This is a genomic window from Amycolatopsis sp. NPDC000009 (genome assembly GCF_055563465.1).
Genome location: NZ_JBVHDI010000030.1, coordinates 1 through 54,010, shown reverse-complemented (window position 1 = coordinate 54,010; position 54,010 = coordinate 1). Strand labels below are relative to the sequence as shown.

Sequence of the window (54,010 nt, the reverse complement as noted above, 5' to 3'; positions counted from 1 at the left end):
TCAGCACTTGGCGGCCGAAGGAGGTCGCGATGCGTTCCACGGCCCGGTTGAGCTCGGAGTAGAAGGGGTTTCCGACGTCTTCGACGATCAGGCCGATCGTCCCGGTCGTCGAGCCGCGTCGCAGGTTCCGCGCGCCGAGGTTCCGCCGGAACCCGAGCTGCTCGATCGCCGCCATGACGCGCTCCGCGGTGTCCGGATGGACGGCGGGCTCGTCGTTCACCACTCGCGAGACGGTTTTGATGCTCACGCCCGCGAGCCGGGCCACGTCACTCATCGTGGCCCGTCGGCCGGTGGTGCGGTGGCCGTTGTCCGGTCCGCTGGAAGACAACGTTGTCATAGTGGCCGGAATTGAACGCCAGCGACGCGTCCGTGTCAATGCCCGGTTCGTCCTGGGGCCGTTTTCCGAGTTCGAACCGTTATGGCCCCCGGAGTCACTGTCCTGAATCGGACAGGGTTTGGCGGACCTCTTGACCAGGTGGTTCGTTCTTGTCGAAGGTGGGCAGGCAGCGACAACGTTGTCAGGAGGCGGCCTTTCCCATGCCCGCAAGTACCTCGATCCGCGTCGCCGGGTTGCTCACCGCGCTCGTCGTCCCCGCCGGGCTGGTCACGCCCGTCGCGGCGGCGGCACCCGGTGGCGACCCCGTGGACGCGGTCAACACCTTCATCGGCACCAAGGACGACGGCAACACCTTCCCCGGCGCCTCGGCGCCGTTCGGGATGACGCAGGTCAGCCCGATCTCGTCGCATTACGCCGGCTATCGCTACGACGACACCGCGATCCGCGGCTTCGGGCATTTCTTCCTGTCCGGCGCGGGCTGCTGGGAGCAAGGCGGCCTCGTGTCGTCCCTGCCCACCACCGGCGCGGTCGGGCCCGGCGCGGCGTTCGACACCACGAAACCCGAGACGTTCGACCACAAGAAGTACGCCTCGCCGTACACGCACGAGGGCGAGGTCGGCAAGCCCGGCTACTACAAGGTGCGGCTCACCGGCTACGGCGGCGTCGACGCGGAGACCACCGCGACCACGCGGACCGGCGTCGAGCGGTACACCTTCGCGAAATCGGGCGACGCAAACGTTTTCGTCAACGTCGGCCAGGCCAACGACAAGGAACCGGTGACGGCGAGCCAGATCCTCGTCGTCGGCGACCGGACGATCGAAGGAATGGTGGAGTCGCAGGCGTTCTGCGGCGGGAAGCCGTACAAGACCTGGTTCACCACGACGTTCGACAAGCCGTTCAAGTCTTTCGGCACCTGGTCGCCCACGGGCGGCACGCCCGGCTCGAAGGAATCCGCGGGCGGTGAAGGCTTGCGCGGAGCCTGGCTGACCTTCGGCGGCGGGCAGGTCACCGCGACGACCGCGATCTCCCATGTGGACGCTTTCGGCGCCCGTCTGAACCTGGCCTCGGAGAAGAGCCGTTCGTTCGACGCGGTCCGCGACGGCGCCCAGCGCGCCTGGCGCAAGGAACTGTCCTCCGTGGACATCAAGGGTGGGACGAAGGACGACCGCACGGTCTTCTACACGTCGCTCTATCACGCGTTGCTGCAACCGTTGACCGGCAACGACGCCGACGGACGGTACCGCGGGTTCGACGACAAGATCCATCGCGCGCTGGGCTGGACGTACTACGAGTTCTTCTCGTTGTGGGACACCTATCGCACGCAGAACCAGCTGCTCGCCCTCCTGCGCCCGGCTCGGGCGAAGGACGTCGCGAAATCCGTGCTCGCCATCCACGACCAGGGTGGCTGGTTGCCGCGCTGGGCGTACGCGAATCAGGAGACGAACACGATGACCGGCGATCCGGTCACCCCGTTCCTGGTCGACCTGTGGCGCTTCGGCGCGCTGTCCGGGCAGGAGTTCAAGGCGTACCGGGCACTTCTGCAGAACTCGCGCGAGATCCCGCCCGCTTCCTCACCGTTCCAGGGCCGCTCGGGGAACGCGAGCTACCAGAAGGACGGGTTCGTCCAGTACGACAAGGACTTCCCGAAGAAGGGCCAGGACACCGACCCGAACCACGGCGCTTCGGCCACGCTGGAATACGCGCTCGCGGACTGCTCGCTGTCCGTCATGGCCGCCGGACTCGGCAAGAAGGACGACGCGAAAGCCTTGGCGGACAAGGGACGCAGCTATCGCACGCTGTGGGACTCCTCGGTGACCGACCGCGGCTTCACGGGGTTCTATCGTCCCAAGCTGGAAGGCGGCGAATGGTTCAGCCCGGCGGGTAAGCCCTTCGACCCGCAAAGCCAGGACGGGTTCCACGAGGGCACGTCGTGGCAGTACCAGTGGCTGACCCAGCAGGACGTCCCCGGCCTCGTCGAGCGGATGGGCGGCAAGGAGAACGTCGGCAAGCGGCTCGACGACTTCTTCGCCTACGGGGATCTGGTCAAGGACCCGGCGAAGACCGTGCGCGAGGAATGGGTCGTCGGCCCGTACAACTACTACAACCAGTTCCGCTACAACCCGAACAACGAGCCGGATCTGCACTCGCCCTGGATGTACACGCTGACCGGGCAGCCGTGGAAGACCTCCGCCGTGGTGCGCGCCGCGCACACGTTGTTCACCAACGCGCCGAACGGGGTCACCGGCAACGACGACCTCGGGACCATGTCGGCGTGGTACGTGTTCAGCGCGCTGGGGCTGTATCCGGCGGTGCCGGGCACCGGGCAGTTCCTGCTGAACGCGCCGCGGTTCGAGAAGTCGGTGGTGCATCTGGAGAACGGCCGCGACATCACCATCAAGGCCGACGGTGCCGACGGGTCGAAGCTCCAGTACGTCCAAGGACTGGGAACCGGTTCGCAGCGGGCGTATGTCGGGTTGGAACAGTTGACGCGCGGGACCACTTTGGACTTCAGGCTGACCGGGGACGTGGCCAAGGCCACCTGGGCGACCGGACCGGAAGGGGCGCCGAAATCGCCCTGTGCCGGGCCTTTAAACCGGTCCATACAAGGGTCGTGAGGAGCATCACGGCCCCCGGTGTTCCGGTGAGCGTCGTCACGCCTCACACTGGTATTACCACGTCCGACAGCGCTGTTGACGTCCTTGGCGAGTCCGCCTTGGACAGTGCTCGTCGGACGTAGTCATGTGTGTACCCATAGTGGTGAGACCCCACAGGAGGAGAAAGTGTCCAGCAAGGCCGCTCTAGTATTCCGCGTGGCCGCGGTAGCCGAAGCCCTCTCGTGGGCCGGGCTGCTGGTCGGGATGTTCCTCAAGTACGCCGTCAAGCTCGGCGAGGGCGGCGTTCCCGTCCTCGGCATGGTGCACGGCGTCGTGTTCGTCCTCTACGTGCTGGTCTCCCTGTCCGTGGCGAAGCCGCTCGGCTGGCGCCCGAAGACCCTGATCCTCGCGCTGCTCTCCAGCATCCCGCCGCTGTTCACCTGGCTGTTCGAGTCCTGGGCGCTGCGCAACGGCAAGCTGGACGGCCCGCAGCGGCTGTCGCACGGTGGTGTCGGCCTCTTCGCCAAGACCCCGGAAACCGCCGCCGCCTGATCTTGCGGCGCGTGAAGGCCCCCTTCCCTCGGCTCAGCTGAGGGAAGGGGGCCTTCACGCGCTATTCGGTGAAGTCGCCGGTGGCCTTGCGGACCTTGGTGAGCAGGTCGGTCAGCTGCTCGGTCTGCTTGCCGGTGAGCCCGGTCAGCCCGAAGTCGATCTCGGTGACCGCTTTCGTGGCCTCTTCGCGGCGGACGCGGCCTTCGTCGGTGATCTCGACCAGCGTCGTCCGGCGGTCGGTCGGATGCGGCACCCGCTTGACCAGGCCGTCCTTCTCCAGCCTGTCGACGATGTTGGTGACGCTCGTCGGGTGCAGCTGCAGCCGCTCGCCCATCACCCGCATCGGCAGATGGGACGCGCGGGCGAAGGTCAGCAGGACCAGCGCCTCGTACCGGGCGAAGGTCAGCCCGTGCGGTTTGAGCGCACCGTCCACCGCGGACTGGATGATCTGTTGCACGCGCATGATCCCGGTCACCGCGGCCATGGTCTCGGACGGCCCGATACGGGCCTCCCACAGCTGCGCCGCGCGGGCGATCGGGTCGAACGGCAACGGACGGCTCATGGCGCTCGAAGTTACCAGCGGGTACCCGTGCCATGCCGCACCACCGGGTGTTATGCGTGGGAAAAGTGTCTGAACGAGGAGCAGAAGATGATCGTGGCCTTCAGTGTCAGCCCGTCCGCGGCCGAGGAGGACGGCGGTGTCAGCGAGGCGGTCGCCCGCGCGGTGAAAGTGGTCCGCGAGTCCGGACTGCCGAATTCCACCAACGCGATGTTCACGAATGTGGAAGGCACGTGGGATCAGGTGATGGACGTCGTGAAGCGGGCCGTCGAGGCCGCGGGTGAGGGTTCGTCGCGGGTCGGGCTGGTGCTCAAGGCCGACATCCGGCCGGGTTACGAAGGGCAGCTGACCGCGAAGGTGGAGCGCGTCGAGAAGCACCTGAGCGAATGAGTCAGGGGAGTGGCGGGGTGAACGAGACCAGCCACAGCTTGTTCTTGACCGCGATGGCCACCGGATAGCCGAAGGAGCTGCCGTCGCCGAGCTTCCCGCTGACGGTCGCCGAAGTCGGCGCGAGATCGTCCGGCGCGAACTTCACCGTGACGTCGTGGGCGCCGCGATCGGCCAGCGCGCCGATATAGGACTTCGCGAAGTCGCCGGCCGACGCGGGTGGGTAGTCGACGAGTTCGGAGAGGGCCTCGGCGTCGTGCTCGTTGAGTGCGGCGGTGAGGCCCTCCCGGAGTTGCCCGGGACTGGCGACACCGGGGTCGGGCTGATGGACGATCAGGACCGTGATGACGCTCACCCACGTGACGGCGATGGCGATCGCGACGGCCACGGTGGCCGTCCTGCGTGTCGGAATGTCGATCACCCCCTCGTGGCGAGCCTGCCCGAACAGCGACGTCCTGCCAAGCGGGCAGCCGGGGGCATGCGGTGAAACGCTCGGGGATGCGTGCCAGGATGGAACCGTGACACACCCACGCGGATCAGCATCGAAGACGGCGGCCCTCTCCGCCGCGCTTTCCGGCGCGGTCGACCTTTCCGCGCTCAAGGCGCGTGCCGAGGCGCCCCAGAAACAGCCTCCTGCCCCACCACGGCCCGCGGACGGCGCCGCGCCGAGCGGTCCCGCCACGGCGGGTGCCGTGATCGACGTCACCGAGGCGACGTTCCAGACCGAGGTCGTCGAGCGTTCCCTGCAGCAGCTGGTGGTCGTCGACCTGTGGGCCGAATGGTGCGGCCCGTGCAAACAGCTCAGCCCGGTGCTGGAGCGTCTCGCCGCCGAGTCCGGCGGAGCCTGGGTGCTCGCGAAGGTGGACGTCGACGCCAACCCGCGTATCGCGCAGCTCTTCGGCGCGCAGTCCATCCCGACGGTCATCGCCATCGGCGGCGGCCAGCCGGTCGACGCGTTCTCGGGCGCGCTGCCCGAACCCGAGATCCGCAAGTGGCTCGGCTCGCTGCTCGACGCGCTGCGCGACCGGCTGCCGGGCATCAAGGCCGCCGAGCAGAACGGCGGCGGGGTCGAGGTGCCGGAGGATCCGCGGTTCACCGAGGCCGAGGAGGCCTTCGAACGCGGTGACTTCGCCGCGGCGCAGGCGGCCTACGAGCGCATCCTCGACGTCGAGCCCGCGAACGAGGAGGCCAAGACCGCGCTCGCGCAGGTCAAGTTCACCGCTCGCGCCGAGGCCGCCGGCCCGGACGCGATCGCGAAGGCCGACGCGAACCCGGCCGACGTCGACGCCCAGCTCGCCGCCGCCGACCTCGAAGTCGCGGGGCAGGCGCCCGAGGCGGGCTTCGCGCGGCTGATCGCCGTCGTGCGGCGTACCGCGGGCGACGAGCGCAACAAGGTGCGGGAGCACCTGGTGGCGCTGTTCGACCTGTTCGACTCGGCGGACGAGCGCGTCATGAAGGCGCGGCGGGATCTGGCGAGCGCTCTCTACTGACACAAGCCTCGTGAGTGGTAAGGACGGTTAGAACCGTCCTTACCACTCACGAGCCCGATGCTCAGCCGTACTGGGTCGAGCAGACCGCCGAGCTCTCCAGATAGCCCTTCCGCAGCGCCTCGACCCGCTCGAAGCCGTTGTCCACGCGCTTGCCGTTGACGTCGGCCGAGACCAGGCTCTCCGGGCTCAGCAGGTCCGAGATGGCCTCGTCGAGGTCACCGGCCGAAAGCCGCAGCGTCGCGCCAGGCACGGTGCTCGCCTTCGCCCACGCGCCGACCAGGCAGGCGGTGCGCAGGCCCGCGTTCGCGTTGTCGATCGACGCGCCGACACCCTTCTGGATGCCCATCGCGTACCGGGACGCGATTTCCGAGAACGCGGCGAAGTCGCCCTTGCCCTCGCTGTGCCCGCTTTCCCATTCCGCCTGCTGGTCGACGGGCTGGGCGAGTTCGCGCAGCTTGACCAGGTCGATGCTGACGGTGTTGTTCGACGGGCAGTACGACGCGGGCGGGGTGCTCGGGCCGCCGGGGCAGCTGCCGTTGCCGTCCTCGGTGATCTCCGGGCCGGGGACACCGGCGCCCTCGAAGGCCTTGTCCAGGCTCTCCTTCAGGATCCCGATGATCTTCATGTCGAGCTTCGCGTCGCCCTTGCCCTTGTCACCCTTGTCGAACGGGCGCTCGGTGATCCGCGCCTTGATGTTCTCCTCGTTCATCGCCGCGCATTCCTTCGGGCCCTTCTCGAACCCGACCTGGAACGCGTACGTGCGGTCGAACGCCGTGCCGTGCGCGCCCTGTTTGGTCGCGCTGGTGCCGGCCTGGTCGCGGATCAGGAACAGCGACGCCATGACCTGGTTGAGGCCCTCGGACGTGGAGACGCGGTAGAACTTGCTCTTGTCCTCGGCGACCCAGCGGAAGTAGCCGCCGGCGAAACAGTCGGCCTGCTGCTCCTTGACGATCGACGGGGTGTTCTTCTTGATGCTGGCCTTCTCGCCGAGCCGGTACTGCACGGCGTGCCCGAGTTCGTGGGCGAGCACGACGGCGCTCGCCATCTTCCCGAACCGTTCGCGCAGCATCGGCAACAGCACGCCGCGGTCCCACGCCACCAGGTCACCCGGCGGGCAGTAGAACGCGTTGACGAGCTTCTTGACACTGCCGCATTCGGTCTTTTCGTCGTCGGTCTTCGCGCTGTAGGACAGCAGCGACTTCAGCGGCTCGTACGGCTGCCCGAAGTCGCGCGGCATGACCTCGGTCCAGTAGGCCTGCGCGTCGGCGATCGCGGCGATGGCGAGCTGGTCGTCTTCGGAGCCGTCCTCGTTGCGGACCTGGAGGCCCGGCTTGGGCGCGTTCGGCTTCAGCCCGCTCTCGAAATGCGTGACCGGCAGGCCGGCGATGTCACCGGCGCCCGGCTGGCTGCCCTGCTGGCCGGTCGAGCTTCCCTTGTCGCTGCAAGCGCTCAGCCCGAGGGCCAGCACCGTCACGACCGCGATCAGAGCCGGGCGTCGACGGCCCCGCGCTCCCCCTTGGATCATGTTCACTCGCTTGTCGTCAGGGCCCCGACCGGGCCGCGTACTCCGGCAAGCAGGGACCCTACCCAGCGCTTATGGCCCGCGTGCAGGTAATCCCCGAAGTGGGTCTTGAGCGGGGCGGGGTCGCTGCCGATATGGTCGCTCCTCATGAGAGCAGTCCGCCGGTTCACCGTCCGCGCGAGCCTGCCGGAGTCGCTCTCCGGCCTCGGTGACCTCGCCACGAATCTGCGCTGGACCTGGCACCCGCCCACGCGCGACCTGTTCGCGTCGATGGACGCGGAGCTGTTCAACCGCGTCCGCGACCCGCTGCGGATGCTCACCGCCCTGCCCCCGGCCCGGCTCGACGAGCTCGCCGTCGACGACGCCTTCCTCGCCCACGCGCGCGAGGCGGTCGCCGATCTGGAGCGCTATCTCGCCGAGCCGCGCTGGTACCAGAAGCAGGACGACGCCGACCTCCCGCCCGCCGTCGCGTACTTCTCGATGGAGTTCGGGGTCACCGAGGCATTGCCGAACTACTCCGGCGGCCTCGGCGTGCTCGCCGGGGACCACCTCAAGGCGGCGTCGGATCTCGGCGTGCCGATGGTCGGTGTCGGGCTGCTCTACCGCGCCGGGTACTTCCGGCAGGCGCTGTCGCTCGACGGCTGGCAGGTCGAGCACTACCCGGTGATCGACCCGAACGCCTTCCCGCTGGAACTGGTGACCGACGGCGGCAAGCCGGTGCTGGTGGACGTCGCGATGCCCGCCGGGCGCACGCTGCACGCGCAGATCTGGAAGGCCCGCGTCGGGCGGATCCCGCTGCTGCTCCTGGACACCGACACCGAGGCCAACGACGAGGACCTGCGCGCGGTCACCGACCGGCTGTACGGCGGCGACGCCGACCATCGCATCCGTCAGGAGATCCTGGCCGGGATCGGCGGCTTCCGCGCGGTGCGGCGCTACTGCGAGCTGACCGGGCATCCGCAGCCGAAGGTGTTCCACACCAACGAAGGCCACGCCGGATTCCTCGGGCTGGAACGCGCCCGCGAGATCATCCAGGCCGACGGGCTGGCGTTCGACGAGGCGCTGCCCGCCGTCCGCGCCGGCACCGTGTTCACCACGCACACCCCGGTGAGCGCCGGGATCGACCGGTTCCCCGTCGATCTGGTCCAGCGGTACTTCACCGACGGCAGGCTGGTCCCGGACGTCGACCCGCGCCGCGTGCTCGCGCTCGGCGCGGAGGACAACCCCGGCCTGTTCAACATGGCGCATATGGGACTGCGGCTCGCCCAGCGCGCGAACGGCGTCTCCGCGCTGCACGGCCGTGTGTCGCGGCGGATGTTCTCGCGGTTGTGGCCCGGCTTCGACTTCGACGAGGTGCCCGTCTCGTCGGTCACCAACGGCGTCCACGGGCCGACCTGGGTGGCCCGCGAGCTGAGCGCGCTGCTCGGGCGCAACCACGAGGAGCTGGGGCTCGACGGCGCCCGGGGCAAGCCGCTGCGGGACGGCGTCAGCGACGAGCAGCTGTGGGCGCTGCGGCGGGAGCTGCGGGAGAAGCTGGTCGCCGAGGTGCGGCGGCGGGTCCGGGCCGCGTGGATGCAGCGCGGCGCGTCCGCGCTCGAACTCGGATGGACCGACACGGTCTTCGACCCGGACGTGTTGACGGTCGGCTTCGCGCGCCGCGTGCCGACCTACAAACGGCTCACGCTCATGCTGCGCGACCCGGAACGCCTGCGCGCGCTGCTGCTGGACGAGCGGCGCCCGATCCAGCTCGTCGTCGCCGGCAAGTCGCATCCGGCCGACGAGGGCGGCAAGCAGCTGATCCAGCAGATCGTCCGGTTCGTCGACGATCCCGAGGTCCGGCGCCGCATCGTCTTCCTCCCGGACTACGACATGTCCATGGCGCGCTACCTCTACCGCGGCTGCGACGTCTGGCTGAACACGCCGGTGCGGCAGCTGGAGGCGTGCGGCACCTCGGGGATGAAGTCCGCGCTCAACGGCGGCCTCAACCTGTCCATCCGCGACGGCTGGTGGGACGAGTGCTACGACGGCAGCAACGGCTGGGCCATCCCGACCGCGGACGGCGTCACCGACCCGCTGCGCCGCGACGAACTGGAGGCCGCGGCGCTCTACGACCTGCTGGGTCACCAGATCGCGCCGCTGTTCTACGACCGCGACGCCGGCGGCGTTCCCGGTGGCTGGATGTCGATGGTGTGGCACACGCTGGAGACCCTCGGGCCGCGCGTGCAGGCCGCGCGGATGGTGCGGGAGTACGTCGAATCGGGCTACCTTCCCGCCTCGCGCATGGTCGCCGAAGCCACGGGTGACGGATACCGCGGCGCGTTGTCGCTGGCCGACTACCGGACCAAATTGGACGTCTCCTGGCCGCGGGTGCGGATCTTCGACACCGAACTGCTCGTCGAGGGCTCCGCGCCGATGGTCACCGGGACCGAGGTGACCATCCGGGCGCGGATCGACCTCGCCGGGCTCGAACCGTCCGAAGTGGACGTTCAGGCCGTCGTCGGGAAGGTGGGCGACGGGGACGAACTGAGCGACCCCGTCACCGTCCCCATGTCGGGCGACGGGATCGGCGCGTTCGCGGCGCGGCTGAAACTGCCGCATCCGGGCTCGATCGGGTACACCGTCCGCGTGCTGCCGAAGCACCGTCTGCTGGCCACGCCGGCGGAACTGGCCCGCGTCGTCCACGCCTGAATCACCTCAAGAACGGCGCACCGGTCCCATGCGGGTACCGGTGCGCCGAGACGTATCCGGCGTACCGCGCGTATTCCCATGCCTGGGCGAACTGAACGAGTTCGGCCCGGCGGCGCTGATGCCACCGTGCCGAAACGAGCCAGCCCGCCGCGGCTCCGAGCAGCATCGCCAGCCCGACGATCACGACGAGTTCCATTCCGTGCTCCTGATTCCCGGCCGCTCGACCAGCGGCTGTCGCTTCGACGCTAAGCGGAGTGATCGTCTTCGCGCATCCTCCCGCCGGACGTTGGCCAGTAAGTGGTCAGGAGACGTACGTACGGTTTTCGTTCGCCACGGATTGGTCATCCTCCTTCGTTGTCAATTCGGTGGCGAACAAAAGGCGTGAGTGCGCCCGATGGTGTCCAAAAATTGGCAAAAGTGCAGGTTGAAGCCGGTTTATCGGGCCGCCGGGGCTGATTCGTGGAGCATATTGTGATCGCCTAGGCTCTTCGTCCTTGAGGTCGCGCAGGGGAGGAATAGTGACTTCGACGAGGAAAAGAAAAAAACCCGAGGACAGTGTGCTCGGCATCCACAAGCGCAACGGCATCTGGCAGGACGGGCTCGCCACGGTGATGGGCCCGGAGCTGCTCGAACGCTGGGGGATCGCGGAAGACGCCGGGGTGTCCCGCGTGCGGGAGATCGTGCTCCTGCGCTTGAACCGGGTACTGGACCAGTTCCCGAAACCCGAAATGCATCTGATCGTCTGGACCGCGTACAACCTCGGCGCCGCTTCGCCCGACGAGGAGAGCGGCGTCGTCCGGCGGCTCGAAAAACTGGTCGAACAGGATGGCATCGGGTACAGCGTCCGGACCTGTACCCGCCGGTTCAACGACACTTTCCTGCCTGCCGTCGTGAAGAGCTTGAGCGCGGATCAGAGCGCGATCACCGACGAGGACCTCGGCCGGGCTTCGCGCTGGCTGGCCGGGAACATCCGGCCCGAACCCCCGGAACCCGCCGCGGTCGCCGACGGACTGTCCGCCGCGATCCGAGGGTTGCGGACCCCCATGGACCCGGTGCTGAAGATGTTCCTCGACGGCCCGGTCCACGGCCCCGCGGACCGAGACGGTGTACCGCTCGCGGCGAAGCTCGATACCCGGGGCGAGTGGCTGTGCGTCTTCACCGGAGAGCGCCTGCTGGCCGCCTATCGCGAGTCCACCGGCGCGGGCTGGGCCCGGATCGGCCGGTGGACCGGTCGTGACGTCGTGCGGACGGCGGCGGGCCGCATCTTCCCGACCGGGATCCTGATCGATCCGAGTCCGGTGCTGGGAGCGGGGGCCGACGCCACGCTGCCCCTCCCGCCGGAGGAGATCGCCCGGCTCGCCCGTGAGTGCTGACCCGAGACGAGGACACCGGACATGATCGATTTCGAGGCCGTTCCCGACGAGCTGAGCCGGGCGGGTGACCGGCTCCACGACATCACCGAGATGATCACCAGGCAACCGGCGCTGAAGTTCAAGGCCACGGCGAGCGAAGCGGGGGATCCCGTGCTCGTGGCGGCGCTGGAGAGCTTCCAGGAGGCTTCCGCGCACAGTGTCACCGTGCTCGCCGAGGACGTGCGGCGCCTCGGTGACCGGCTGGGCAAGGCCGCGCGCGATTACCGCAACGGCGAGGAAGAGGCGATCGAGAAGGTCTCGCTGATCGAAGCCGCCCAAAGCCTTACCCGGCGGGCCATCGCCTTCGACGCCGGGAACGCCGGCACCATCCAGGCCGTTCTCGGCTGAGCGGACAGGACGGACGATGCACCCGGAAGACCCGGACGGGCCGAGCGCGCCCTGGACGGCCGGGACGGTCAGCGTGCTCCGAAGCGAGGCGGAGCGCTTGCGGGCGGTTTCCCGGACGTTGGAAGACCAAGCCGTCGAGGTGCGACAGATCGATCCTCATGGCTGGTCCGGCCCTGGACATGACGCGTATTCGGGCCGTCGGACCGAGCTGGCCGCCCGGTGCCGGATGGTCGCGGAGGAGCACGCCCGCGCCGCGCGGGCGCTGGACGATTTCGTAGCGGTCCTGGAGCAGTTGACCCGAACCGCGCGGGACACCGCGGATCCCGCGCTCATCCGAAGGTTGATGGCCCAGCGCACCGAGGCGGCCGCGCGGGCCGCGGCCACGCTCACCGAAGTGGGCAGGGACCTCGCCGCGTTGAAGACGGTGCTCGGTGAGGTCGACCGGCGCGCGGTCCGGGAATCCCGGCCCGCGCGTACCGCGGGGCCGATTTCACCGCCGCCCGACCCCGTCCCGGAGCAGACTGAACTGGTGCCTGCTCTCCTGCTGGCCGATCCGGTCGAATTCGACCGGCGGGCGCAGGGACTGAGTGACGCCATGTGGCAATTCTGGTCCATGCCTCCGCTTGTCAAGCCGGTGGCGAACAAAGGAAACCCCTGATTCCCGATTTCCGCCGAACAATGCGGATCGGCCCGGTGAAATACACTTTGCCGGGCCGATCCGAATGGCGGAGGAATGGTGGCTTCGGCTAAGGAAACGAAAACATCGCGCAGAGCCAAGGACCGGCTGCACCATGTCCACGCCCGCGCCGGGATCCGGCAGGACGGGCTGCTCCGCGCGCTGGGGCCGGAGCTGCGGGGCATCTGGGGAATCGCCGAGGACGCCGAGCCCGGCCGGGTGCGCGAGATCGTTCTTCTGCGGCTGAACCGCGTTCTCGAGCGGTTCGCCGACCCGCTCATGCCCGAGATCGTCTGGACCGCCTACAACCTCGGCGTGGATCCGGTGCACGGCGGGGCGGGCATGGTCGGCCGGATCAGGACCATGGTCGGCCGCGGCCGGGTGCCGGTCTCCGAGCGGACCTGCACCCGGCGGTTCTACGACTTCCTGGGCAGCGTCAAGAACAGTCTCGACGGTTTCCAGGAAGACCTCACCGGCGAAGACTTCAGGCTCGCTTCGCGGTGGATCGCCGAGAACGTCCGTCCGGGACGGGAGCGAAATCCCCGCGACCCGGTTCCCTCGGTCATGCGGATGTTCCTCGACGGCACGGTGTGCGGCCCGGCGGACGAGGCGGGCGCCCCGGTCCCGGCCCGGCTCGGCGCGCACGGCGACTGGCTCTGCGTCTTCACCGACGAGCGATTGCTGGCGGAGTACCGCGCGGTCACCGGCGCGGGCTGGGGCCGGATCCGGCACCGGACCGGCCGCGAGGTCGTGCTCGCGGCCGCCGGCCGCGCCGCGGCGACGGGCGTGCTGGTCAACCCCAGGCCGACGCGTGGCACCGGGATCCACGCCGCGCTCCCGCTCACCCCGGAGTCGGTCGCCAGGCTGGCGGTCCGCCGCTAGGGAACGGCGGGGGTGCCGCCTTCCCGGACCGGGAGGCCGGCCGAACGCCAGGCCCGGAACCCGCCTTCGAGGTCGGTGGCACCCGGCAGGCCGAGTCGCTGCAGGTCGGCGGCGGCGAGGCTCGACGAGTACCCCTCGTTGCACACGACGATCACCGTGGAGTCCGGTTTCACCTCCGGCAGCCGCCATTCGCTGTCCGGCGCGAGCCGCCACTCGAGGTGGATCCGCTCGACGACCACCGAGCCCGGGATCTCGCCCTCTTCGGCCCGGTTGGCGTGCGGGCGGATGTCCACGATCAGGGCGCCGTCGCGTTGCAGCCGCAGGGCCCGCTCGGGCTCCGCCCGGTCCAGTCCGGCCCGGGCGGCGGCCAGCAGGCTCTCGATCGCGCTCATCGGGCCAGTATCGGGGCCAGCGAGGGGATCTCGGCGGGAACGTCGGCGAGCGTGGTGTATTCGCGGGTCGCGACCAGCGGCGGCGAGTAGGCGTGGACGCTGGCGGCGGGCTCGATGCCGATACCGGTCACCTGGTGCGCGCGCCCCGCGCCGAAGCCGATGCTTTCTCCCGCGACGTGGGTGCGGCGCCGGACCGGACCACCGGGGTAGCGGTACTCCTCGCCGATCTCGCCCTGCAGCACGGTGAACGAACCGGACGCGCCGCCGTGGTCGTGCGGTTTGGTCCGCTGGCCGGGCAGCCACGACAGCAGCCACAGCTCGACGCCGTCGGTCAGCGCGAGCCGCGCCCACCAGCGGTGGTCCGGGTCGAAGCGCAGCAGGCCGCGCAGACCCGAGGTCAGCTCGGTGGTGACCGTGGAGGTCAGCCCGGCCAGTTCGCGGGGCGTCCAGAGCAGGCGGTCGGGGTGCAGCAGTTCGGGCAGCAGCGGGTCGGTCAGCCGCGGGTGGATCTCGAAATCCTGGCGGGGCGTGATGGACGTGGTCACGGAGAGGCTCCTCGTGAGGTTCGCGGGCGCGGAAGCAGGGCGGAGCGCGGCGCGACACGGAGGTGCCGTCGGAAGAGGGGGAACTCAGCCGTGTCGCGCGGTGGTACACCCGCACGAGGCGACGAGGAGCAGGTCGATGGCCCGGCGGCGCCAGAACGAGCCCCCGATGACGGGGAAGGCGGCGGACACGGACCTGATCACGTCGCCGATGGTGCCACAGTGTCCTGCCCAGGGGCGCCGCGTCCCACTTCCTGGACCAGCCGCTTTCCGCCGACCGGCGGCCCGGTGCACACACGCGCGCGAGTGCGGACACAATGGGCGCGTGAGCGAGCCGATCCAGCCCAGCGAACTTGACGACCTCGTGGTGAGGATGACCGGTGTCGGGGTCCGCCGAACAGGCAACGACCTCCTCGCCGACCTCGATTGGACCGTGGAACTGGACGAGCGCTGGGTGGTGCTCGGCCCGAACGGCGCGGGCAAGACCACCCTGCTCCGGCTGGCCGCGGCCGAACTCCACCCGACCACCGGAACGGTCGACCTGCTCGGCGACCGGATCGGCAAGGTCAACATCTTCGAGCTGCGCCCGCGGATCGGGTTCACCTCGGCCGCGATCGCCCAGCGTGTGCCGGGCGAGGAACGCGTCGTCGACGTCGTGGTGAGCGCCGGTTACGCCGTCGTCGGCCGCTGGCGTGAGGAATACGACAGCCTCGACACCGACCGCGCCGTGGAGCTACTCGGCGCCCTCGGCATCGCGCACCTGGCCGACCGCACCTTCGGGACGCTGTCGGAGGGCGAGCGCAAGCGGACGCTGATCGCGCGTTCGCTGATGACCGACCCGGAGATGCTGCTGCTCGACGAGCCCGCCGCCGGCCTCGACCTCGGCGGCCGCGAGGACCTCGTCGCCCGGCTTTCGGAGCTGGCCCTCGACCCCGAGGCCCCGGCCATGGTGCTCGTCACCCACCACGTGGAAGAAATCCCGCCGGGATTCACCCACGCGCTTTTGCTGCGCGACGGCCGCGCGGTCGCCTCCGGTCTCGTGGACGACGTCGTGACCAGCGACAACCTGTCCAAGACGTTCGATCAGGACCTCCTGCTCGAACGGTCCGGTGATCGCTTCTTCGCCCGTCGCCGCTGACGGGTCGTACTGACCGGTAGCCTGCACTCTGTCTTGGACGGTTAAGGAGGACGGCGTGGGAGAGTTCGTAAGTCTCGAGGTCGAAGGCGGGGTCGGCACGATCCGGCTGGACCGCCCGCCGGTCAACGCGCTGAACAACCAGGTGCAGGCCGAGCTGGCCGAAGCGGCCCGTGAGGCCTCCGAGCGCGACGACGTGCGCGCCGTGATCCTCTACGGCGGTGAGAAGACCTTCGCGGGTGGCGCGGACATCAAGGAGATGGCCGAGCGCACCTACCCGGAGATCGCGAAGTTCGGCGCCGCGCTGACCGCGTCGCTGGCCACGATCGCGAACATCCCGAAGCCGGTCGTCGCGGCCATCACCGGCTACGCGCTGGGCGGCGGCCTCGAACTCGCGCTGACCGCAGACCGCCGGATCGCCGGCGACAACGTCAAGGTCGGCCAGCCGGAGATCCAGCTCGGTGTCATCCCCGGCGCCGGCGGCACGCAGCGCCTCGCGCGCCTCATCGGCCCGAGCAAGACCAAGGACCTGGTGTTCACCGGCCGGTTCGTGAAGGCCGAAGAGGCTCTCGCGCTGGGCATCCTCGACGAGGTCGTGGCACCGGACGACGTCTACGCCGCCGCGCACAAGTGGGCCTCGCAGTTCGGAGGAGGCCCGGCCGTGGCGTTGCGCGCCGCGAAGGCCGCCATCGACGGCGGTCTCGACACCGACCTCGCGAGCGGTCTCAAGCTCGAATCCCACCTCTTCGCCGCGCTCTGGGCGACCGAGGACCAGCGCAACGGCATGAAGTCGTTCATCGAAAACGGCCCTGGCAAGGCCACCTTCGAGGGGAAGTAAGCGCGATGACGCAGGTGAACGATCCGGCGCCGAACCCGCACGCCACCGCCGACGAGGTCAAGGCCGCCTTCGACGACCCCAAGCTCGCCAACGTGCTCTACCACGACTGGGAAGCCGGGACCTACGACCAGAAGTGGTCCATCTCCTACGACGAGCGCTGCATCTCCTACGCGACGGACGTGTTCAACGCCGTCGCCGGTGAAGACGGCCAGCCGTACCCGACCGCGATGGAACTGGGCAGCGGTACCGGTTTCTTCCTGCTGAACCTGATGCAGGGCGGGGTGATCAAGAAGGGTTCGGTCACCGACCTCTCGCCGGGCATGGTGCAGGTGGCGCTGCGCAACGCCGAGAACCTCGGCCTCGACGTCGACGGCCGGGTCGCCGACGCCGAGCGGATCCCGTACGAGGACAACAGCTTCGACCTCGTCGTCGGGCACGCCGTGCTGCACCACATCCCGGACGTGCGCGCGGCGTTCGCCGAGGTGCTGCGGGTGCTGAAGCCGGGCGGGCGGTTCGTCTTCGCGGGCGAGCCGACGAAGGTCGGCGACTTCTACGCGCGCAAGCTCGGCCAGATCACGTGGTACCTCACCACGAACCTGACCAAGCTCCCGGTGCTGAACGGCTGGCGCCGCCCGCAGGAGGAGCTCGACGAGTCCTCCCGCGCGGCCGCGCTGGAGGCCGTGGTCGACATCCACACCTTCGACCCGTCCGAACTGGAGTCGATGGCCCGCGGCGCGGGAGCGCAGGACGTCCGCGCGGTCACCGAGGAGTTCGCCGCGGCGCTCGCGGGCTGGCCGATCCGGACCTTCGAAGCCGCCGTGCCGCAGGAGAAGCTGACCCTGCGCTGGCGTCTGTTCGCGTACCGGCTGTGGCTGCGGCTGTCCGCTTTGGACAAGAAGCTGCTCGCCAAGGTGCTGCCGCGCGAGCTGTTCTACAACGTGATGATCACCGGTACCAAGCGATCGTAGGTTGCCGTACCGGTTCACCCTCGACGACGTCGCCTTCCTGCGCTCCGGCGCGGGAAGCGCGGCGCTCGCCGAATGCTCTTCCCTGCCGCTGACCGACAAGACCCGTATCGCCGACGTCGCCGCCGTGCGCCGGATCGCCCCGGATCACGCGGCCGCGGTACTGGAAACGGTGGTGCTGCGGCGGAAGTCGTCGGCCAAACTGGACTCCGCGGGCTCGTGGCTGTTCACCGGCGACGCCCTCCAGCAGGCCAGCGCCACGCTGGTCGCCCGGCACCGGGCTGCGCGGCTCGCCGGCCGTGACGTCCACGACGTGACGTGTTCCGTCGGCGCGGACCTGGTCGAGATCGCCCGCGTCGCCGCCAAGGCGCTGGGCTCGGACCTGGACGACGTCCGGCTGGCGATGGCCGGGCACAACGCTTCCGAGGCCGGGGTTTCGCCTGTTCTGGTGCGTGCTGACGCGTTGCGGCCGGTCAGCCGGGCTTCGGTCGTCGTCGCCGACCCCGCCCGCCGTGACTCCGCCGGGCGCCGGGCGTGGAAGCCCGCCGATTTCCTGCCACCGCTGGACGGCCTTGTCGACGCCTATCCTGGCCGCGAACTTTCGGTCAAATGCGCGCCGGGCCTCGATTTCTCCATCGCGCCCTGGGCGGACGAGGTCGAACTGGTCTCTTTGGACGGTCAGGTCCGCGAGGCGTGCCTGTGGCGCGGAGTGGGTTCGACGGTGTCACGCCGCGCGACGGTGTTGCGTTCGGACGGTGCACAGTGGACGGTCACCGACGCCGACCCCGACGAGATCCCCGCGCGTGAACCGGGTGAATGGATCGTCGACCCCGACGGCGCCGTCGTCCGGGCCGGGCTCGTGCGGCATTACGCGGCACGGCACGGCTTGTGGCAGCTCGACGAACGCATCGCTTATCTGACCGGGAACACTCCGCCGCCGGGAATCCGGGCGTTCCGGGTGTTCGAGCACGGACCGTACAGCGAGAAGAATCTTCGTGTATTGCTGAAAAAACACGATATCGGTCGGTTGGAGATCCTCGTCCGGGGTCTCGACATAGACCCGGATGCCTTGCGGCGCAAGCTGAAACCGCGCGGTGGTGAAGAAGCTACTTTGGTACTGACCAGAATCGGTCGTTCTGGAGTAGCGTTCCTTTGCCGCGCACAGCTGACGTGAGGAGCATTTCCATGAGCCGGTTCACCGGTCTGCTGAAACTGGCCGCCGCCGCGGCCGCCGGGGCCGTCCTCGCGGGCGGCGCCACCGCCGTCGCGAACACCGGCGACGCCGACGGGTGGCGCGGTCACGAGCCCGCCAACATCGGCCAGGTCAAGCTCGACGTGAAGGCCTACTACGGCGATGTCGTCGGCAGCGACGGCAAGCACCGGTACTCCGACACCAGCCGGTTCGTCTCCGACACCCGGCGCCAGGTCGAGGACGCCAAGCGTTATCTCACGCGGCGGCTGGACCGCGGCGTGAAGAACCCCGCCGTCGTGTTCGACGTCGACGACACCGCCGAGGTCACCTACGGCTGGGAAGCGGACAACGACTTCGGCTTCGACCCGGTGAAGCAGCAGGAAGCGATCGACAAGGGCACGTTCGTCGCGAACAAACCGGTGCTGGAGCTGGCGAACTGGGCGGCGCGGCGCGGCGTGAAGATCTACTTCCTGACCGGGCGCAACGAATTCCAGGGCCCGCGGTCGCTGAAGAACCTCGCGAACGAGGGCTACCCGGCGCCGGCGGGGGCGTTCTTCAAACCGAAGACCACCGCACCCGGCTACCTGCCGTGCGGGCTGACCTGCACCACCGTCCAGTACAAATCGGGCACGCGGAAGCACATCGCCTCGACCGGCGTGACCATCCTCGCCAACTTCGGCGACCAGTTCAGCGACCTCGAAGGCGGTTACGCCGAATTCCCGGTCAAGCTGCCGAATCCGATGTACTACCTGCCTTGAGGGGAATATCCGCGCGTTCGGCGTCGCTGTGCCCGGTATGTCTGACAAAAAGGTGTTGAAGCCCAGCGCGGCCCACCCGATCACGGTGGAGCCGAACAAGGCGCGCGTGGTCGTCACGGTCGGCGGGAAGGTCGTGGCGGACAGCGCGAACGCGCTCACGCTGCGGGAGGCGAACTACCCGCCCGCGCAGTACATCCCGCGTGCCGATGTCGACTTCGGCCTGCTGGAGCGGACGGACCACTCGACGTACTGCCCGTTCAAGGGCGACGCGTCGTACTACAGCATCCGCACGGGTGACGGCGTCGCCCAGAACGCCGTCTGGACCTACGAGGCGCCGCACGACGCGGTCGCCGGGATCAAGGACCACGTGGCGTTCTACCCGGCGAAGGTGGACGCGATCGAAGAGCGCTGACCTTCACCGCAGCTGGTTGATCCGGTCTCCGTCGGCCGCGAGCGAGGTGTCGGATTCGATCCGCCACACCTCCAGGCCCGGTGCCTTGACCAGGGCGTCGACGAGCGCATCCTCGCCCGCGACGATGGTCGAATCGAAGTCGACTTCGGTGGCCACGCACCACGCGCGGTCGTCCGGCCAGAACAGGTTGGGCGACTGGGCTTCGAACCAGTTCGGCCGGGGCCGCCAGCCGAGTTCCGTCGCGGACGTCAGCGGTCCGTGGAAGAGCAGGTAGTCCCGGCCGGGATGGCGCAGGCGCGGCGCGTCGAGGTGCTCGCGGGACAACGTCGTCTCGTCGGCCCAGCCATAGCCGTCCCAGAGGCCGAACCAGGCGTCCGAAGCGGACGTGTGGTCGCCGAGAACGGCCAACAGCGCGGTGAGACTGTGCGACGGCAGCGTGCCGCGCCCCGGAGGGGAGCCGCGCCAGAGTGAGCCGGTGAGATTCACCGGATCCGGGGAGCCGACCAGCGCGTGCCACTGCATGGCGCCATGGGCGCGCCGCCCCGTTTCGGCAGCGGCTTCACACCAGCTCGCCCAGCCGCCGCGGTCGCGCTCGGCGGGGTGGCAGAGACGCGCGTAGGCGGCGTAGCCACGCGGAACCGTGCGGCCTGCCGCGCCGAACGCCCCGCCGAGCCTGGGGAAGATCCACTCGGCGGAGGACGGGTCGAGCACCGGTCGCAGCACGGCGGCAAGTCTTCAGCAAGATCAGGTGAAGCGCATCTTGTCGGTGGGCGGGGGCATACTGCCGGACGTGGGTGTTCCGCTGCGCCGCCGTTCGGGCCGTTCGGTGTACCGCGAAAGCACGCCGGTCGCGGCCGTGACCGGCGTGGTCGAGAGCGCATGGACGGGTGTGGTGGGCTGCCGTCGTCCACTGAGGGTGTTCCCCGACGGCTGCGTGGACCTCGTCTGGGACGGGGCGGTGCTCGCCGCTGTCACCACGGTGCGCGGGGTGCTGCGGCACGAGCTGCCGTCGGCGGACTGGACCGTCGGGTTGCGCCTGAGGTGCGGCGTCGGGGGCGCGGTGCTGGGCCTGCCGATGACGGAGCTGAGCGCGGGTGCCACCCCGTTGCGCGACCTGTGGGCCGCCGGTGCGCGCCGCGCCGAGTCCGAGCTGGCCGGGTGCGCCACACCCGGCGAGGCGCGATCGGTGCTGGAAACACTGATCGCCGAAAGGCTCCGGGACGTCGAGGTGGACGGGCTGTCTCTCGCGGCCGCTCGCGCGCTGCGTGCGCCCGGTGCTCGTACCGACCGGGTGGCCGCGGAGCTGGGTGTGAGTGAGCGCGGTCTTCGGCGGCGTGTGCGGTATGACGTCGGTGTCGGTCCCAAGGAGTTGCAGCGGGTACTGCGCTTCCACCGGTTCCTTGAGCGCGTCGGGGCCGTTGCGCGGGACCAGGCGTCGCTCGCCGACGTCGCCGCTGACGTGGGGTACGCGGATCAGTCCCACCTCGGGCGCGAATGCCGCAGGCTGTCCGGCGCTTCGCCCGGCGCGCTCGTGCGGTCCTGGACTGGCCGAAACGTTCCAGACTGAGGCCGCCCGCCGAGGCGAAGATCGGGAGGTGCCCGAACCTTTCCGCGTCACCATCGACATCCGCACGGACGACCTGGACATCAACGGTCACGTCCGCGGCCCCGCCTACCTCGCGTACGCCGATCACGCGCGCTGGGAGTGCGTGTGGGCGGCGGGCGTGGACCCGTTGGCGCTCAAGGCCGGGAACCTCGGCCCGGTGAACCTCGAAACGACGATCCGGTTCCGCCGGGAACTGCGTGCCCGGGCGCGGATCGACGTCCTGACCAGGTTCACCTGGGAGCCGGGCAAGGTGTCCCGGGTCGTCCAGGAGTTCGTGGCACCGGACGGAGCCGTCGTGGCCGAGGTGGAAAGCCTTTCCGGGCTGCTGGATCTCGAACATCGCCGCCTCGTCCCGGATCCGGGACGGCATTGGCGGGAATACGCTTCACGGCCGGAAATCCTCGGCCTGCCGTGATCCGGCCTCCTTTTCGTAGAGGCTGGTGGGCCATTTCGCCCCGGGCGGGTCGGCCACGTGCTCGAAACCCCTGCGCTCGTAGAGTCCGCGCAGGGCCGGGTTGTCCCTTGTGGTCGCCACCCGGACGAAGGCCTTGCCGTGAAGCGCGGCCTTCTCGCCGACCCAGTCGATGATCGTGTTCCCGAGCCCGGCTCCGGCCGCCTCCCGCGCGACCGCGAGGCGGCCCAGGTAGTAGGCCGGTTCCGTCCTGTCGCCCCAGAGCCCGGGATCGGCCTCGGTCACCACGCAGGTCGCGATCGGCTCGCCGTTCCGGATGACCAGCAACGCCTCGCCCGCCTGGATCTGATCGCGCACCGACTCACGGGGAAAGCGGTGCGGCCATTGGTGGATGCCGCGCCCGGCGAGCCAGGCGGCGGCCTCGGCGAGGAGGTCGAGTACGGCGTCCTCCTCGCCCGGGCGGGCCGGGCGGACGGTGGTGTCCGGGGTGAGCGGCTCGGGGCCGGTGAGGATCGGCATGGCTCGATGATGCCCGTGCGGTGGTTGGATGTCCGGCGTGGTCGACGAGAACCTGGTACGGAAGCTGCTCGCGGAACAGTTCCCTCGGTGGGCCGGGCGGACGGTCGAACGATGGCCGTCCGGCGGCACGGTCAACGCCATGTTCCGGCTGGGCGACGACATGGTCGTACGACTGCCGCTGACCAACGGCGGCGCGAAAGACGTGGCGCTGGAGCAGAAGTGGTTGCCGCGTATCGCGTCACGGCTGCCGACGCCGATCCCCGAGGTGCTCGGAGCGGGGGCGCCCGCCGACGGCTACCCGTGGCCATGGTCGGTGTATCGCTGGCTGCCGGGCGAGAACCCGCGGCCGGACGCGCTCCGCCTGCCCCGGCAATTGGCCGAAGACCTGGCCGGGTTCGTGCTGGCGATGCGGCGTATCCCCACGACGCGGGCGCCGAAAGCACACCGCGGCGGACCGCTCACGACGCTGGACGCGGAGACGCGATCGGCGATCGAACGTCTGCGCGCGATCCCCGAGGAGAACGTGGACTGCGACGCCGTCCTCGCTCTCTGGGAGAACGCGCTGGGGTCGCCCGAGCCGTCGGCGGCGCCGGTGATGCTGCACGCCGACCTGATGCCGGGCAACCTGCTCGTGGACGGCGGTCGGCTCTCCGCGGTGATCGATTTCGGCTGCATGGGCGCGGGCGATCCGGCGTGCGACCTGTTCCCGGCGTGGAATCTCTTGCCCACCGACGCGAGGGAAGCCTTCCGGGAGGCCTTGAGCGTGGACGACGCGACCTGGAGCCGCGGTCGCGCGCGGACGCTCTCGCAGGCGCTGATCGCGCTGCCGTACTACCGGGAGACCAACGAGGCGATGGCGGGAAACGCGAGGCACGTGATCCGGGCGGTGCTGGACGAAATGGCTTGATCATCGGTTTACGGTTCGCATATGACGAGCAAGCTCCGGCTGGCCGAGGTCACCGCCGCCAACTTCGACGCCGCGATCGAACTGAAGGTCCACCCGGAGCAAGCTCATTTGGTCGCGCCGGTCGTGAAGTCCCTCGCCGAGGCCTACGTGCACCCCGGTGTCGCCTGGCCTCGCCTCATTTTCGACGGTGACCGGCTGGTCGGTTTCCTCATGGCCTTCCTGGATATCGACTTCGCCGGCGACGGAACGGGTACGGACATCCGCTCGGGTCTCTGGCGGCTCGCCATCGCGGCAGGCGAGCAGGGCCGGGGTTACGGCCGGTTCGCGGTCGACGCCGTGGCCGCCGAGATCCGCCGGCGTGGCGGCAGCCGCCTCACCGCTTCCTGGCACCCAGGCGACGACGGGCCCGAGCGCTTCTACCTGAGGCTCGGGTTCCGCTTGACCGGGGAGACGAGCGGGGACCAGGTGGTCGGGGAGTTGGCGCTGGATCAGGGATTCCGTCGGGTGCCGCGGGATTGATCGGGATGGGTCGGATCGGGCAGGTGAGGTGAGGGGGGCTTCGCCGGATCGGGTGGGGGAATGCGTCTTGGATCGGGCAGGTGAGCTGAAGGGGACCTTCGCCGCATCGGATGCGGGAAAGCGCCTTTCACGCAGGGGATTCTGGTAGGTGGCGGCGGGGCGAGCCGGTCGTGATGCGGAGAGCCTTGGCAGGGGCGTTCGGTCTGAGGTGGTGGGTTCTCGAGAGCGGAGCAAGGTATGACCGAGCCTCTGCCGAGCAGGCCTTCGTGGTTCTGGACTGGCCGTGCTCTCCGAGTCGACACCCGACACTCGGGTCGCCAATGCCCGATTGGTGTCGCTGGACGCGCTTCGCTCACGCCACTGGCGAAGTGCCGAATCGGGTACTACGACTCGAGATTGTGTCCCATGTGGACTGACGGGCACCAGGGAGGTCCCTCAGCGTCCGGTTCGGCCTACGTCCTGAGGTGCATGGTGTTGCGTCTCGGTGTGCCGGTGGGGTCGAGGTAGGTGGGTGGGGTGAATTCGGGTAGGCCGTCTTGGGCGATCTGGACTTTCCATTCGCTGCGATGGATCAACCGGTGGTGCTTGGTGCACAACAACACGAGGTTGTCGATCTTCGTTTCGCCGTGGTGTCGCCAGAAAACAATGTGATGGGCGGTGCAGCGGGGCACGGGCATGTCGCAGCCGGGGAAGGCGCAGCCGCCGTCGCGAAGTGTCAACGCGTACTTCTGCGCTAGCGATACGGTGCGTTTCGACCGGCCGATGTCGAGTGGTTCGCCGGCGGTGCCGAGAACACCGGGGCGGACTCGGGCGTCGCAGGCGAGGATGCGGGCGTCGGTGGCACTGATCGGGCCGACCAGGTCCAGGTGGGCTTCGCCGATATCCCGAATGAGGTCGTCGTAGGACATGGTGACGAGGATGTGGGTGGCTTCGCCTGCTTGGCCGGGGAGGTTGCGGCTGGTGGTCTTCAGCCGCACATAGTCGGTGAAGGCGTCTCCGTAGCGTTCGTCCTGGGTGCGGGAGTCGCGGACCCCGTCGATGGCTTTGTGGGGTTTGGCCATGGGGTCGAGGTCGGATTTCAGGCGGGCGTAGGTTTCCAGATCGAGGCGCGCTTTGAGACCGAGGGTGCCGTCGCGGTGCTTGACGAACCGCAACTCCGGCCGGGTGTCTTTCGGGTCCTCGTTCCGCGGCTCTTTCCCGTCGGGGTCGAGTTCGTCCAGCAGGCGGCGTCCGGCGCGCATGATCTGGCGGGGTCCGGCGTGGCGAGCCAGTGCGACCAGGATCTTCTCCCCGGCTCGCACGTCCTCCTCCGGGACGGTGGACGGGATGCGGGCGAGCGTCTTGATGATCGCGTCGATCTGCGACCCGCCGATCGCGCCCTCCGCGGCGGCTTCAGCCGTCAACGGCGCCAACGGTGGCTCGGGATCCCCGCCGATGGCCGGGCCGGGATGCAGCGCCAGCACCCGATCGGCACGAGCGCCGGCTTCCTTGTCCGACACCAGGAAGTCCTCGACAATCAGCCCCGCCAACGTCGAATGGCCCGAACATCCGCGCACCCCGCGACGATTGATTTCCGCCAGGATCGCATTCTGCTCCGCATCCGCTTGGCGCTTCAGGACTTCCAGTTCCTGTTTGCGGGCATGCAGCGTCGCGGTGTCGGCGCGCCACCACTCGGTGGACGTCCTCTGGGGTGCATCGTTGCTGGCCACGACACCGACGTTACTCCGAATCGAACACCTGCGCTAGCCCAAACGGCCCAGTGGGCAAATGTTTCGGAAATAGGTAGCGAAGCCTTCTTAAGAGCGCGAAGCGCCTTTAAGGGTGCGAAGCGCGCCTTAGGTCGTCGAGTGTCTTTCGATAAGGTAAGGCGGGTGCGCATCGGCCTGGTCTCGTGCTAACGTCGTCCCCGAGCCCCGTATGGGCCTACGCATGGAGGTAGCGGCTACTCGGCCACTGGAGATCGGCACACACCGTCTCTCGTATTCAGTCATCCCCACGTCGTGGGATGACGCCTCCATGTGATGCGCCCGAAACCGGGTGCGTCCGGGCTCGTGTGCGCTCTTCCGGTGGCGGTTCCGCGCCCTCCTGTCGACACATCGACGGGAAAGGACCGCATTGACCGGCTTCAACGACCAGGTGATCGAGGAATTCAGGCAGAGCAAGGGAAAGCTCGGCGGCATGTTCGAGGGGTGGCGGCTGATCCTGCTCACCACCGTCGGCGCCAGGAGTGGTGAGCGGCGGACGAATCCGCTGGGGTATCTCGAAATCGACGGCAAGACCGTCGTCGTCGCTTCGAACATGGGGGCGCCGGCGCATCCGGGCTGGTATCACAACATCCGGCGTGACCACCGGGTCACGATCGATACGGGGACCGAGACCTACGAGGCCATCGCGGCCGTTCCGCCGGCGGCGGAACGTGACGCGTTGTTCGCGAAGATCGTCGCCGAGGAGCCGGGTTTCGCCGAATACCAGGCGAAAACGACGCGCGAACTGCCGGTCGTGATCCTGCACCGGCTCGACGAGCGGGTGCGGGGGATGGGCGACTTCATGGTGGAGGTCCACGACTGGCTGCGAGACGAGCTGAAGACGCTGCGAGCCGGGGTGGACGACATCGTGGCCGGGCGCGCGGACACGCTCGTCATCGAGAAATCCCTGCGGGCGCACTGCGTTTCGTTCTGCGAGGCGTTGACCAAACATCACACCGGCGAGGACATGGGCGCGTTTCCCATGTTGGCGCAACGGTTTCCGGCGCTCGCGCCGGTGCTGACCGAGCTCGGGGAGGACCATGTCGTCGTCGCGGACCTGCAGAAGCGGATCCGGGAGCTCGTCGAGGGGTACGTCCACGGCGAGAGTGACCCCGTCCGCTTGCGTGACGAGTTCGACGCACTCGCGGGGACGCTCGAAGCGCATTTCGCCCACGAAGAGCGAACGGTCGTGGCTGCGCTCAATGTGACGGTGCCCGGCTGAGGGATGCCGACGCCCTGGGGTTTCGGCCCCGGGGCGTGTATCCTGGGAGACGGCGGCGTCTTCGCGGCGCGACGCCGTTCCGGCACGAGGCGGGTGGAATTCGCCCCCGGCCTCGCCGAAGACCGCGAACCCCGCGGTCCCTTCGAAAGGTTTCACAGTCAAAACTCACAGCACCGACAGTGCGCTGTTCAGCCACCCGCTCGACACCCAGGTCGAGCGACACGACCCCGCGACGCCCCAAGGCGAGCGATACATGGATCTTTTTCGCGAACCTTCTTACCCCGCACCGGAACCTTCGGCCGACGCCGTTCGTTGACCGGGGTAGACCAACGTTTTGGGTGTCGTGTTGTCCAAGCACGCTCGCGCAGAATTCGTCGCGGGCGTCGCCCTTCGTGCGTCGCGCCGTGACATCGGCTGACAAGGCCGGTATCAGGCTGGCAAGAGGCACAGCCTGGCCATCGACAAGAAGCGGCGATATGACTTCAGTTCTAAGACACCCGGACAGCGAAGAGCGGCAGGCACCACAGCCCCTGCTGTCCGGGGAGCAGAGCAACACCGAAAACTTTCTCGTCAAGCTGTTCGCGGTGGTGCCGTTGCTGGCACTGGCCGCGTCCGTCCCCTTCGCTTGGGGCTGGGGCCTCGGCTGGGTGGATCTCGGCCTGGCCGCCGGGTTCTACTTCCTCACCGGCCTCGGCGTGACCATCGGTTTCCACCGCTACTTCACCCACGGCGCCTTCAAGGCCAACCGCGGCCTGCGGATCGCCCTCGCGGTCGCCGGCAGTATGGCCATGCAGGGCCCGGTCATCGGCTGGGTCGCCGACCATCGGCGCCATCACGCCTTCGCCGACCGCGAGGGCGACCCCCACTCCCCGTGGCGGTTCGGCACCACCCCGGCCGCGCTGGCCCGCGGCTTCTGGCACGCCCACATGGGCTGGCTGTTCGAGCGCGAGAAGACCAACGCGCACCGGTTCGCCCCCGATCTGCTCGCCGACCGTGACATCGCCCGGATCGATCGCCTGTTCCCGCTGCTCACCGTCGTGACGCTGCTCGCGCCGGCCGTCCTCGGCGGCGTGATCACGATGTCGTGGTGGGGCGCGGTCACCGCGTTCTTCTGGGCGAGCCTGGTCCGCGTGGCGCTGCTGCATCACGTCACCTGGTCGGTGAACTCGCTCTGTCACATGATCGGCGATCGCCCGTTCGCCGCCCGCGACAAATCCGCGAACTTCTGGCCGCTCGCCATCGCCTCGATGGGTGAGTCCTGGCACAACTCCCACCACGCCGACCCCACCGGCGCCCGGCACGGCGTCCGCCGTGGCCAGCTCGACATCTCGGCGCGGCTGATCTGGCTGTTCGAGAAGGCGGGCTGGGCGACGGACGTCCGCTGGCCCAAGGCCGACCGCCTCGGCCGGAAACTCAACCCTGGCCACGCCCTGTCGCTGGGCCGGAGCGCGAACCGGGCCTGAGCCCGTCAGCGAACCGCGCCCGCGATCGCGCCGATCAGTTCCGGTCCGTCGGACAACGCCGGATCGTTGTGATCGGCGCCGGGGACTTCGACCGTCTCGGCACCGGCCGCCCGCGCCACGGCGCGGCTCTGCTCGGCCGGGACGATCGAGTCCGCCGTGCCGTACACGACGGTCACCGGCGCCTTCACTCGCGCGACGTTTTCCCTCGTCGGGAACTCGTCCCGCAGCAGCCAGCGGACCGGTAGGAACGGATAGTGCCGCTGTCCGACCGACGCGAGGTCGACGAACGGCGAACGCAACACGAGCGCGGACGGCGGCCGCTCGACGGCCAGCTCGGTGACGACCGCGGAGCCGAGGCTCTCGCCGAAGTAGATCAGTGGTGTCCCGGCCTCGCGGACCAGGAAGTCCTGTGCGGCACGGACGTCCAGCGCGAGGCCGTCCTCGGACGGCTCACCGGGGTTGCCTCCGTAGCCCCGATAGTCCAAGAGCAGCACCGAGAGCCCGCGGGCGGTCAGCGCGCGGGCCATCGGCACGCGGTACGACCGGTTCCCGGCGTTGCCCGGCGCGACCAGCACGGCCGCCTTCGCGCCGGTGACCGGGAAGTACCAGCTCGACAGGCTCAGTCCGTCCGACGTGGTGAGCGTGACGTCCCTGCCGCCGGGCAGGACGCCGGCGGCACCGGTGAGCGGACCTGCCTCGGGGAGGTAGATCAGCTTGCGCTGGAAGGCGAACGCGCCACCGAGGACCACGCCGACGATGGTGACGGCCACCGCCAGCGCGATCAACACCCTCTTCCGCATGCTCAGGCCTTCGCCGGGGGAAGACCGAACCGCGTGAACAGATCCGCGTCGAGGAACGAGGTGATCTCGCGGATCCGGTCTTCGCGCAGGGTGAGCAGGTTGATGGACCAGGCGCGATGGACGGCGTCGGCCGATTCGCCCAGGTAGCAGGCGACGGCGGGCTGCCCGTTGGCGGTGAGGACCTCGGTGCGCCAGCTCGGGCACCGGCCCAGCGGGACCGCGACCGCGAAGTCGGTCACCGCGTCGATGCCGCTGTACCAGCGCGGAAGCGGCGGCATGGACCAGGTGACGTCCTTGGTCAGCAACGCCACGAGCGCGCCGGCGTCGCCACGCTCCAGCGCGGAGGCGAAGTCCGCGGCGATCTCGCGCGTCAGGGCGTCTTCGGGCCGGCGCCCCGGCGCTGGGACCTTCTCGGCCACGATCGCCCGCGCGCGTTGCAGCGCGCTGTTCACCGCCGCGACCGAAGTGTCCATTGTGGACGCGATTTCGGCGGCGGAGAAACCGAGGACGTCGAAGAGCACCAGTGCGGCCCGCTGGTTGCCCGGCAGGTGCTGCAACGCGGCGACGAACGCCAGCTCGATGGCCTCGCGCCGCTCGGACCGGGCGTCCGGCGCGTCCGGGTACGGGCCGAGCCACGCCACCTCGGTCGCCGGGGCGTCTTCGAGTACGACTCGCTCGCTCGACTGGCCGAGGTCCATCGGCAAGGCCCGCTTGCCCCGCGCGGCCGCGATGTCCAGGCAGGCGCGGGTGACGATGGTGTAGAGCCACGTGCGCATCGAGCTGCGGCCCTCGAACCCGTCCATCCCCCGCCAAGCCCGCAGGAGCGCGTCCTGCAGGGCGTCGTCGGCGTCGTGGGCCGAGCCGAGCAGGCGGTAGCAGTGGGCGTGCAGCTCGCGGCGCAGCGGCCCGACCAGGCGATCGAACGCCGCGTCGTCGGTGGGCACGACGGCTACTTGGCGCGAAGCGCGGTGACGGCCGGGGTGAACATCGTCGTCTTGATCGCGGCCAGCGTGCCGCGATCCTTGCCTGCCAGCGGGCGGACGAGGTCGGCCGCGTACTCCAGCAACGCGGGCTTCTCGGCGACGGCGTCGACGAGACCCAGGTCCCGCGCGTCCGTGCCACCGAAGCGGCGTCCCGTGGTCATCGACGCGATCGCGGCGGCGGGGGTGAGTTTGCCCTGGATCAGCGCCGCCATCCCCGGGGTGAACGGGATGTTGATATCCGCTTCGGGGAAGCAGAAGTACCCGCGGTCGGCGCGCATCACCCGGAAGTCGTGCGCCATCGCCAGCATGGCCCCGGCGCCGAACGCGTGCCCGTTGATCGCGGCGACCGTGTGCACGCCGAGCGTGAGGACGCGGGCCAGCAGTTCGTGGACGTCGGCGACGTACTGCGCGGCCTGAGCGGGGTTGCCGGTGAGCCATTCGAGGTCGAGGCCGTTCGAGTAGAACTTCCCGGAGCCGACGGTGACCAGCACGGCCGGATCCGGATAGGCGACGACGGTGTCCAGTTGCGAATGGACGGTTTCCAGCCAGGAGGGGGAGAAGCGGTTCTCGTCGTCGCCGAGGTCCAGGAGGAACACCGGGGCGTCGTGGCGCAGAGTGGGCATGTCAGTCCTTTCGTGGGGGCGGGAGCAGGAGTATGGCGCGCACCGCGGCGCTCAGCCGGGTGCGGGAGTCTTCGGAGATCGGCTCGCCCGCGGTGAACGCGCGGCGGAACAGGGCCGTCGGCAGATCGACCACGCAGGTGGTGAGAACCTCGACGGCCTGAGCGTCCCGCCGGTCCCAAAGCCGGTCGGCGAGCCGGACCAGGAGCGCGATCAGGCGTTTGTCGAGTGCCAGGAGGTCACCGGCGAGGTCGTCGGGGACCTGCGGACCGAGCAGGTGCTCCCTCTTGACCGTGATGAGCAAGCGGGCGGCCTCGGGCCTTCGGTCGGCGAACACGGCCGGCGCGCTCGCGGCGGAGACGACCGCCGCGGCGGGGTCCGCCGATCGGTCGGCCAGTTCGGTCTGAAGGTCGAGGAACTCGCCCGCCGCGCGGAGCCAGACTCGGGCCAGCAAGGCGCCGAGCGAGCCGAAGGCGTGGTAGATCGTGCCGTTGGACACCCCGGCGGCGGTCGCGAGCGACCGGACGGTGACGCCCTGCGCGCCGACGTCGACGACAAGGCGCTCGGCCGCGTCGAGCAGCCGGTCCAGGTCGTGCACACGGGGGCGGGCCACGACGCGAGAATAACAGAGCGCTCGCTCCAAAACTTCGTCAGGCGACGAAGTCCGCCAGTAGCTCAGAGCCGATCGGCGTGCCGCCGGGGGATGTGACGCAGGTCATGAGCACCTCCGCGGCCAGGTTGTCACATCCGGCGTGCGGCGCGGGTCAACCCGGCGAACCACCGAGAACCCGAGGAGAAACCGAAATGACCACCGCCTATGTCATCGTCACTGTCGTCGGAGCGTTCATGGCCGCCTTCTCGGCCGCCTCGATCTTCTTCCGCGCCAAGTGGGTCGTGCAGCCGCTGGCCGACTACGGCGTTCCCCGTGGCTGGTGGACGCCGCTCGGCGTCGCCAAGGCGGCGGGCGCGCTCGGCCTGATCGCCGGCCTGTGGGTGCCCGCGCTCGGCGTCGCGGCCGGGATCGGCCTGGTGCTCTACTTCACCGGCGCCGTGATCACCGTGCTCCGCGCGCACTGGCCGTCGCACGTCGCGTTCCCGCTGATGTACATGGCGCCTGTCGCCGCCTCCTTGGTGCTGGGCTTCGCCGCTTGAGGTCAGGAATCCGGGGACCACACCGCGAGTTCGGCGCCGCCGGGCTCGCGGAAGTGGAACCGGCGCCCGCCGGGGAACGAGAACGGCTCGGCCGTGACGACTCCGCCCGCGGCCTCGACGGAAGCCTTCGCCCGTTCGAGGTCGTCGGTGCGGATCGTCACCAGCGGCGCCGCCGTCTGCCGCGCGGTGTCCTGCTGGAAACCGAACGAGACCACGCCGCCGCCCTGGACGTCGGTGTACGTCGGGCCGTACGCCGCCGCCGTCCACCCGAAGGCCGTTTCGAAGAACTCGCCCGAGCCCGCCGCCGAACTCGACGGGAACTCGACGAAGTCGATTTCGTACATGGGCCGGAAGCTACTCCGGGGCACCGACAAAAACGGCTCAGACGCTGCGCAGCACCGAGACCACGACGCCGAGCACGCTCGCGCGGTCGCCGTCGATGACGTCGTAGGCGGGGTTGCGCGGTTCGAGGTACACGTGGCCGTCGCGGCGGCGGTACACCTTGACCGTGGCCTCCTCGTCGATCATCGCGGCGACGATCTGGCCGGAATGCGCCTCCTGCTGCTGCTTCACCACGACTATGTCGCCGTCGCAGATGGCCGCGTCGATCATCGAGTCACCGCGCACGCGCAGCCCGAAGACGTTGCCGCGCCCGGTGAGTTCACGCGGCAGGGTCATCACGTCGTCGACGTGCTCGACGGCCGAGATCGGCGTTCCCGCGGCGATGTCACCGACGACGGGGACCGGCACGGAGTCCTCTGTGGACGTTTTCGACGTGGTGCCGTGCAGGAAGGCGCGGACGTCGATGGGGCGGGAGATCGAGCTGCTGCGGCGGAGGAAGCCCTTCTCCTCCAAGGCCGCGAGGTGCTTCGACACCGAGGACGTCGAGCGGAGCCCGACCGCTTCACCGATCTCGCGCGTGCTCGGCGAGTATCCGTACTCCATCACCCATTCGCGGATGGTCAGCAGGATCTTCTGTTGCCGCTCCGGCAGTGAAGCGGCTTCCTCGAACAGCTCGAGATCTTGGTAGGCGGTCATCATCGGAATGTTAGTTCGTGCAGGCCGCCGCGATCGCCGCGGTGTCCCAGTAGAACGGCCGCACCTCGGTGATGCGCCCGCCCTCGACGGTGATCGTCTGCAGGATCGGGAAATCGAGCTCGTCGCCGGTGGCCCTGGCACGGGCGTGCACGTGGGTCAGCACGACCAGCGGGCTGGTCTCGCTCAGGAAGCTCTGCTCCACCATGTCGAAGACGTCCCAGGTGTCGCTCATCGCGGTGAAGAACCGCTCCATGCCCTCGCGGCCGCGCCAGATTCCGCCGTAGGGCAAGGAATCCGCCTGGTACAGCACCACGGAGGGGGCGAAGAACGGGGCGAGCGGTGCGAAGGTGGCCTGGCCGGGACCGCCCGCGGCGAGGTACTCGGCTTCCGCCGCGTACATGCCCTTGAGTACGGACAGGGCGTCTGTTGTCGTCGTCATGACGACCACTGTGGCGTGAATCGCCACCGATCGCTGGCGGTTATCCGTCGTGGAGATCGGCCGGATGGCGACCAGGGCGAGCCGAAAGTCCGATCCCGCGGGGGGTTTCGACGAGGTTGACTCGATCGTATGAACACGAAGATCACCGCGGCGGTCATCGCCGCCGCGACGGCCACGGTCGCCCTGTCCGGATGCGGTCTCAAGGAAGGGCTGACCGAAAAAGCGAACGGGCACGTCAAGACGGTCGGCTACGCGACGGGCGCGGAAGGCAAACGCGACAAGGACGCCCGGCTGCCGGAGTGGGTGCCGGACGGGGCGGCGTCGGTCACGGAGGTCATCCGGACGACCGGTTCGGAGCGGCTCCTGAAGTTCACCGGCGGGACGCTGCCCGCCGTCTGCGTGCCGGGGGCGGCCGCGGAACAGCAGGCCACGCTCGCCGCCGAATGGTGGCCGCCGGGGCAGGAGCGCCGGACCGACAAGGTCTGCGGTGAATGGCACGTGCTGGTCCAGGGGGCCGACGTGTACGCGTTCAAGCCGGAGACCTTGGTGAGCAAGAGGTCCTGAGTCACTCCTCGGGGGCGAGCGCGTCGGTGCAGGCGGCGAGGTCGTGCAGCAACCTGCCCTGCTGGGCGGGCGAAAACGGCGCGAGCATCCGCTCCTCGACCGCGCGCACGACGCCGCTCGCGGCGCGGAGCTGGGCACGGCCGGCGGGGGTGAGGGTGCTCGGCAGGGCCCGGCCCTGAGGTGCCGTCGCCGGCCGGGTGACCAGTCCGCGGTCCTGCAATCCGCGCAGGACCAGGTTCATCGACTGGCGGGTGACGAACACGGCCCTGGCCAGTTCCGCGTTGGACAGTCCCGGCCGCTGCGAGAGCACTTCGAGGCAGGAGTACTGCGGCACGGTCAGATCGAGGGGACGCAACGCGGAGTCCATCGCCGTCCGGAGCGCCGTCGCCGCTCGTTTCAGCAGGTACCCCACCGACAGGTCCAGCGGTCCGACCGTCTCGCCTTGACTCATGTCAGCATCATGACATACGTTGGCTATGTCAACACCCTGACATGGAGGACGACATGACCGTGACCGGACCCGATTTCTTCTCGCTGCAGGTGCGCGACCTCGACCGTGCCGCCGCGTTCTACGAGACCCACCTCGGGCTGAACAGGCTTCCCGTCGCGCCGCCGCACGCGGTGGTCTTCGGCACCGAGACGATCCCGTTCGCGGTGCGGGAACCCATGCCGGGCACGGATCTCGACGCCATCTCCCCGCGACCGGGGTCAGGGGTGGCGATGTGGCTGCACGCCGACGACGCCCAGGGCCTGCACGACCGGCTGGCCGACGCCGGCGTCACCATCCTCACGGAGCCCTTCGACGGGCCGTTCGGCCGCACGTTCGCCTTCGCGGACCTGGACGGCTACGCGATCACCGTGCACGACAAGGCCTGATCCCGCTTGCCGCAGCAGCGCGAGGGCTTGCGCGTCGGACGAGCCGGCGGGAGTCGTGCACACGATCAGCGACTGATCCGGTGAACGGGCGATCGACAGGGTCTGCTGGGCCACCGTGACCGTGCCGACGACCGGATGCCGCAGTTCGTAGCTTTCGGCGTCACAGGGCCGCACGCGATGGTCGCTCCAGAGCGCGACGAACTCGGGGCTCTTCATCGTCAGCTCGCCGATCAGTTCCGCGAGCAACGGGTCTTCGGGATGCTTGCCGACGGCGATCCGCAGGTTGCCGACCACCGCGCGGATCTTCCGCTTCCACTCGGCGTACAGGTCCCGGCAGTGCGGGTCCAGGAACAGCATCCGGCTCATGTTCGGCCGTCGCGCCGGGTCGTCCGGGGCGTGGAAGTCCAGATGCCCGCCCAGCAGGGCGTGGCCGAGGGCGTTCCACGCCAGGACGTCCGAGCGGCGCCCGAGCACCAGGGCCGGAGCGTCGACGGTGTCCAGGAGATCCCGCGTCTCGGCGTGGAGCTTCTCGAGCCGTGGGCGGCGTGGCCGCGGGGCGCGGCGGGCGGCGGTGGCGAGCCGTTCGAGATGTTCGCGTTCGTGGCCGTCGAGCCGGAGCGCGCGGGCGATGGCGTCGAGCACCTCGGCCGAGGCGCCGCGCGACATGCCCTGCTCCAGCCGCGCGTAGTAGGAGACGCTGACTCCGGCGAGCTGGGCCAGTTCCTCTCGCCGCAGCCCGGCCACCCGGCGGCGCGCCCCGAAGTCGCGGAGGCCGACGTCTTCCGGGCGCAGCTGAGCCCTTCTCGCCTGCAAGAAGTCGCCGAGCGGGCCAGGTCCGTCCATGAACCCGAGTATCCGTGGCGCGGGCGCCCTCGGCCACACCCTCCCAGTGGGAGGAAAACCGGGGCGTGGTCCGGGCGCTCACCGGCCTCCAGGCTCGGTGACATGGACGAGATCACCATCGGGGACGTCACGGTCACCCGGGTCAAGGAGTTCTACGGTTCGCTCGGCATGACCCCGGCCGAGTTCCTGCCGGACAGCCCCGGCGGGGCGTGGGACGAACACCGCGACTGGCTGGCGCCCGGCTTCTGGAACCCAGAGACGAACGAATGCCGTGCGGCGCTGCAGTCCTGGCTGATCCGCAGCGAAGGACGCACGATCCTCGTCGACACCGGGGCAGGCAACCACAAGGACCGGCCCTACGCGGCGGTGTGGAACCGCCTCGACACCGCCTACCTCGACAACCTCGCGGCGGCCGGGGTGCGGCCCGAGGACGTCGACGTGGTGGTCAACACGCATCTGCACATCGACCACGTCGGCTGGAACACGCGGCTCGACGGCCGCACCTGGGTGCCGACCTTCCCGAACGCCACGTATCTGATGCCGCGGCCCGACTTCGACTTCTGGAATCCGGCCGAAGGGCACGATTCCGTGCTGGGGCGTGGAAATCAGAACGTCTTCGAGGACAGTGTCGCGCCGGTGCACGAGGCCGGGCTGACCCGCCTGTGGGACGGCACGCACCGCATCGACCGGAATCTGCGGCTGGATCCCGCGCCCGGCCACACCCCCGGCTCGTCCGTGCTCACCCTGGAATCGGGCGGGGAGCGGGCGTTGTTCGTGGGCGACCTCGTGCACACCGCGCTGCAGATCGTGGAGCCGGACACCAATTCGCCCTATTGCGAAGACCCGGCCGCCTCCCGGGCCACCCGGCACAAACTGCTCGGCCAGGCCGCCGACGACAACGCACTCGTCTTCCCGGCGCATTTCGGTGCTCAGGGTGCCCTGCGGGTCGAGCGCCGGGGATCGAAGTTCGCGATCGCGCGGTGGGCCGGGTTCTCCGCCCTCTCCTGAGGAGTTTTTCGTGTACGTACAAGCAGAAACCCCGTCCGGTGTCGTGCGCGGCCGACGCGACTCCTTCGGGGAGCTCTACCACGCCATCCCCTACGCGGCGGCGCCGATCGGGCCTGGCCGCTTCCTCCCGCCGTCGCCGCACCCTGGCTGGCCAGGGGTCCGTGACGGCACGCGGCCCGGGCCGACGGCTCCCCAGCCGGTGCGCGACTTCGGCGGGCTCGACATGACGCCGTATTTCGGACCCGGCTGGAGGCGCGGCGACGAATACCTCACCGTCGACGTCCGGACCCCCGCGGCGGACGACGGCCGTCGCCCGGTCATGGTGTTCGTGCACGGCGGCGGTTTCGTCACCGGTTCGGCCCGCGCCGCGCTGTACGACGGACGGGCGTTCGCGCGCGACGGCGTCGTCCTGGTGACGGTGAACTACCGCCTCGGCGTCCCCGGTTTCCTCGACCTGGAGGGTGCTCCGCCCAACCGGGGGCTGCTCGACGTGCTCGCCGCGCTCGGCTGGGTGCGGGACACGATCGCGGTGTTCGGGGGCGATCCGGGCAACGTCACCGTCTTCGGGCAATCCGCGGGGGCGACGCTCACCGGCGCGCTGCTCGCGACGCCGGAGGCCGAGGGAATGTTCCGCCGGGCGATCGTCCAGAGCGGCAGCGGAACCGGCGCCTTCACGCCGGAGCAGGCCGCCCGGGTCACCGCGGCGGCCGCTTCGGCGCTGGGAACCGAGCCGACCGCGCGAGCGTTCGGAGAGATCCCGGACGAGCGGTTCGTGGAGATCCTGCCCGCGCTGGCCGGTCTCGATCTGCGGACCGGAACCGCCGAGGATCCGCTGGCCGGGCTGAGCCCGTTCAGCCTCGTGTCGCCGGTCCAGCCCGCCGACGGTCCTCTCGACGGCGCCGTCGCGCTGCTCATCGGCACCAACACCGAGGAAGGGAACCTCTACGGCCGCCCAGATCTCGGGTGGACACTGTTCGGCGCCGGTACCGAACGCCTGGCGCGGGCGCACGCGCGGATCTCGGGCGGCCACACCCACCGGTACTCGTTCGGCCATCGCTCGACGGCGTTGAACGGACGGCTCGGCGCCGCCCACACCGTCGAATTGCCGTTCGTCTTCGACGTCGCGGGCGAGCCGTGGCTGCACGGGGAGGCCGGCCTGCTCGGGCCCGATCCCGCCCCGGAAGGTCTCGCGGCCAGGATGCACGGCGCGTGGGTCGCCTTCGCGAGGGCAGGCGACCCCGGCTGGCAGGCGGACACCGTCGGATTCTTCGGCTGACAGCGCCCGCCAGCCCGGTGCCAGCGTCGTGTGCGCCGCCTGCCAGCGGCGCGGAGCACGCTCTGGAATGTCATTCCAGAAGCGACTCGAGGGGTCACCAATGAACACACCTGTCACGATCATCGGCGCCGGGCTCGGCGGGCTCACCCTGGCGAGGGTCCTGCACGTCCACGGCATCCCGTCCGAGGTCTTCGAAGCGGAGGCGTCCCCGGCTTCGCGCCTGCAGGGCGGGATGCTCGACATCCACGACTACAACGGGCAGCTCGCCCTCGAAGCCGCTGGGCTCACGGACGAGTTCCGTGGCATCGTCCTGGAGGGCCGTCAGGCGCTGCGCGTACTCGACTGGGACGGGACCGTCCTGTTCGAGCGGGGCGACGACGGCACGGGCGGGCGCCCCGAGGCGCAACGCGGGGACCTGCGGCGGATGCTGCTCGACTCGCTCCCCGCGGGCACCGTCCGGTGGGGGCGCAAGGCGGTCGGCGCCCGGACGCTCGGCGACGGCCGCCACGAGGTCGCCTTCGACGACGGCACCACCGTCGTCGTGGGACTCCTGGTCGGCGCGGACGGCGCCTGGTCGCGGATCCGGCCGCTGCTCACCGACGCCGTTCCCCGGTACTCCGGCACGTCGTTCGTCGAGACCTATCTGTACGACTCCGAAACCCGGCATGCCGCGGTGGCCAAGACGGTCGGGGGCGGATCGATGTTCGGGGCGGGACCCACCGAGGGCACGGGTATCAACGCCCACCGGGAAAGCGGCGACACACTGCACGCCTACGTGGAGCTCACCGAACCGCTGGAGTGGTTCGACGCCATCGATTTCACCGACGCCGAAGCCGCCAAGGCGCGGATCGCGGCGGAGTTCGACGGCTGGTCGCCGGAGCTCACCGCGCTGATCACCGAAAGCGACGTCGCGCCGATCCATCGCCCCGCCTTCGCCTTGCCGTCCGGGCTGCGGTGGGAACGCGTCCCCGGCGTGACCCTCCTCGGTGACGCCGCGCATCTCGCGCTGGCGAACGGGGAAGGCGCCAACCTGGCGATGCTCGACGGTGCCGAACTCGGCAAAGCCCTCGCGGCGCGTCCCGACGACGTCGAGACCGCCCTCGCCGAGTACGAGCAGGCCATGTTCGTCCGCTGTGAAACGCCCATGGAGGAGGACTTCCTGCTCGAAAGCATCTTCGGGGACGACATCCCCGAGCGGCTGCTGAACCTGTTCGGGATCGAGGAACGCGAGGCCTGAGTCGGGCCTTGCCGCCGGAACGCTCAGGCCCAGCCGAGCTTTTCGTAGAACGGCGTGATCCACGTCCTGAACCGCTCACCGTAGGCCTCCTGGGCCGCGGCCACGACGCCGTCCGGATCTTCGGCCGGCGTCAGGCCGCGCGCCCGGAGCCACTCGACGAGCAGTTCGTGCGAGCCGCTGTGGTCGTCGTCTTCCTCGCGGTAGAAGTACGCCGACTCGTGGTCGACCATGATCTCGGCGTCGAAACCCAGTAGCCGCAGGAAATCCGGGAAGTCGCGGGCGACGACGTGCTCGCCGCCCTCGTCGCCGAAGACCACGACGGGCGACAGGGTGAGATCCGTCCCGTCGTCGGCCCGCCAGATCGCGTACGTCGAACCGCTCCCGTTCGCCTGGGCGAAGGGAATCAGCCGCGACAGGAACGCGGGGTCGTCCAGCTCCTGGGGGAACCGGCCTTTGTCGTCGTAGTCGTGCGGCTCGAAACCGTCGGCGAGGTAGTCGCCGGCCGAGTCGTGGAGGTCCTTGAGTTCGTTCAGGACCGGGATCGGTGAATACACGCGGTCACCTTATGCCTGCTTGGGCCTCGGCGGCGTCGAACGCGGGGACCAGTGGTGCGAGTGCGGTGCGGAGCAGGTCGGGCATCGAGCCGGAGGGCACGACGAGCCCGCCGGCCGTGCTCGGCTGTAGCCATCGCTTGAGCGCGATGCGCACCGCTGCGGCCACGCTCGCCGCGAGGACCTGGGCGGTCGCCGGCGGGATGTCGCCGGGGGGCTGGGCGATCGCGTCGGCGAGAGGGAGTTCGATCGCGCTGGTGGCGTCGGTGAACGCGGCGCGCAGCGCCGGCCGGGTGGTGATCAGCAGCAGCGCGTCGCGGTGGTGTTCGCCCGGGTCGGTGTACTGCTCGACGATCGCTTCGATGACGGCGTCGGCGAGACCGGCTCCGGGGGGCCGGGCCGCCACCGTCGCCGCGATCCGCTCTTCCCGTTCGGCGGTGACGGCGGCGACGATGGCCTGTTCACGGCTGGAGAAGTAGTTGTTGTAGGTCCTGGGTGAGACTCCGGCGGCTTCGGCGATGTCGTCGACGCGCACGTTCTCCGGGCCGCGCTCCAGGGCCAGCCGCAGCGCCGCCTCGCGCAAGGTCTTCCTGGTGGCCTGCTTCTTCTGGTCGCGCAATCCGGTCACCGGCCGAGTATTCCAGCGAACTTGCGCATGCGCAAACTTGCGTGCGCGCAAGTTTCCTTCTAATCTCGGGCTCCACAGCGACACGAGAGGACCGAACCCATGCGTGCCAAAGGCATCGCCTACGACACCGGCTTCGTCCGGGGCGGCGAGAACTCCCGCGAGAACTTCGATCCCGGCCTGGTGGAACGGGAACTGGCCATCATCCGTGACGATCTGCACTGCACCGCCGTGCATCTCGTCGGCGGCGATCCGGAACGGCTGGAACTGGCCGCCCACCTCGCCGCCGAGCTCGGGCTGGAGGTCTGGTTCTCGCCCTACCCGCTGGAGCTGACGGCCGAGGAGATGCTGGCGTTGTTCGCCGACTGCGCGCGGCGGGCTGAGCGGGTCCGGCGGACGGGAGCCGAAGTCGTGTTCGTCACCGGCGTCGAGCTGAGTCTCATGGACCACGGGTTCCTGCCCGGTGACGACATCACCGAGCGGCTCGGGCGACTGTTCGGCAGGCCGGAGAGCCTGGGGGAGCGGACCGCCGAGGCGAGCGCGCGCCTCAACGACTTCCTCAAGGAGGTCGTGGCGACGGTCCGTGAGTGCTTTCACGGGAAGATCACCTACGCCTGTATCCCGTTCGAGCGGGTCGACTGGAGCCTCTTCGACTTCATGTCGGTCGAACTCATCCGGTCCGCGGAGGTGGCCGACCGGTTCCAGGAAGGGGTGCGCACCCTCGTGGCACAAGGAAAACCGGTCGCGATCACTGGATTCGGCACGGCAACCTGGCACGGCGCCGGCGATAATGCGCCGCGCAGCATGGAGATCGTCGAGCACGACGAAGCCGGCCGCCCGGTCCGGCTGAACGGGGAGTACGACCGCGACGAGGCCGGTCAAGCCACCTACCTGCGCGAGCTGCTGGAGATCTTCGACGCCGAAGGTGTCGACAGCGCCTTCGTCTATCTTTTCGCGCTCTCCAACTACCCGCACCGTCCCGGCGATCCTCGTCGTGACCTGGACCTGGCCAGCCTCGGAATCGTCAAAGTCCTCGAAGACCGCGTCGGCGACACCTATCCGGGCATGCCGTGGGAACCCAAGGCCGCGTTCACCGCCCTCGCCGACTACTACCGCGGCTGAGCACCTCGGCCCTGAGTGTCCACAAGGGACAGCTGTGCCACTAGGCCGCCGGGCGGCCCGCTCCGGCGTAATCGTCGCCCTGTTTCCGGTAGGTGTGCACCTGCACCGCCTGCCCGGTCTGCGGGGCGTCGATCATCTGCTGGTTCCCGATGTACAGCCCGACGTGGTGGATCTTCGTGTTCGGCTCGCCGTAGAAGATCAAGTCGCCCAGCTGGGGATCGGTCACCTTGTTCACGCTGTGGTACTGCGTGTGGGCGGTGCGCATGAGTTTGACGCCGGCACTCGCGTACGCGGCCGTCGTCAGGCCCGAGCAGTCGAAACCGGGGTCGCTGCCGCCGGTGCCGTTGCCGCCCCAGACGTAGGGCAGCCCGATCTTGTCGATGGCGAAGTTGACCGCGCTCAGGGCCGCCGCGTTCGGCGGCTGCGGGCTCTGGCCGACCGTGCCGTAGACGTTCACCGTCGCGAGCGTGCGGTGCATCAGCAGCGGCGCGGGCTGCAGCGTGCTCACCGCGTTCCACCACGTCTGGCCCTGGCCGAGGTCGCGGCCGCCCGCGCACAGGGCCCGCCCGGCGGTGAGCGTGGCGTCGTCGATGTTCTGCGGATCCGGCTTCCCGCCGGTGGCCGAGGCCTGGAACTGGTTCCACACCGACGGCGTCAGCTGCAGCGGGCCACTGGCGTTCGTCGACGAGACCACCTTGTTGTAGAAGTCGCGGACCTCGACCGCGCCGAGCGGCTTGGTCAGCACCCCGTCGGCGTTCAGGCCCGAACCGGCGGCGCGGCCGTGATCGGAGGCGATCTTCCCGAGCGCGGCCAGCGTCACCCAGGAAAGGCGGCACCCCGGCGTTTCCTTGCTCAGCGTGACGGTGGTCTTCGCGTATCCGGTCATCGCGCGCAGCGGGATGTCGAGCCAGCCGCTGGTCTTCGACACCCAGGCGTCGAACTCCCGCCCCATCTGCTGCGGGACCTTCTGCTGTTCCTTCGGCATTTCCGCCGGGGCGGACGACGACGGCGGCGGCTCGGGCGGAGCCGAGGACTGGACGGCGGCGGCTTCGGTCTTCGGCTCGTCCTTCGGCGCGAAGGTGATGGCGGCGACCAGGGCCGCGGCCGCGACGACCACGGCCGCGCCGATCACCGGAAGTCTGCGGCGGCGCGAGGTTTCCTGTTCCATCACCGGCCCCCGGTGATCCGGCCGAGGACGAACTCGCGGAAGGCGTCGACATCGGTGGTCAGCGCGACGTCGATGGTGCGGCCCGGCACGGCCTGCGGATCGGTGCTTCGCAGCCTTCGCCGGTCCACCAGTGTCGCGCCGCGCGCGGGGCCGAAGCCGCACTCGACGTCCACGGGGTACGCCTCGACGTCGAGGATGCCCGGGCGGATCGCTTCGGCCACCGCGACCGCGTCATGCATGACCATCCCCGGCATGCCGAGGACCGGGGTGTAGTGCTTCACGTACGTCGGGGTCAGTGCTTCGAGCGCCGCGCCGAGCGGGCCGGACGCGGCGAGTTTGCCGAGCCAGTCCGTGTCGACCGAACACTGGTGCGTGATGTCCAGCGGGACCAGCACCGTCGGGATGTCCTCGTCGGCCAGCACCCGGCGCGCGGCCTCGGGGTCGCTCCAGATGTTGAACTCGGCCGCCGTGGTGGAGTTCCCCTTGGTCACGCCTCCGCCCATGACGACGATCCGCCCGATCTTCTCGCGGACGTCCGGATGGGCCGCCAGCAGCAGCGCGATATTCGTCAGCGGGCCGATCGGGGCGATGGTCACCGGCTCGTCGGCGGCTTCCAGCAGATCCACCAGCAGCCGGACGGCGCCGCGTTCGTCGAGCGGGCGCTTCGCCTCGGGCAACGTCCCGGCGTGGCCGGAAAGTCCGTCCTGGCCGTGGACGAACCCGGCGGGCTTGGCGTTGTCGTACACCAGCGGCCGGGCGGCGCCGGCGGCGACGGGAACGTCGTCACGGCCGAAGAGCTCCAGCAGGCGGCGGGCGTTCGAGGTGGTGTGGCTCAGCGGGACGTTGCCGAACACCGTGGTCACGCCGAGGAGGTCGACGTCCTCGGACTGCGCGGCCAGCGCCAGCGCGAAGGCGTCGTCGACCCCCGGGTCGGTGTCGATGATCAGCTTGGTGCCCATGCGCGTGCTCCCCTTTGCGGTCGGCGGCCTGAACACAGGTTACGGTCACCGGTATGACGTCCATGTGGGGTGCGCCCGCGCTGTCGCGGCTCCGCGCCTGGGGCCAGGCCCGTCGTGATCCGCGTCAGGCGAAGTTCCTGACCAAGGACTCGCTGCGCTGGGTGCTGCGAAACCGCGCGTACACGCCTTGGTACCTGGTCCGCTACTGGCGGCTGCTGAAGTTCCGGATCGCGAACCCGCACATCATCCTGCGGGGGATGGTGTTCCTCGGCAAGGACGTCGAGATCCACTGCCGCCCCGGCTACGGGCGGCTGGAGATCGGCCGCTGGGTGCACATCGGCGACGGCAACGCCATCCGCTGCCACGAGGGTTCGCTGCGCATCGGCGACAAGGCGGTGTTCGGGCGGCAGAACGTCCTGAACGGCTACCTCGACATCGAGCTCGGCGCGGCCACGCTCGTCGCGGACTGGGTGTACATCTGCGACTTCGACCATGTCACCACCGACATCACCGTCCCGATCAAGGATCAGGGCATCGTGAAGTCGCCGGTGCGGATCGGGCCGGACACCTGGATCGGCACCAAGGTCTCCGTGCTCAAGGGCACCCGGGTCGGCCGCGGCTGCGTCCTCGGCGCGCACGCCGTGGTGCGGGGCGAGATCCCGGACTACTCGATCGCCGTCGGTTCGCCCGCGCGCGTGGTGCGGAACCGGCAGGACGACTACGCCGCCGACGCCGCCCGCCGCGAGGCCGTCGCCGACATGGCGCGCAAGGCGAACAAGGCACTGCAGAAAACCCTGGGCGTCGACTCGTGACTCGCGTGATGTCCGCCCGATCACGCGTGTCGTCCATCCGATCACGCGTGTCGTCCGCCTGATCACGGCCACGGATCACCGCGGGGAAGCTGTCCGGCGGATCCGGTCCACGCGGTGGCACCCAACGGTCGTCAGGCGTGACCGGATGGACGACACGCGTGATCAGGTGGACGACACGCGTGACTGGATGGACGACACGCCATCGAACGAAGCTAGCCGCGCAGCTGCTCCCGGACCTCCATGAGCGCGAAGCCCAGGAGGTTCTGCCCGCGCCAGTAGTCGGGGCGGGTGGCGTTCTTGTCCTCGCGGGCGAGGCCGCTGCCCCAGACCAGGTCCATCCTGGACGCCTCGACGATCACCTTGTCGCCCGTGGCCAGCAGGAACTCGCGCTCCTCGGGGTGCTGCCGGAACTTCTCCAGGTTGCCGTCGATGACGATGTCGAAGCGGTGCCGCTCCCAGACCTCGGCGTCGAAACCGGTGACCTCGCGGCCGAGGATCTTGGCGGTCTTGGGGTCCGGAGCCTGACGGATGTTGGCCGCGGCCTCGTGATCGCCGAACAGTTCCGCCTTGCTCGCCATCATGTAGTGCTCGGCCGTCGGGTACCGCTCGCCGCCCGCGACGAACGGCGCCAGCCACCACTGGCTCAGGCAGGCCGCGTTGATCCGGCCGCTCTTGAGCGGGGTGTGGCCGTAGAAGAGCTGGTACTCGGGCTCCGCGCCGCTGTGGACCAGCTCGCGCAACGCATCGAGACTCCGGACTCCGTCGACCTTGCTCACCATGGCGACCAGTGGACCACAGGCCACCGACGACTTCCCCAGTGGCCCACCGCGGCGCTTCAGACCAGGAAATGGAACAGCGGGCTCCCCGGTTCCACCCGCTCCACCTGCAGGGGGCTCGTCTCCAGCCGGTGCAGCAGGCCTTCCAGGTCACCCGGCCGCGCGAGTTCGACGCCGATCAGCGCCGGGCCGGTCTCGCGGCTGTTGCGTTTCACGTACTCGAACCGCGTGATGTCGTCGTCCGGCCCGAGGACCTCGTCGAGGAACCGCCGCAGCGCGCCGGGCTCCTGCGGGAAACCCACCAGGAAGTAGTGCTTCAGTCCTTCGTGGATCAGCGACCGTTCGAGCACTTCGCCGTAGCGGCTGACGTCGTTGTTACCGCCCGAGACGACGCACACCACGATCTGCCCGGGGTCGATCTTCACCGTCGTGCCCAGCGCGGCGGTCGCGAGCGCCCCCGCGGGTTCGGCGATCACGCCGTCGGACTGGTACATCGCGAGCATTTCCGTGCAGATCGCGCCCTCGGCGACGTCGGTGAGCTCGACACCGCCGTCGCGGACCAGCGGATACGTCACCGCTCCGGCCTGCGCCACCGCCGCGCCGTCGACGAAGGTGTCGACGTTTTCGAGCCGCACCGGCTCACCGGCCGCCAGCGCGGCCGCCATGCACGTCGCGCCGGCCGGTTCCACGCCGACGATGCGCATCTCCGGCGCCCGTTCCGCGGCCCACGCGGCGATCCCCGCGAGCAGCCCGCCACCGCCGACCGGCACCACCATGACGTCCGGGACGAACCCGAGCTGCGCGACGACCTCCATCGCGACCGTGCCCTGACCGGCGACCGTCTCCGGCGCGTCGAACGCGGGGACCAGCGTCGCACCGGTGGTCTCCGCGTCGTGCTTCGCGGCGGCGAAGGCGTCTTCGTAGGTCTCCCCGACGACGATGACTTCGATATGCGAGCCGCCCAGCGTCGCGATCCGCTCGCGCTTCTGCCGGGGAGTCGTACCGGGAACGTAGACGCGGCCGTCCGCGCCGAGCCGTCGGCACGCGTACGCGACGCCCTGCGCGTGATTGCCCGCGCTCGCGCAAACGACGCCACGCTCACGGTGCTCCGCGTCGAGCTGGACGATGTAGTTGTACGCACCGCGGATCTTGTACGAGCGCACGGTCTGCAGGTCTTCGCGTTTGAGCCAGACCCGGGCGTCGACCCGCGCCGAGAGACGCTCGTTCGGTTCGAGCGGCGTGCGGGTCACCACCCCGGCCAATCGCTTGGCGGCCTCTTCGACCGTTCGGGCGCTCACCGTTTCGATCCCTTGCACGAATGCTGAATGTACTGACCGGCCCCGGCCACGACGGAGAGACGTCCGCTTTCGGCCTGGACCGGTGCAACCGAACCGGACACGGAGACCGTCTCCCGGTCATGACGGTGCTCACTCGGTTCTTCGCGCTCGGCCTGGTCGTGCTGCTCACGGCGTGCGGTGCGGAACCTGTCCGTGAAGAACCACCCACCCCGCTGCCCGTCACCCAGCAGGTGACGTCCGGCACGGCCGCGGCGGTCACGGCGGCCGACGCCTTCGGGCTCGACCTGCTCACCGCGCCGGCGCTGGCGAACGAGACGAACCTGGTGCTGTCCCCGGTGAGCGTCTCCACGGCGCTCCAAATGGTCGGGGAGGGGGCGAGGGGCGACACCGCCGCGCAGATCCGGAAGGTGTTGCGACTTCCCGGAGACGGGCCTCCCGTCCCGCCGGTCGCCGGTCACGAGGATCTGAAGGTGTCGAACACGGCCTGGATCCAGCGGGGGCTCGGCATCAAGCCCGCGTACCGGGACGCGTTGCGTGATCGGTTCGGTGCGGTGACGAGCGACGAAGACTTCGTCGCCGACCCCGGCGGTGCCCGCGAACGGATCAACCGGACGGTGGCGGACCAGACCGAGGGGCGGATCGAAGACCTGTTCCCGGAGAAGTCGATCACCGATGACACCAGGCTCGTCCTCGCCAACGCCCTGTACCTGAAAGTGCCCTGGGCGCGGGAGTTCCCCCGCGACCGGACGGCGGACGCGCCGTTCACCAGGGCCGACGGGTCGGCGGTGACCGTCCCGATGATGCGCACCGCCCCGGAGGTCCAGCTGGGTTACGCCGAGGGCCCCGGCTACCAGGCGGTCACGCTGCCCTATCGCGGCGGACGGCTGGCCTTCACCGTGATCGTGCCCGCCGCGATCGACGCCTTGCGCGGCAAGGGAATCGGCGCGCTGCTCGGCGAGATCCGGCCTGCCACCGTGGAGCTGGCCATGCCCAGGTTCACCGTCAGGTCCGCGCTGGACCTGACGGCGCCGCTCAAGGAGGCGGGCATGCCGGCGGCGTTCGGGCCCGCCGCCGACTTCAGCGGCATCACCGACGAAGCCCGGCTACGGATCGCTTCGGTGCAGCACAAGACCTTCGTCCAGGTCGACGAGGAGGGCACCGAGGCCGCGGCGGCCACGGGGGTCGACGCCCGCGCCGTGTCCGCCGAGCTGCCGCGCACCGTGACCGTCGACCGCCCGTTCCTCTTCGTCATCACCGACACGGCCACCGGGTCGCCGCTGTTCCTCGGCCGGGTCGGCGACCCGGCCGCCGGTTAGCGGAACGCGGCCAGATGCGTCCGCGCCCAGGTCGCGAACGGCCGCGGCTCCCGTCCCGTGAGGTCCTGGACGGCGTTCGTGACCGCCGAGTCGTCGAACTCGCCCTCGGCGAAGAAGCGGAAGAAGGCGTCGACGTACTTCTCCGGCATCTCCGCGCTCATCGTCACGCGGGCCTCGGCGTCCGGAAGCGGTTCCAGCCGTAGCTCCCGTCCGAGCAGTTCACTCAGGACACGCAGCCGGTCGGCGGGCCGGAGCGAACCCGGGCCGGTGATGGCGTACGCGAGCCCCTCGTGTCCCGGCGTGGTCAGCGACTCCGCGGCGACGGCGGCGATGTCGTACGGGTCGATCGTCGCCACCGGGACGTTCGCGAACGGCTCGCGGACGACGTCCCCGGCGCGAAGCTGCGGGACCCACTGCAGCGAATTCGACATGAACCCGCTCGGCCGCAGGAAGGTCCACGCCAGCTCCGAAGCGCGCACCGCCGCCTCGGCTGCCATGTGCATCCCCGCGACGGCGTTGTCCGCGTGCCCGCCGACGACCGAACGGGACGACAGCAGCGTGACCTGCTCGACGCCCGCGTCCCGCATCACCGCGAGCGCGCCCGGCATGTCCTCGTAGCCGCCGAGCAGGAAGACCGCCCGGACACCCTCCAGCGCGGGTTTCAGGCTCGCCGGCTCGTTGAGATCTCCCGTCACTCCTTCGACGCCGTCCGGCAACGGCCGCGGCGTGCGGACCAGCGCGCGGACGGGATGCCCGCCACGCGCCAGGATTCCGGTCAGTTCCGAGCCGACGTTGCCGCCTGCCCCGGTCACCAAGATCATGCGTTTCTCCCCAGTGCGGTGGCCGCCGTCACAGGCCGCGGCCGTCGTCGGCCACCCTGCCAGGGAGATCAGGGCGGCTCAAGGCGACTTGGGCACCGCCGGGTAGGGGACGAAGGTGCTGGTGTTCTCGTCGACGGTCAGCTGTTTGCCGATCGTCGGGAACGCGCGCTGCGAGCAGGCCGGGCGTTCGCAGACTTTGCAACCCATGCCGATCGGGGTGGCCGCGGCGCGGTCGTCGAGATCGAGCCCGGTCGAGTAGATGAGCCGTTTCGCGTGCCGAAGTTCGCAGCCGAGGCCGACGGTGAACGTCTTTCCGGGGCTGCCGTAGCCGCCGATGTTGCGGGACACCGTCCGCGCGACCCAGAAGTAGCTCTTGCCGTCGGGCAGGGTCGCGATCTGCGTGAGGATCTTGCCGGGCTGGGCGAACGCTTCGTAGATGTTCCACAGAGGACACGCGCCGCCGACGCGGGAGAAGTGGAAACCCGCGGCGGACTGGCGTTTCGACATGTTCCCCGCCCGGTCGACGCGCACGAACGAGAACGGCACGCCGCGGTTCTTCGGGCGCTGCAACGTCGAGAGCCGGTGGCAGACGGTCTCGAAGCCGACGCCGAAGTGGTCGCAGAGCCGTTCGATGTCGTAGCGGAAGCGTTCCGCGCTCGCCAGGAACGGTCCATAAGGGAGGATCAGCGCGCCCGCGAAGTAGTTCGCGAGCCCGACGCGGGCCAGTGAACGCGCGGCCGGCCCGGAGAACGCCCACGAGTCGGCGAGTTCGGTGATCAGGTCGTCGTATTCGAGCAGCGCGATCTGTGAAGCCATCCGGAACGCCTGCTGCCCGACCCGCAGGCTCGGCGCCAGCCGCAGCACTCGCGGCCCCGGTTCGTAGCGGTGCTGTTCGCCGTTGGTCTCGTCGATGCCTTCGCTCGTGACGTCGACGCCATAGCGCTGGATCAGCGTCTCCTTCAGCGCCGCGAGCACCTGACCGCGTTGCAGCGGGATGTCGTGCGCCATCCGTTCGGCGCGTTCGTCCAGCTCGGCGACATAGTTCTCCCGCTCGTAGAAGAAGTCGCGGACCTCTTCGTGCGGGAGGGCGGTCGCGGCGCTCCCGTGCAGGCCGAGGCCGTTTTCCGTGGTCAACGCGGCCGTGTTCTCCACGGCGTTGCGGTAGCTGCGATGCAGTTTGACCAGGGCCTGGGCGATCGTCGGCAGGTTCGTGGCGAGGTCGTTGAGCTCGCTCGTCGTGACGTCGACCCCGAGGACCTCGTCGAGCAGCGCCTCCTTCACGTCGGCCACCAGCCGGGCGGTGTCGTTGTTCGCGAAGAACTCGGTGTCCACTCCGAACGCCTGCGTGATGCGAAGGAGCACCGGGACGGTCAGCGGACGCGAGTTGTGCTCGATCTGATTGAGGTAACTGGGTGAGATCTCCAGCACACGAGCGAGGTCCGCCTGGCTCATCGACCGGCTTTCGCGCAGATGTCGCAGCTTCGCTCCGGCGAAGGTTTTGTCCACTGAGGCCTCTCTGTCCGCAAGGTTTCCGGGCCTGAACGATTCAGTGAACGGTCAAGCACGTGGATTTTGCCTTGGCTTGCGAATCTGCGATTCGCAACCTTTGCAAGATGCTACGGAAGCTTCGCAGAAATTGGCAAATTGGAGGCCTGGATCGGATTTCCCCAGTCATGTCAGGGTCGGATCAGGAAAGGCGATCACTCGCAAACTTCGCAACACCGGGAGAATCCGATGACTCAGCACGCGCAGCAGCTGGAGCAGGCGGCCGCCGAACTGGCCAAGCAGTGGGAGACCGACCCCCGCTGGGCGGGCGTGAAGCGTTCGTACTCCGCGGCTGACGTGGTCAAGCTGCGCGGCAGCGTGGTCGAGGAGCACACGCTCGCTCGCCGCGGCGCCGAGAAGCTGTGGGACCTCCTGCACAACGAGGACTACGTCCACTCGCTGGGCGCCCTGACCGGTAACCAGGCGGTGCAGCAGGTCCGCGCCGGCCTGAAGGCCATCTACCTGTCGGGCTGGCAGGTCGCCGCCGACGCCAACCTCTCCGGCCAGACCTACCCGGACCAGAGCCTGTACCCGGCCAACTCGGTGCCCGCCGTCGTCCGCCGCATCAACAACGCGCTGGGCCGCGCCGACCAGATCAACTGGGCCGAGGGCAACACCGACATCGACTGGTACGCCCCGATCGTCGCCGACGCCGAGGCCGGCTTCGGTGGCCCCCTCAACGCCTTCGAGCTGATGAAGGGCATGATCGCCGCCGGTGCCGCGGGTGTGCACTGGGAGGACCAGCTCGCTTCCGAGAAGAAGTGTGGTCACCTCGGCGGCAAGGTGCTGATCCCGACCAAGCAGCACGAGCGCACGCTGAACGCCGCCCGCCTCGCCGCGGACGTGCTGAACGTGCCGTCGCTGATCGTCGCCCGCACCGACGCGCAGGCCGCCACGCTGATCACCAGCGACGTCGACGAGCGTGACCGCAAGTACGTCACCGGCGAGCGCACCGCCGAGGGCTTCTACAACGTCACCAACGGCATCGACCCCTGCATCGACCGCGGTCTGGCCTACGCCGAGTACGCCGACCTGCTGTGGATGGAGACCTCCAAGCCGGACCTCGAGGTCGCCCGCCAGTTCGCCGAGGCGATCAAGGCCAAGTACCCGGACCAGATGCTGGCCTACAACTGCTCGCCGTCGTTCAACTGGAAGAAGCACCTGGACGACGCGACGATCGCGAAGTTCCAGCGCGAGCTCGGCCACATGGGCTACAAGTTCCAGTTCATCACGCTGGCCGGCTTCCACGCCCTGAACTACTCGATGTTCGACCTGGCGCACGGTTACGCCCGCGAAGGCATGACCGCCTACGTCGACCTGCAGGAGCGCGAGTTCGCTTCGGAGGACCGCGGTTACACCGCCACGAAGCACCAGCGCGAGGTCGGCACCGGCTGGTTCGACAACGTCGCGACCGCGCTGAACCCGGAGAGCTCGACCACCGCGCTCGCCGGTTCCACCGAGGCCGAGCAGTTCTGATCCCTCGCAATTAGGTGCCAGGTGGCGGTCTCTCGACTCCCAGCGGGAGACCGCCACCGCCCTTCCCGTCTATCTCTCGCGAAGCCCCAGCGGAGGCACACCATGGTTGAGAAGCTGAACTACCGGATCGACGTCTGCGGACCCGCCGGTGACCGGTTCGACGAGATCCTCACCCCGGCCGCACTGGACTTCGTGGCCAAACTCGACAACGCGTTCGCCGGCCGCCGCCGCGAGCTGCTCGACGCCCGCCGTCTGCGCCGCGAGAAGCTCCAGTCCGGTGAGGAGCCGCTGGGCTTCCTGCCCGAAACGCGCGCCATCCGCGACGACAGCGGCTGGTCGGTCGCCCCGGCCGCGCCCGGTCTCGAAGACCGCCGCGTCGAGATCACCGGCCCGACCGACCGCAAGATGACGGTCAACGCGCTGAACTCCGGCGCGAAGGTCTGGCTCGCCGACTTCGAGGACGCGACCTCGCCGACCTGGCACAACGTCATCGACGGCCAGCTCAACCTGTTCGACGCGATCCGCCGCAACATCGACTTCACCACCGAGGCGGGCAAGCGCTACACGATCGGCGACGAGCCCGCGACGATCGTCGCCCGCCCCCGCGGCTGGCACCTGGTGGAGAAGCACATCCGCATCGACGGCCGCCCGGTCTCGGCGAGCCTGGTCGACTTCGGCCTCTACTTCTTCCACAACGCGCGCCAGCTGCTGGCCCGCGGCAGCGGCCCGTACTTCTACCTGCCGAAGCTCGAGAACCACCTCGAAGCGCGGCTGTGGAACGACGTCTTCCTGCTGGCGCAACGGGAACTCGGCATTCCGCGCGGCACCGTCCGGGCCACCGTGCTGATCGAGACGATCACCGCCGCGTTCGAGATGGAGGAGATCCTCTACGAGCTGCGCGAGCACATCGCCGGCCTGAACGCCGGCCGCTGGGACTACATCTTCAGCGTCATCAAGAACTTCTCGTCGCACGGCGCGGACTTCGTGCTCCCGGACCGCGCGCAGGTGACGATGACCGTCCCGTTCATGCGCGCCTACACCGAGCTGCTGGTGCGCACCTGCCACAAGCGCGGGGCGCACGCCATCGGCGGCATGGCCGCGTTCATCCCGAGCAAGGACCCGGAGATCAACGCGACCGCGCTGGAGAAGGTCCGGCAGGACAAGGAACGCGAGGCGAACGACGGTTTCGACGGCTCGTGGGTCGCGCACCCCGGCCTCGTCCCGGTCTGCCGCGAGGTGTTCGACGAGGTGCTCGGCGGCTGGCCCAACCAGCTCGGCAAGCTCCGTGAGGACGTCGTCGTCACCGCCGAGGACCTGCTCGACGTCGCCAGCGCGGGCGGCGAGGTCACCGAAGCGGGTGTCCGCGCCAACATCAACGTCGCGCTGCGCTACATCGACGCGTGGCTGCGCGGTACGGGCGCGGCGGCGATCCACAACCTGATGGAGGACGCCGCCACCGCCGAGATCGCCCGCTGCCAGGTGTGGCAGTGGATTCGCAACGGCACGAAGCTCGAAGACGGCACCGCGCTCACCCGCGAGCTGGCCGTGTCCTATTTGGACGAAGAGCTGGCGTCGGTGCGAGCCGAACTGGGCGAGGGCAACCGGCTCGGCGACGCCTACGAGATCTTCACCGAGACCGCGCTGGGCGAGAAGCTGCCGAGCTTCCTCACCACCGGCGCGTACGCGCGATACCTGACCACTCACTGATCCAGGCTCCGGCCGCCTCTACCTGACGCGGGGCGGCCGGGTTCCACACCGGTTTGGGACGGTGTGGCCCAACGGGTCCGGTGGCGGCGGCTCCCCGCCACCGGACCCGCTTCACGCGCGCGCCCCTCCGGTAGCGCCAGTCGGGCGTGCGCCCGTCGCGGAGGCCCCGTCCTCACCACACCACCGTGGACGGGGCCTTCGCGGCTTTCTCATGCCGAACACGCGTGATCGAAGGCGTAACTCGCGTGCTTGGAGGCGTAACACGATGATCCGCCTCCAATCACGCGAGTTACGCCTCCAGACACGTGAGTTACGGCTTACGGGACCGGACGAACCGGTCACGGACCGCGATTAGGTAGGGGTACGTAGTGATACCCCCGTTGTTTCGGCGGCGGGTCGCGCGGATGCTCGGCGCCGGGTGGGAATTTCCGCCCGTTTCCCCGAGGAGCCACCATGAAGAAGCAGTTGAGGACCCTCTTGGCCGCGACCTTCGCCGTCCTCGCCGTCGCCCTCGCCGCCCCCGCGGTGTCCGCTTCGGCCGGGGTCTCGGCGCAACCGGACTGTGTCCGGCCCTGCCACTTCTGATCTTCGTCACCTAGAGCAGGCCCGGGGGTCGCGCCCCTCGCGACCCGCGACGCTCGTGGAGGGGGATCCGGGTCCCCCGACGTCCCGGATTCCCCTCCGCCCCCGACTTTCCGCGTGCGCATGTCGCGAAAGCCACTTTCGGGACATCAGACGTCGCGAAAGTGGCTTTCGCGACCTGCCTCGGCCACGCCCGGCCAGCCGGTTGCGAAAGCCACTTTCGCAACCTTCAACGTTGCGAAAGCCAGGCGGTTTCAACTGGTTGTTGCAAGTAGTGCTTTGTCGAGTGCTTGTGCTGGTGTGAGGAGGCCGAGTGTAGGGCGTGGTCGGGTGTTGAGGCGT

General features: G+C 69.5%; 59 protein-coding genes and 1 pseudogene (1 of these 60 cut by a window edge). 33 read left to right on the top strand and 27 right to left on the bottom strand.

Annotated elements, in window-relative coordinates:
• Positions 1-274, bottom strand: the 5' portion of a protein-coding gene (locus ACZ3HL_RS41920; RefSeq protein ID WP_034315485.1) for a LacI family DNA-binding transcriptional regulator. It extends 713 nt beyond the left edge of the window; the window shows 274 of its 987 coding nt (coding positions 1-274); the start codon lies at positions 272-274; its stop codon lies off the left edge, out of view.
• A 263-nt stretch (positions 275-537) separates the two neighbouring features.
• Here ACZ3HL_RS41920 and ACZ3HL_RS41915 point away from each other — a divergent pair, with 263 nt between their 5' ends.
• On the top strand, positions 538-2,952 hold the full coding sequence (locus tag ACZ3HL_RS41915) for a GH92 family glycosyl hydrolase (protein WP_465537388.1): 2,415 nt from the start codon (positions 538-540) through the stop codon (positions 2,950-2,952).
• A gap of 165 nt (positions 2,953-3,117) precedes the next feature.
• The gene (locus ACZ3HL_RS41910) at positions 3,118-3,483 is read left to right on the top strand and encodes a DUF3817 domain-containing protein (protein WP_034315490.1); all 366 of its coding nucleotides are present in this window, start codon (positions 3,118-3,120) and stop codon (positions 3,481-3,483) included.
• Between the two features lie 61 nt (positions 3,484-3,544).
• Here ACZ3HL_RS41910 and ACZ3HL_RS41905 read toward each other — a convergent pair whose 3' ends face one another.
• A complete protein-coding gene (locus ACZ3HL_RS41905) occupies positions 3,545-4,045 on the bottom strand; it encodes a MarR family winged helix-turn-helix transcriptional regulator (protein ID WP_034315493.1) in 501 nt (166 codons plus the stop codon).
• 87 nt (positions 4,046-4,132) lie between these two features.
• On the opposite strand from ACZ3HL_RS41905, the gene ACZ3HL_RS41900 reads away from it, so the two are divergent.
• Complete coding sequence (locus ACZ3HL_RS41900) at positions 4,133-4,432, top strand: thiamine-binding protein (protein ID WP_465418536.1); 300 nt, start codon at positions 4,133-4,135, stop codon at positions 4,430-4,432.
• Position 4,433: 1 nt separating this feature from the next.
• Here the strand turns inward: ACZ3HL_RS41900 and ACZ3HL_RS41895 are convergent, their stop codons facing one another.
• A complete protein-coding gene (locus tag ACZ3HL_RS41895; RefSeq protein WP_465418538.1) occupies positions 4,434-4,850 on the bottom strand; it encodes a hypothetical protein in 417 nt (138 codons plus the stop codon).
• 97 nt (positions 4,851-4,947) lie between these two features.
• On the opposite strand from ACZ3HL_RS41895, the gene ACZ3HL_RS41890 reads away from it, so the two are divergent.
• The gene (locus tag ACZ3HL_RS41890; protein ID WP_465537386.1) at positions 4,948-5,919 is read left to right on the top strand and encodes a tetratricopeptide repeat protein; all 972 of its coding nucleotides are present in this window, start codon (positions 4,948-4,950) and stop codon (positions 5,917-5,919) included.
• A gap of 61 nt (positions 5,920-5,980) precedes the next feature.
• Here ACZ3HL_RS41890 and ACZ3HL_RS41885 read toward each other — a convergent pair whose 3' ends face one another.
• Positions 5,981-7,444, bottom strand: coding sequence for a neutral zinc metallopeptidase (locus ACZ3HL_RS41885; RefSeq protein ID WP_465418542.1), 1,464 nt, complete (start codon positions 7,442-7,444; stop codon positions 5,981-5,983).
• Positions 7,445-7,588: 144 nt separating this feature from the next.
• On the opposite strand from ACZ3HL_RS41885, the gene glgP reads away from it, so the two are divergent.
• A complete protein-coding gene (gene glgP, locus ACZ3HL_RS41880) occupies positions 7,589-10,129 on the top strand; it encodes an alpha-glucan family phosphorylase (RefSeq protein WP_465418544.1) in 2,541 nt (846 codons plus the stop codon).
• Between the two features lies 1 nt (position 10,130).
• Here glgP and ACZ3HL_RS41875 read toward each other — a convergent pair whose 3' ends face one another.
• Positions 10,131-10,325, bottom strand: coding sequence for a LapA family protein (locus ACZ3HL_RS41875; RefSeq protein ID WP_192743073.1), 195 nt, complete (start codon positions 10,323-10,325; stop codon positions 10,131-10,133).
• Between the two features lie 319 nt (positions 10,326-10,644).
• Here ACZ3HL_RS41875 and ACZ3HL_RS41870 point away from each other — a divergent pair, with 319 nt between their 5' ends.
• The 4 genes from ACZ3HL_RS41870 to ACZ3HL_RS41855 all read left to right on the top strand — a co-directional run bounded on the left by ACZ3HL_RS41870 (position 10,645) and on the right by ACZ3HL_RS41855 (position 13,447).
• Positions 10,645-11,502, top strand: a complete 858-nt coding sequence (locus tag ACZ3HL_RS41870; protein WP_465537418.1) for a hypothetical protein — start codon at positions 10,645-10,647, stop codon at positions 11,500-11,502.
• A gap of 21 nt (positions 11,503-11,523) precedes the next feature.
• Complete coding sequence (locus ACZ3HL_RS41865; protein ID WP_465418548.1) at positions 11,524-11,889, top strand: hypothetical protein; 366 nt, start codon at positions 11,524-11,526, stop codon at positions 11,887-11,889.
• A gap of 16 nt (positions 11,890-11,905) precedes the next feature.
• A complete protein-coding gene (locus ACZ3HL_RS41860) occupies positions 11,906-12,547 on the top strand; it encodes a hypothetical protein (protein WP_465537383.1) in 642 nt (213 codons plus the stop codon).
• A 75-nt stretch (positions 12,548-12,622) separates the two neighbouring features.
• Positions 12,623-13,447 (top strand): hypothetical protein, encoded by an 825-nt coding sequence (locus tag ACZ3HL_RS41855; protein ID WP_465418552.1) that lies wholly within the window; start codon positions 12,623-12,625, stop codon positions 13,445-13,447.
• Here ACZ3HL_RS41855 and ACZ3HL_RS41850 read toward each other — a convergent pair.
• Entirely contained in the window at positions 13,444-13,839 is a 396-nt protein-coding gene (locus ACZ3HL_RS41850) for a rhodanese-like domain-containing protein (RefSeq protein WP_465537380.1), read from the bottom strand. The two genes, ACZ3HL_RS41855 and ACZ3HL_RS41850, sit on opposite strands and share 4 nt — an antisense overlap.
• A complete protein-coding gene (locus tag ACZ3HL_RS41845) occupies positions 13,836-14,384 on the bottom strand; it encodes a cysteine dioxygenase (RefSeq protein ID WP_465537379.1) in 549 nt (182 codons plus the stop codon). Before ACZ3HL_RS41845 ends, ACZ3HL_RS41850 begins: the two co-directional genes overlap by 4 nt.
• 322 nt (positions 14,385-14,706) lie before the next feature.
• Here ACZ3HL_RS41845 and ACZ3HL_RS41840 point away from each other — a divergent pair, with 322 nt between their 5' ends.
• From ACZ3HL_RS41840 to ACZ3HL_RS41815, 6 genes are read left to right on the top strand one after another with little or no spacing between them, the layout of a single operon-like run.
• Entirely contained in the window at positions 14,707-15,519 is an 813-nt protein-coding gene (locus ACZ3HL_RS41840) for an ABC transporter ATP-binding protein (RefSeq protein WP_465537377.1), read from the top strand.
• Between the two features lie 55 nt (positions 15,520-15,574).
• Positions 15,575-16,354 carry an enoyl-CoA hydratase/isomerase family protein gene (locus tag ACZ3HL_RS41835; RefSeq protein WP_409496435.1) on the top strand — a complete coding sequence of 260 codons (780 nt, stop codon included), beginning with the start codon at positions 15,575-15,577 and terminating at the stop codon, positions 16,352-16,354.
• Positions 16,355-16,359: 5 nt separating this feature from the next.
• Positions 16,360-17,322, top strand: a complete 963-nt coding sequence (locus tag ACZ3HL_RS41830; protein ID WP_126732853.1) for a class I SAM-dependent methyltransferase — start codon at positions 16,360-16,362, stop codon at positions 17,320-17,322.
• A gap of 1 nt (position 17,323) precedes the next feature.
• Positions 17,324-18,493, top strand: coding sequence for a class I SAM-dependent methyltransferase (locus ACZ3HL_RS41825; RefSeq protein ID WP_465537374.1), 1,170 nt, complete (start codon positions 17,324-17,326; stop codon positions 18,491-18,493).
• A gap of 11 nt (positions 18,494-18,504) precedes the next feature.
• Entirely contained in the window at positions 18,505-19,269 is a 765-nt protein-coding gene (locus ACZ3HL_RS41820; protein WP_465537372.1) for an HAD family acid phosphatase, read from the top strand.
• Between the two features lie 37 nt (positions 19,270-19,306).
• Positions 19,307-19,681 carry a DUF427 domain-containing protein gene (locus ACZ3HL_RS41815; protein WP_465537370.1) on the top strand — a complete coding sequence of 125 codons (375 nt, stop codon included), beginning with the start codon at positions 19,307-19,309 and terminating at the stop codon, positions 19,679-19,681.
• A 3-nt stretch (positions 19,682-19,684) separates the two neighbouring features.
• On the opposite strand, the gene ACZ3HL_RS41810 is transcribed toward ACZ3HL_RS41815, so the two are convergent.
• Entirely contained in the window at positions 19,685-20,404 is a 720-nt protein-coding gene (locus ACZ3HL_RS41810) for a hypothetical protein (protein WP_465537368.1), read from the bottom strand.
• A 67-nt stretch (positions 20,405-20,471) separates the two neighbouring features.
• Here ACZ3HL_RS41810 and ACZ3HL_RS41805 point away from each other — a divergent pair, with 67 nt between their 5' ends.
• On the top strand, positions 20,472-21,248 hold the full coding sequence (locus tag ACZ3HL_RS41805; protein ID WP_465537366.1) for a helix-turn-helix domain-containing protein: 777 nt from the start codon (positions 20,472-20,474) through the stop codon (positions 21,246-21,248).
• Between the two features lie 28 nt (positions 21,249-21,276).
• Positions 21,277-21,702, top strand: coding sequence for an acyl-CoA thioesterase (locus ACZ3HL_RS41800; protein WP_465537364.1), 426 nt, complete (start codon positions 21,277-21,279; stop codon positions 21,700-21,702).
• Here ACZ3HL_RS41800 and ACZ3HL_RS41795 read toward each other — a convergent pair.
• A complete protein-coding gene (locus ACZ3HL_RS41795) occupies positions 21,673-22,218 on the bottom strand; it encodes a GNAT family N-acetyltransferase (protein WP_465537363.1) in 546 nt (181 codons plus the stop codon). The two genes, ACZ3HL_RS41800 and ACZ3HL_RS41795, sit on opposite strands and share 30 nt — an antisense overlap.
• Before the next feature lie 28 nt (positions 22,219-22,246).
• Between ACZ3HL_RS41795 and ACZ3HL_RS41790 the strand changes: the two genes are divergently transcribed.
• Both ACZ3HL_RS41790 and ACZ3HL_RS41785 read left to right on the top strand, forming a co-directional pair.
• Positions 22,247-23,125: an aminoglycoside phosphotransferase family protein gene (locus tag ACZ3HL_RS41790; RefSeq protein ID WP_465537361.1), complete on the top strand. Its 879-nt coding sequence runs from the start codon at positions 22,247-22,249 to the stop codon at positions 23,123-23,125.
• Positions 23,126-23,146: 21 nt separating this feature from the next.
• Positions 23,147-23,644, top strand: coding sequence for a GNAT family N-acetyltransferase (locus ACZ3HL_RS41785; protein ID WP_465537360.1), 498 nt, complete (start codon positions 23,147-23,149; stop codon positions 23,642-23,644).
• Between the two features lie 452 nt (positions 23,645-24,096).
• Here the strand turns inward: ACZ3HL_RS41785 and ACZ3HL_RS41780 are convergent, their stop codons facing one another.
• A complete protein-coding gene (locus ACZ3HL_RS41780; RefSeq protein WP_465537358.1) occupies positions 24,097-25,353 on the bottom strand; it encodes an HNH endonuclease signature motif containing protein in 1,257 nt (418 codons plus the stop codon).
• 406 nt (positions 25,354-25,759) lie between these two features.
• Between ACZ3HL_RS41780 and ACZ3HL_RS41775 the strand changes: the two genes are divergently transcribed.
• Together ACZ3HL_RS41775 and ACZ3HL_RS41770 are read left to right on the top strand one after the other, a co-directional pair.
• Positions 25,760-26,611, top strand: a complete 852-nt coding sequence (locus ACZ3HL_RS41775) for a nitroreductase/quinone reductase family protein (RefSeq protein WP_465537356.1) — start codon at positions 25,760-25,762, stop codon at positions 26,609-26,611.
• Positions 26,612-27,087: 476 nt separating this feature from the next.
• Positions 27,088-28,074, top strand: a complete 987-nt coding sequence (locus tag ACZ3HL_RS41770) for an acyl-CoA desaturase (protein WP_465414113.1) — start codon at positions 27,088-27,090, stop codon at positions 28,072-28,074.
• 5 nt (positions 28,075-28,079) lie between these two features.
• Here ACZ3HL_RS41770 and ACZ3HL_RS41765 read toward each other — a convergent pair whose 3' ends face one another.
• The 4 genes from ACZ3HL_RS41765 to ACZ3HL_RS41750 are packed head-to-tail and all read right to left on the bottom strand — an operon-like array spanning position 28,080 to position 31,090.
• A complete protein-coding gene (locus tag ACZ3HL_RS41765) occupies positions 28,080-28,874 on the bottom strand; it encodes an alpha/beta hydrolase (RefSeq protein WP_465537354.1) in 795 nt (264 codons plus the stop codon).
• A 2-nt stretch (positions 28,875-28,876) separates the two neighbouring features.
• Entirely contained in the window at positions 28,877-29,818 is a 942-nt protein-coding gene (locus ACZ3HL_RS41760) for a sigma-70 family RNA polymerase sigma factor (protein ID WP_465537352.1), read from the bottom strand.
• A gap of 5 nt (positions 29,819-29,823) precedes the next feature.
• A complete protein-coding gene (locus ACZ3HL_RS41755) occupies positions 29,824-30,480 on the bottom strand; it encodes an enoyl-CoA hydratase-related protein (protein WP_465414107.1) in 657 nt (218 codons plus the stop codon).
• Between the two features lies 1 nt (position 30,481).
• Positions 30,482-31,090, bottom strand: a complete 609-nt coding sequence (locus ACZ3HL_RS41750; protein ID WP_465414105.1) for a TetR/AcrR family transcriptional regulator — start codon at positions 31,088-31,090, stop codon at positions 30,482-30,484.
• A gap of 191 nt (positions 31,091-31,281) precedes the next feature.
• Between ACZ3HL_RS41750 and ACZ3HL_RS41745 the strand changes: the two genes are divergently transcribed.
• Positions 31,282-31,629, top strand: coding sequence for a DoxX family protein (locus ACZ3HL_RS41745; protein WP_038509265.1), 348 nt, complete (start codon positions 31,282-31,284; stop codon positions 31,627-31,629).
• A gap of 2 nt (positions 31,630-31,631) precedes the next feature.
• Here the strand turns inward: ACZ3HL_RS41745 and ACZ3HL_RS41740 are convergent, their stop codons facing one another.
• The 3 genes from ACZ3HL_RS41740 to ACZ3HL_RS41730 are packed head-to-tail and all read right to left on the bottom strand — an operon-like array spanning position 31,632 to position 33,106.
• Positions 31,632-31,973: a VOC family protein gene (locus tag ACZ3HL_RS41740; protein ID WP_465414102.1), complete on the bottom strand. Its 342-nt coding sequence runs from the start codon at positions 31,971-31,973 to the stop codon at positions 31,632-31,634.
• Positions 31,974-32,010: 37 nt separating this feature from the next.
• Entirely contained in the window at positions 32,011-32,667 is a 657-nt protein-coding gene (lexA, locus tag ACZ3HL_RS41735) for a transcriptional repressor LexA (protein WP_465414100.1), read from the bottom strand.
• Between the two features lie 10 nt (positions 32,668-32,677).
• Positions 32,678-33,106: a nuclear transport factor 2 family protein gene (locus ACZ3HL_RS41730; protein WP_465537350.1), complete on the bottom strand. Its 429-nt coding sequence runs from the start codon at positions 33,104-33,106 to the stop codon at positions 32,678-32,680.
• Between the two features lie 129 nt (positions 33,107-33,235).
• Between ACZ3HL_RS41730 and ACZ3HL_RS41725 the strand changes: the two genes are divergently transcribed.
• Positions 33,236-33,670 (top strand): hypothetical protein, encoded by a 435-nt coding sequence (locus ACZ3HL_RS41725; RefSeq protein WP_465414096.1) that lies wholly within the window; start codon positions 33,236-33,238, stop codon positions 33,668-33,670.
• A 1-nt stretch (position 33,671) separates the two neighbouring features.
• Here ACZ3HL_RS41725 and ACZ3HL_RS41720 read toward each other — a convergent pair whose 3' ends face one another.
• Positions 33,672-34,121, bottom strand: a complete 450-nt coding sequence (locus tag ACZ3HL_RS41720; protein WP_465414094.1) for a MarR family winged helix-turn-helix transcriptional regulator — start codon at positions 34,119-34,121, stop codon at positions 33,672-33,674.
• Between the two features lie 41 nt (positions 34,122-34,162).
• Between ACZ3HL_RS41720 and ACZ3HL_RS41715 the strand changes: the two are divergent.
• Positions 34,163-34,465 (top strand): annotated as a pseudogene (locus tag ACZ3HL_RS41715) (VOC family protein); the annotation flags it as partial.
• On the opposite strand, the gene ACZ3HL_RS41710 reads toward ACZ3HL_RS41715, so the two are convergent.
• Positions 34,379-35,389: a helix-turn-helix domain-containing protein gene (locus ACZ3HL_RS41710; protein WP_465537348.1), complete on the bottom strand. Its 1,011-nt coding sequence runs from the start codon at positions 35,387-35,389 to the stop codon at positions 34,379-34,381. The pseudogene ACZ3HL_RS41715 and the gene ACZ3HL_RS41710 sit on opposite strands and share 87 nt — an antisense overlap.
• A 102-nt stretch (positions 35,390-35,491) precedes the next feature.
• Here ACZ3HL_RS41710 and ACZ3HL_RS41705 point away from each other — a divergent pair, with 102 nt between their 5' ends.
• From ACZ3HL_RS41705 to ACZ3HL_RS41695, 3 genes are all read left to right on the top strand, one after another.
• Positions 35,492-36,397 carry an MBL fold metallo-hydrolase gene (locus ACZ3HL_RS41705; RefSeq protein WP_465537346.1) on the top strand — a complete coding sequence of 302 codons (906 nt, stop codon included), beginning with the start codon at positions 35,492-35,494 and terminating at the stop codon, positions 36,395-36,397.
• Between the two features lie 10 nt (positions 36,398-36,407).
• Positions 36,408-37,673: a carboxylesterase/lipase family protein gene (locus ACZ3HL_RS41700; protein ID WP_465537344.1), complete on the top strand. Its 1,266-nt coding sequence runs from the start codon at positions 36,408-36,410 to the stop codon at positions 37,671-37,673.
• 100 nt (positions 37,674-37,773) lie between these two features.
• The gene (locus ACZ3HL_RS41695; protein WP_465537343.1) at positions 37,774-38,910 is read left to right on the top strand and encodes an FAD-dependent oxidoreductase; all 1,137 of its coding nucleotides are present in this window, start codon (positions 37,774-37,776) and stop codon (positions 38,908-38,910) included.
• Between the two features lie 23 nt (positions 38,911-38,933).
• On the opposite strand, the gene ACZ3HL_RS41690 is transcribed toward ACZ3HL_RS41695, so the two are convergent.
• On the bottom strand, positions 38,934-39,464 hold the full coding sequence (locus ACZ3HL_RS41690) for a hypothetical protein (RefSeq protein WP_465414084.1): 531 nt from the start codon (positions 39,462-39,464) through the stop codon (positions 38,934-38,936).
• A 4-nt stretch (positions 39,465-39,468) separates the two neighbouring features.
• A complete protein-coding gene (locus ACZ3HL_RS41685) occupies positions 39,469-40,089 on the bottom strand; it encodes a TetR/AcrR family transcriptional regulator (RefSeq protein WP_465537341.1) in 621 nt (206 codons plus the stop codon).
• A gap of 99 nt (positions 40,090-40,188) precedes the next feature.
• Between ACZ3HL_RS41685 and ACZ3HL_RS41680 the strand changes: the two genes are divergently transcribed.
• Positions 40,189-41,208: a hypothetical protein gene (locus ACZ3HL_RS41680; protein WP_465537340.1), complete on the top strand. Its 1,020-nt coding sequence runs from the start codon at positions 40,189-40,191 to the stop codon at positions 41,206-41,208.
• A gap of 40 nt (positions 41,209-41,248) precedes the next feature.
• Here the strand turns inward: ACZ3HL_RS41680 and ACZ3HL_RS41675 are convergent, their stop codons facing one another.
• Together ACZ3HL_RS41675 and ACZ3HL_RS41670 are read right to left on the bottom strand one after the other, a co-directional pair.
• Entirely contained in the window at positions 41,249-42,376 is a 1,128-nt protein-coding gene (locus tag ACZ3HL_RS41675; protein WP_465537338.1) for a C40 family peptidase, read from the bottom strand.
• A complete protein-coding gene (locus ACZ3HL_RS41670; protein ID WP_465414076.1) occupies positions 42,376-43,335 on the bottom strand; it encodes a nucleoside hydrolase in 960 nt (319 codons plus the stop codon). The genes ACZ3HL_RS41675 and ACZ3HL_RS41670 overlap by 1 nt, the downstream gene beginning before the upstream one ends.
• Before the next feature lie 53 nt (positions 43,336-43,388).
• Here ACZ3HL_RS41670 and ACZ3HL_RS41665 point away from each other — a divergent pair, with 53 nt between their 5' ends.
• Complete coding sequence (locus ACZ3HL_RS41665) at positions 43,389-44,147, top strand: acyltransferase (RefSeq protein ID WP_007031648.1); 759 nt, start codon at positions 43,389-43,391, stop codon at positions 44,145-44,147.
• Between the two features lie 212 nt (positions 44,148-44,359).
• Here ACZ3HL_RS41665 and ACZ3HL_RS41660 read toward each other — a convergent pair whose 3' ends face one another.
• A complete protein-coding gene (locus ACZ3HL_RS41660) occupies positions 44,360-44,926 on the bottom strand; it encodes an NADAR family protein (protein WP_465537336.1) in 567 nt (188 codons plus the stop codon).
• A gap of 56 nt (positions 44,927-44,982) precedes the next feature.
• Entirely contained in the window at positions 44,983-46,239 is a 1,257-nt protein-coding gene (gene ilvA, locus ACZ3HL_RS41655; protein ID WP_465414073.1) for a threonine ammonia-lyase IlvA, read from the bottom strand.
• A 101-nt stretch (positions 46,240-46,340) separates the two neighbouring features.
• Here ilvA and ACZ3HL_RS41650 point away from each other — a divergent pair, with 101 nt between their 5' ends.
• The gene (locus ACZ3HL_RS41650) at positions 46,341-47,537 is read left to right on the top strand and encodes a serpin family protein (protein WP_465537335.1); all 1,197 of its coding nucleotides are present in this window, start codon (positions 46,341-46,343) and stop codon (positions 47,535-47,537) included.
• Here ACZ3HL_RS41650 and ACZ3HL_RS41645 read toward each other — a convergent pair.
• Complete coding sequence (locus tag ACZ3HL_RS41645; RefSeq protein ID WP_465537333.1) at positions 47,534-48,358, bottom strand: NAD(P)H-binding protein; 825 nt, start codon at positions 48,356-48,358, stop codon at positions 47,534-47,536. The genes ACZ3HL_RS41650 and ACZ3HL_RS41645 overlap by 4 nt on opposite strands.
• 78 nt (positions 48,359-48,436) lie before the next feature.
• Positions 48,437-49,864, bottom strand: coding sequence for a short-chain fatty acyl-CoA regulator family protein (locus ACZ3HL_RS41640; RefSeq protein ID WP_465414067.1), 1,428 nt, complete (start codon positions 49,862-49,864; stop codon positions 48,437-48,439).
• 228 nt (positions 49,865-50,092) lie between these two features.
• Here ACZ3HL_RS41640 and aceA point away from each other — a divergent pair, with 228 nt between their 5' ends.
• From aceA to ACZ3HL_RS41625, 3 genes are all read left to right on the top strand, one after another.
• Positions 50,093-51,379 (top strand): isocitrate lyase, encoded by a 1,287-nt coding sequence (aceA, locus tag ACZ3HL_RS41635; protein ID WP_072030536.1) that lies wholly within the window; start codon positions 50,093-50,095, stop codon positions 51,377-51,379.
• 102 nt (positions 51,380-51,481) lie between these two features.
• A complete protein-coding gene (gene aceB / locus ACZ3HL_RS41630; RefSeq protein WP_465537331.1) occupies positions 51,482-53,086 on the top strand; it encodes a malate synthase A in 1,605 nt (534 codons plus the stop codon).
• 453 nt (positions 53,087-53,539) lie between these two features.
• Complete coding sequence (locus ACZ3HL_RS41625; RefSeq protein WP_255431986.1) at positions 53,540-53,671, top strand: hypothetical protein; 132 nt, start codon at positions 53,540-53,542, stop codon at positions 53,669-53,671.
• Positions 53,672-54,010 lie beyond the last annotated feature (339 nt).

What these genes read in the sequence shown, in the direction of transcription:
- ACZ3HL_RS41915 (WP_465537388.1), top strand. Translation starts at nt 538, where the DNA reads ATGCCCGCAAGTACCTCGATCCGCGTCGCCGGGTTGCTCACCGCGCTC.
- ACZ3HL_RS41905 (WP_034315493.1), bottom strand. Translation starts at nt 4,045, where the DNA reads ATGAGCCGTCCGTTGCCGTTCGACCCGATCGCCCGCGCGGCGCAGCTG.
- ACZ3HL_RS41900 (WP_465418536.1), top strand. Translation starts at nt 4,133, where the DNA reads ATGATCGTGGCCTTCAGTGTCAGCCCGTCCGCGGCCGAGGAGGACGGC.
- ACZ3HL_RS41885 (WP_465418542.1), bottom strand. Translation starts at nt 7,444, where the DNA reads ATGATCCAAGGGGGAGCGCGGGGCCGTCGACGCCCGGCTCTGATCGCG.
- glgP (WP_465418544.1), top strand. Translation starts at nt 7,589, where the DNA reads ATGAGAGCAGTCCGCCGGTTCACCGTCCGCGCGAGCCTGCCGGAGTCG.
- ACZ3HL_RS41875 (WP_192743073.1), bottom strand. Translation starts at nt 10,325, where the DNA reads ATGGAACTCGTCGTGATCGTCGGGCTGGCGATGCTGCTCGGAGCCGCG.
- ACZ3HL_RS41865 (WP_465418548.1), top strand. Translation starts at nt 11,524, where the DNA reads ATGATCGATTTCGAGGCCGTTCCCGACGAGCTGAGCCGGGCGGGTGAC.
- ACZ3HL_RS41860 (WP_465537383.1), top strand. Translation starts at nt 11,906, where the DNA reads ATGCACCCGGAAGACCCGGACGGGCCGAGCGCGCCCTGGACGGCCGGG.
- ACZ3HL_RS41855 (WP_465418552.1), top strand. Translation starts at nt 12,623, where the DNA reads ATGGTGGCTTCGGCTAAGGAAACGAAAACATCGCGCAGAGCCAAGGAC.
- ACZ3HL_RS41850 (WP_465537380.1), bottom strand. Translation starts at nt 13,839, where the DNA reads ATGAGCGCGATCGAGAGCCTGCTGGCCGCCGCCCGGGCCGGACTGGAC.
- ACZ3HL_RS41830 (WP_126732853.1), top strand. Translation starts at nt 16,360, where the DNA reads ATGACGCAGGTGAACGATCCGGCGCCGAACCCGCACGCCACCGCCGAC.
- ACZ3HL_RS41820 (WP_465537372.1), top strand. Translation starts at nt 18,505, where the DNA reads ATGAGCCGGTTCACCGGTCTGCTGAAACTGGCCGCCGCCGCGGCCGCC.
- ACZ3HL_RS41815 (WP_465537370.1), top strand. Translation starts at nt 19,307, where the DNA reads ATGTCTGACAAAAAGGTGTTGAAGCCCAGCGCGGCCCACCCGATCACG.
- ACZ3HL_RS41795 (WP_465537363.1), bottom strand. Translation starts at nt 22,218, where the DNA reads ATGCCGATCCTCACCGGCCCCGAGCCGCTCACCCCGGACACCACCGTC.
- ACZ3HL_RS41790 (WP_465537361.1), top strand. Translation starts at nt 22,247, where the DNA reads ATGTCCGGCGTGGTCGACGAGAACCTGGTACGGAAGCTGCTCGCGGAA.
- ACZ3HL_RS41785 (WP_465537360.1), top strand. Translation starts at nt 23,147, where the DNA reads ATGACGAGCAAGCTCCGGCTGGCCGAGGTCACCGCCGCCAACTTCGAC.
- ACZ3HL_RS41770 (WP_465414113.1), top strand. Translation starts at nt 27,088, where the DNA reads ATGACTTCAGTTCTAAGACACCCGGACAGCGAAGAGCGGCAGGCACCA.
- ACZ3HL_RS41765 (WP_465537354.1), bottom strand. Translation starts at nt 28,874, where the DNA reads ATGCGGAAGAGGGTGTTGATCGCGCTGGCGGTGGCCGTCACCATCGTC.
- ACZ3HL_RS41755 (WP_465414107.1), bottom strand. Translation starts at nt 30,480, where the DNA reads ATGCCCACTCTGCGCCACGACGCCCCGGTGTTCCTCCTGGACCTCGGC.
- ACZ3HL_RS41745 (WP_038509265.1), top strand. Translation starts at nt 31,282, where the DNA reads ATGACCACCGCCTATGTCATCGTCACTGTCGTCGGAGCGTTCATGGCC.
- ACZ3HL_RS41740 (WP_465414102.1), bottom strand. Translation starts at nt 31,973, where the DNA reads ATGTACGAAATCGACTTCGTCGAGTTCCCGTCGAGTTCGGCGGCGGGC.
- lexA (WP_465414100.1), bottom strand. Translation starts at nt 32,667, where the DNA reads ATGACCGCCTACCAAGATCTCGAGCTGTTCGAGGAAGCCGCTTCACTG.
- ACZ3HL_RS41730 (WP_465537350.1), bottom strand. Translation starts at nt 33,106, where the DNA reads ATGACGACGACAACAGACGCCCTGTCCGTACTCAAGGGCATGTACGCG.
- ACZ3HL_RS41725 (WP_465414096.1), top strand. Translation starts at nt 33,236, where the DNA reads ATGAACACGAAGATCACCGCGGCGGTCATCGCCGCCGCGACGGCCACG.
- ACZ3HL_RS41720 (WP_465414094.1), bottom strand. Translation starts at nt 34,121, where the DNA reads ATGAGTCAAGGCGAGACGGTCGGACCGCTGGACCTGTCGGTGGGGTAC.
- ACZ3HL_RS41710 (WP_465537348.1), bottom strand. Translation starts at nt 35,389, where the DNA reads ATGGACGGACCTGGCCCGCTCGGCGACTTCTTGCAGGCGAGAAGGGCT.
- ACZ3HL_RS41705 (WP_465537346.1), top strand. Translation starts at nt 35,492, where the DNA reads ATGGACGAGATCACCATCGGGGACGTCACGGTCACCCGGGTCAAGGAG.
- ACZ3HL_RS41695 (WP_465537343.1), top strand. Translation starts at nt 37,774, where the DNA reads ATGAACACACCTGTCACGATCATCGGCGCCGGGCTCGGCGGGCTCACC.
- ACZ3HL_RS41680 (WP_465537340.1), top strand. Translation starts at nt 40,189, where the DNA reads ATGCGTGCCAAAGGCATCGCCTACGACACCGGCTTCGTCCGGGGCGGC.
- ACZ3HL_RS41675 (WP_465537338.1), bottom strand. Translation starts at nt 42,376, where the DNA reads ATGGAACAGGAAACCTCGCGCCGCCGCAGACTTCCGGTGATCGGCGCG.
- ACZ3HL_RS41670 (WP_465414076.1), bottom strand. Translation starts at nt 43,335, where the DNA reads ATGGGCACCAAGCTGATCATCGACACCGACCCGGGGGTCGACGACGCC.
- ACZ3HL_RS41665 (WP_007031648.1), top strand. Translation starts at nt 43,389, where the DNA reads ATGACGTCCATGTGGGGTGCGCCCGCGCTGTCGCGGCTCCGCGCCTGG.
- ACZ3HL_RS41660 (WP_465537336.1), bottom strand. Translation starts at nt 44,926, where the DNA reads ATGGTGAGCAAGGTCGACGGAGTCCGGAGTCTCGATGCGTTGCGCGAG.
- ACZ3HL_RS41650 (WP_465537335.1), top strand. Translation starts at nt 46,341, where the DNA reads ATGACGGTGCTCACTCGGTTCTTCGCGCTCGGCCTGGTCGTGCTGCTC.
- ACZ3HL_RS41645 (WP_465537333.1), bottom strand. Translation starts at nt 48,358, where the DNA reads ATGATCTTGGTGACCGGGGCAGGCGGCAACGTCGGCTCGGAACTGACC.
- aceA (WP_072030536.1), top strand. Translation starts at nt 50,093, where the DNA reads ATGACTCAGCACGCGCAGCAGCTGGAGCAGGCGGCCGCCGAACTGGCC.
- aceB (WP_465537331.1), top strand. Translation starts at nt 51,482, where the DNA reads ATGGTTGAGAAGCTGAACTACCGGATCGACGTCTGCGGACCCGCCGGT.
- ACZ3HL_RS41625 (WP_255431986.1), top strand. Translation starts at nt 53,540, where the DNA reads ATGAAGAAGCAGTTGAGGACCCTCTTGGCCGCGACCTTCGCCGTCCTC.